The 57,671-nt window shown below is 67.8% G+C and carries 48 protein-coding genes (2 of these 48 cut by a window edge); 26 read left to right on the top strand and 22 right to left on the bottom strand.

Going from position 1 to position 57,671, the window contains the following annotated elements; translation table 11 throughout:
* The 6 genes in view from hda to panB are tightly spaced (at most 44 nt apart) and all read left to right on the top strand, a layout consistent with a single transcriptional unit that may run on beyond the window.
* A protein-coding gene (gene hda / locus HWX22_RS12645) for a DnaA regulatory inactivator Hda (protein ID WP_006760485.1) crosses the window boundary here: on the top strand, positions 1-142 show its 3' portion. The gene continues 593 nt to the left of window position 1, outside the view; 142 of the gene's 735 nt are visible here — the last part of the coding sequence; its start codon lies off the left edge, out of view; the stop codon is at positions 140-142.
* A gap of 11 nt (positions 143-153) precedes the next feature.
* Positions 154-831 (top strand): HAD family hydrolase, encoded by a 678-nt coding sequence (locus HWX22_RS12640; protein ID WP_059535426.1) that lies wholly within the window; start codon positions 154-156, stop codon positions 829-831.
* A 5-nt stretch (positions 832-836) separates the two neighbouring features.
* Positions 837-2,372, top strand: coding sequence for a polynucleotide adenylyltransferase PcnB (gene pcnB, locus HWX22_RS12635; protein ID WP_175915736.1), 1,536 nt, complete (start codon positions 837-839; stop codon positions 2,370-2,372).
* Between the two features lie 35 nt (positions 2,373-2,407).
* Positions 2,408-2,950, top strand: coding sequence for a 2-amino-4-hydroxy-6-hydroxymethyldihydropteridine diphosphokinase (gene folK / locus HWX22_RS12630; protein ID WP_059535422.1), 543 nt, complete (start codon positions 2,408-2,410; stop codon positions 2,948-2,950).
* Positions 2,947-3,633, top strand: a complete 687-nt coding sequence (locus tag HWX22_RS12625; RefSeq protein ID WP_059465459.1) for a deoxynucleoside kinase — start codon at positions 2,947-2,949, stop codon at positions 3,631-3,633. The genes folK and HWX22_RS12625 overlap by 4 nt, the downstream gene beginning before the upstream one ends.
* A 44-nt stretch (positions 3,634-3,677) precedes the next feature.
* Positions 3,678-4,493, top strand: coding sequence for a 3-methyl-2-oxobutanoate hydroxymethyltransferase (gene panB, locus HWX22_RS12620; protein WP_175915735.1), 816 nt, complete (start codon positions 3,678-3,680; stop codon positions 4,491-4,493).
* A 135-nt stretch (positions 4,494-4,628) separates the two neighbouring features.
* Here panB and HWX22_RS12615 read toward each other — a convergent pair whose 3' ends face one another.
* From HWX22_RS12615 to grpE, 5 genes are all read right to left on the bottom strand, one after another.
* On the bottom strand, positions 4,629-6,548 hold the full coding sequence (locus tag HWX22_RS12615; protein WP_175915734.1) for a bifunctional anthranilate synthase component I family protein/class IV aminotransferase: 1,920 nt from the start codon (positions 6,546-6,548) through the stop codon (positions 4,629-4,631).
* A 4-nt stretch (positions 6,549-6,552) separates the two neighbouring features.
* Positions 6,553-7,689, bottom strand: a complete 1,137-nt coding sequence (gene dnaJ, locus HWX22_RS12610; protein ID WP_059820479.1) for a molecular chaperone DnaJ — start codon at positions 7,687-7,689, stop codon at positions 6,553-6,555.
* Between the two features lie 253 nt (positions 7,690-7,942).
* Positions 7,943-9,895: a molecular chaperone DnaK gene (gene dnaK, locus HWX22_RS12605; protein ID WP_059535415.1), complete on the bottom strand. Its 1,953-nt coding sequence runs from the start codon at positions 9,893-9,895 to the stop codon at positions 7,943-7,945.
* A 147-nt stretch (positions 9,896-10,042) separates the two neighbouring features.
* Complete coding sequence (locus tag HWX22_RS12600) at positions 10,043-10,483, bottom strand: thioredoxin family protein (RefSeq protein ID WP_175909137.1); 441 nt, start codon at positions 10,481-10,483, stop codon at positions 10,043-10,045.
* A gap of 10 nt (positions 10,484-10,493) precedes the next feature.
* Positions 10,494-11,039, bottom strand: coding sequence for a nucleotide exchange factor GrpE (gene grpE, locus HWX22_RS12595; protein WP_059465453.1), 546 nt, complete (start codon positions 11,037-11,039; stop codon positions 10,494-10,496).
* Between the two features lie 351 nt (positions 11,040-11,390).
* Between grpE and HWX22_RS12590 the strand changes: the two genes are divergently transcribed.
* Positions 11,391-11,552, top strand: coding sequence for a hypothetical protein (locus tag HWX22_RS12590; protein WP_006476841.1), 162 nt, complete (start codon positions 11,391-11,393; stop codon positions 11,550-11,552).
* Here the strand turns inward: HWX22_RS12590 and HWX22_RS12585 are convergent.
* From HWX22_RS12585 to hrcA, 3 genes are all read right to left on the bottom strand, one after another.
* Positions 11,524-11,931: an RNA-binding S4 domain-containing protein gene (locus HWX22_RS12585; RefSeq protein ID WP_175909136.1), complete on the bottom strand. Its 408-nt coding sequence runs from the start codon at positions 11,929-11,931 to the stop codon at positions 11,524-11,526. The two genes, HWX22_RS12590 and HWX22_RS12585, sit on opposite strands and share 29 nt — an antisense overlap.
* 5 nt (positions 11,932-11,936) lie before the next feature.
* Positions 11,937-13,001, bottom strand: a complete 1,065-nt coding sequence (hemH, locus tag HWX22_RS12580) for a ferrochelatase (RefSeq protein WP_059535410.1) — start codon at positions 12,999-13,001, stop codon at positions 11,937-11,939.
* 138 nt (positions 13,002-13,139) lie between these two features.
* The gene (hrcA, locus tag HWX22_RS12575) at positions 13,140-14,162 is read right to left on the bottom strand and encodes a heat-inducible transcriptional repressor HrcA (RefSeq protein WP_011544637.1); all 1,023 of its coding nucleotides are present in this window, start codon (positions 14,160-14,162) and stop codon (positions 13,140-13,142) included.
* Between the two features lie 130 nt (positions 14,163-14,292).
* Here hrcA and HWX22_RS12570 point away from each other — a divergent pair, with 130 nt between their 5' ends.
* Positions 14,293-15,195, top strand: coding sequence for an NAD kinase (locus HWX22_RS12570; RefSeq protein ID WP_175915733.1), 903 nt, complete (start codon positions 14,293-14,295; stop codon positions 15,193-15,195).
* A gap of 19 nt (positions 15,196-15,214) precedes the next feature.
* Positions 15,215-16,864 carry a DNA repair protein RecN gene (gene recN, locus HWX22_RS12565; protein WP_059820476.1) on the top strand — a complete coding sequence of 550 codons (1,650 nt, stop codon included), beginning with the start codon at positions 15,215-15,217 and terminating at the stop codon, positions 16,862-16,864.
* Positions 16,865-16,979: 115 nt separating this feature from the next.
* On the opposite strand, the gene glnE is transcribed toward recN, so the two are convergent.
* Complete coding sequence (gene glnE / locus HWX22_RS12560) at positions 16,980-19,781, bottom strand: bifunctional [glutamate--ammonia ligase]-adenylyl-L-tyrosine phosphorylase/[glutamate--ammonia-ligase] adenylyltransferase (RefSeq protein WP_175915732.1); 2,802 nt, start codon at positions 19,779-19,781, stop codon at positions 16,980-16,982.
* 228 nt (positions 19,782-20,009) lie between these two features.
* On the opposite strand from glnE, the gene HWX22_RS12555 reads away from it, so the two are divergent.
* The 3 genes from HWX22_RS12555 (at position 20,010) to tldD (ending at position 26,648) form a co-directional block, all read left to right on the top strand.
* Positions 20,010-24,209, top strand: a complete 4,200-nt coding sequence (locus HWX22_RS12555; RefSeq protein ID WP_175909132.1) for a YhdP family protein — start codon at positions 20,010-20,012, stop codon at positions 24,207-24,209.
* Between the two features lie 51 nt (positions 24,210-24,260).
* Positions 24,261-25,088 (top strand): carbon-nitrogen hydrolase family protein, encoded by an 828-nt coding sequence (locus tag HWX22_RS12550; RefSeq protein WP_175915731.1) that lies wholly within the window; start codon positions 24,261-24,263, stop codon positions 25,086-25,088.
* Between the two features lie 93 nt (positions 25,089-25,181).
* Positions 25,182-26,648, top strand: a complete 1,467-nt coding sequence (gene tldD, locus HWX22_RS12545) for a metalloprotease TldD (protein WP_059451318.1) — start codon at positions 25,182-25,184, stop codon at positions 26,646-26,648.
* A 110-nt stretch (positions 26,649-26,758) separates the two neighbouring features.
* Here tldD and HWX22_RS12540 read toward each other — a convergent pair whose 3' ends face one another.
* Positions 26,759-27,004 (bottom strand): hypothetical protein, encoded by a 246-nt coding sequence (locus HWX22_RS12540; protein ID WP_175915730.1) that lies wholly within the window; start codon positions 27,002-27,004, stop codon positions 26,759-26,761.
* A 42-nt stretch (positions 27,005-27,046) separates the two neighbouring features.
* Between HWX22_RS12540 and aroG the strand changes: the two genes are divergently transcribed.
* A complete protein-coding gene (gene aroG / locus HWX22_RS12535; RefSeq protein ID WP_059465445.1) occupies positions 27,047-28,120 on the top strand; it encodes a 3-deoxy-7-phosphoheptulonate synthase AroG in 1,074 nt (357 codons plus the stop codon).
* A 113-nt stretch (positions 28,121-28,233) separates the two neighbouring features.
* Here aroG and hmpA read toward each other — a convergent pair whose 3' ends face one another.
* On the bottom strand, positions 28,234-29,442 hold the full coding sequence (gene hmpA / locus HWX22_RS12530) for an NO-inducible flavohemoprotein (RefSeq protein ID WP_175915729.1): 1,209 nt from the start codon (positions 29,440-29,442) through the stop codon (positions 28,234-28,236).
* Between the two features lie 97 nt (positions 29,443-29,539).
* Positions 29,540-30,091, bottom strand: a complete 552-nt coding sequence (locus HWX22_RS12525) for a cob(I)yrinic acid a,c-diamide adenosyltransferase (RefSeq protein WP_175915728.1) — start codon at positions 30,089-30,091, stop codon at positions 29,540-29,542.
* Between the two features lie 140 nt (positions 30,092-30,231).
* On the opposite strand from HWX22_RS12525, the gene HWX22_RS12520 reads away from it, so the two are divergent.
* The 6 genes from HWX22_RS12520 (at position 30,232) to proC (ending at position 37,317) form a co-directional block, all read left to right on the top strand.
* Entirely contained in the window at positions 30,232-31,641 is a 1,410-nt protein-coding gene (locus tag HWX22_RS12520) for an FAD-linked oxidase C-terminal domain-containing protein (RefSeq protein ID WP_175915727.1), read from the top strand.
* 38 nt (positions 31,642-31,679) lie between these two features.
* Positions 31,680-33,173, top strand: a complete 1,494-nt coding sequence (locus HWX22_RS12515) for an FAD-linked oxidase C-terminal domain-containing protein (RefSeq protein ID WP_124624924.1) — start codon at positions 31,680-31,682, stop codon at positions 33,171-33,173.
* A gap of 142 nt (positions 33,174-33,315) precedes the next feature.
* On the top strand, positions 33,316-34,404 hold the full coding sequence (gene glcE / locus HWX22_RS12510; RefSeq protein ID WP_175915726.1) for a glycolate oxidase subunit GlcE: 1,089 nt from the start codon (positions 33,316-33,318) through the stop codon (positions 34,402-34,404).
* Positions 34,405-34,411: 7 nt separating this feature from the next.
* Positions 34,412-35,638 carry a glycolate oxidase subunit GlcF gene (gene glcF / locus HWX22_RS12505; RefSeq protein ID WP_175915725.1) on the top strand — a complete coding sequence of 409 codons (1,227 nt, stop codon included), beginning with the start codon at positions 34,412-34,414 and terminating at the stop codon, positions 35,636-35,638.
* Positions 35,639-35,755: 117 nt separating this feature from the next.
* Positions 35,756-36,454 (top strand): YggS family pyridoxal phosphate-dependent enzyme, encoded by a 699-nt coding sequence (locus HWX22_RS12500; protein WP_059535387.1) that lies wholly within the window; start codon positions 35,756-35,758, stop codon positions 36,452-36,454.
* A 50-nt stretch (positions 36,455-36,504) separates the two neighbouring features.
* On the top strand, positions 36,505-37,317 hold the full coding sequence (gene proC / locus HWX22_RS12495) for a pyrroline-5-carboxylate reductase (protein ID WP_175909123.1): 813 nt from the start codon (positions 36,505-36,507) through the stop codon (positions 37,315-37,317).
* A gap of 93 nt (positions 37,318-37,410) precedes the next feature.
* On the opposite strand, the gene ubiA is transcribed toward proC, so the two are convergent.
* From ubiA to recG, 6 genes are all read right to left on the bottom strand, one after another.
* Positions 37,411-38,283 carry a 4-hydroxybenzoate octaprenyltransferase gene (gene ubiA / locus HWX22_RS12490; RefSeq protein WP_059535384.1) on the bottom strand — a complete coding sequence of 291 codons (873 nt, stop codon included), beginning with the start codon at positions 38,281-38,283 and terminating at the stop codon, positions 37,411-37,413.
* Between the two features lie 281 nt (positions 38,284-38,564).
* On the bottom strand, positions 38,565-39,053 hold the full coding sequence (dpsA, locus tag HWX22_RS12485) for a non-specific DNA-binding protein DpsA (protein WP_059465436.1): 489 nt from the start codon (positions 39,051-39,053) through the stop codon (positions 38,565-38,567).
* 119 nt (positions 39,054-39,172) lie between these two features.
* Positions 39,173-39,328: a hypothetical protein gene (locus tag HWX22_RS12480; protein WP_175909117.1), complete on the bottom strand. Its 156-nt coding sequence runs from the start codon at positions 39,326-39,328 to the stop codon at positions 39,173-39,175.
* Positions 39,329-39,427: 99 nt separating this feature from the next.
* Entirely contained in the window at positions 39,428-41,614 is a 2,187-nt protein-coding gene (gene katG, locus HWX22_RS12475; protein ID WP_059820469.1) for a catalase/peroxidase HPI, read from the bottom strand.
* Positions 41,615-42,155: 541 nt separating this feature from the next.
* Complete coding sequence (locus HWX22_RS12470; protein WP_059820468.1) at positions 42,156-43,115, bottom strand: hydrogen peroxide-inducible genes activator; 960 nt, start codon at positions 43,113-43,115, stop codon at positions 42,156-42,158.
* 137 nt (positions 43,116-43,252) lie between these two features.
* Positions 43,253-45,595 carry an ATP-dependent DNA helicase RecG gene (recG, locus tag HWX22_RS12465; protein WP_175915724.1) on the bottom strand — a complete coding sequence of 781 codons (2,343 nt, stop codon included), beginning with the start codon at positions 45,593-45,595 and terminating at the stop codon, positions 43,253-43,255.
* A gap of 167 nt (positions 45,596-45,762) precedes the next feature.
* Here recG and queA point away from each other — a divergent pair, with 167 nt between their 5' ends.
* The 6 genes from queA to HWX22_RS12435 all read left to right on the top strand — a co-directional run bounded on the left by queA (position 45,763) and on the right by HWX22_RS12435 (position 53,600).
* Positions 45,763-46,830 (top strand): tRNA preQ1(34) S-adenosylmethionine ribosyltransferase-isomerase QueA, encoded by a 1,068-nt coding sequence (gene queA, locus HWX22_RS12460; RefSeq protein ID WP_175915723.1) that lies wholly within the window; start codon positions 45,763-45,765, stop codon positions 46,828-46,830.
* Between the two features lie 219 nt (positions 46,831-47,049).
* Entirely contained in the window at positions 47,050-48,237 is a 1,188-nt protein-coding gene (gene tgt / locus HWX22_RS12455; protein WP_059608278.1) for a tRNA guanosine(34) transglycosylase Tgt, read from the top strand.
* Positions 48,238-48,481: 244 nt separating this feature from the next.
* Positions 48,482-48,805, top strand: coding sequence for a preprotein translocase subunit YajC (gene yajC, locus HWX22_RS12450; RefSeq protein WP_006476868.1), 324 nt, complete (start codon positions 48,482-48,484; stop codon positions 48,803-48,805).
* Between the two features lie 106 nt (positions 48,806-48,911).
* On the top strand, positions 48,912-50,933 hold the full coding sequence (gene secD, locus HWX22_RS12445; RefSeq protein ID WP_059535377.1) for a protein translocase subunit SecD: 2,022 nt from the start codon (positions 48,912-48,914) through the stop codon (positions 50,931-50,933).
* Positions 50,934-50,951: 18 nt separating this feature from the next.
* Entirely contained in the window at positions 50,952-51,902 is a 951-nt protein-coding gene (gene secF, locus HWX22_RS12440) for a protein translocase subunit SecF (RefSeq protein WP_059465429.1), read from the top strand.
* A gap of 159 nt (positions 51,903-52,061) precedes the next feature.
* Complete coding sequence (locus HWX22_RS12435; RefSeq protein ID WP_175915722.1) at positions 52,062-53,600, top strand: S41 family peptidase; 1,539 nt, start codon at positions 52,062-52,064, stop codon at positions 53,598-53,600.
* Between the two features lie 21 nt (positions 53,601-53,621).
* On the opposite strand, the gene HWX22_RS12430 is transcribed toward HWX22_RS12435, so the two are convergent.
* The 4 genes from HWX22_RS12430 to HWX22_RS12415 all read right to left on the bottom strand — a co-directional run bounded on the left by HWX22_RS12430 (position 53,622) and on the right by HWX22_RS12415 (position 56,852).
* On the bottom strand, positions 53,622-54,899 hold the full coding sequence (locus tag HWX22_RS12430; protein ID WP_175915721.1) for an MFS transporter: 1,278 nt from the start codon (positions 54,897-54,899) through the stop codon (positions 53,622-53,624).
* A 175-nt stretch (positions 54,900-55,074) separates the two neighbouring features.
* The gene (locus HWX22_RS12425; protein WP_059820464.1) at positions 55,075-55,656 is read right to left on the bottom strand and encodes a YceI family protein; all 582 of its coding nucleotides are present in this window, start codon (positions 55,654-55,656) and stop codon (positions 55,075-55,077) included.
* A 66-nt stretch (positions 55,657-55,722) separates the two neighbouring features.
* Positions 55,723-56,283 carry a YceI family protein gene (locus HWX22_RS12420; RefSeq protein WP_059820514.1) on the bottom strand — a complete coding sequence of 187 codons (561 nt, stop codon included), beginning with the start codon at positions 56,281-56,283 and terminating at the stop codon, positions 55,723-55,725.
* Positions 56,284-56,291: 8 nt separating this feature from the next.
* Complete coding sequence (locus tag HWX22_RS12415; protein WP_059820463.1) at positions 56,292-56,852, bottom strand: cytochrome b; 561 nt, start codon at positions 56,850-56,852, stop codon at positions 56,292-56,294.
* A gap of 259 nt (positions 56,853-57,111) precedes the next feature.
* Here HWX22_RS12415 and HWX22_RS12410 point away from each other — a divergent pair, with 259 nt between their 5' ends.
* Positions 57,112-57,671, top strand: partial view of a paraquat-inducible protein A gene (locus HWX22_RS12410; RefSeq protein WP_059820462.1) — the 5' portion only. Its footprint extends 106 nt past the window's final position; the window shows 560 of its 666 coding nt (coding positions 1-560); the start codon lies at positions 57,112-57,114; its stop codon lies beyond the right edge, outside the window.

Genomic DNA, 57,671 nt, shown 5'->3' with positions numbered 1-57,671 from the left:
CCTGATGGCGCTGCTCGACGCGCTCGACCGCTTCTCGCTCGAGCAGAAGCGCGCCGTCACGCTGCCGCTGCTGCGCCGGATGCTGGCCCGCCCCGGCGACGACATCGCACCACCGGGCACAGGTCCGAACCGCTTCGAGTAAAATGCGCATCCATGACTAATCTGGCACTCTTTGACCTCGATCACACGCTGATCCCGACCGATAGCGACCACGAATGGGGCCGCTTCATGGTGAAGCTCGGCATCGTCGACGCGGAAAGCTTCTCGCGTCAGAACGATCAGTTCTTCGCCGACTACAAGGCCGGCAAGCTCGACATCCATGCGTACCTGTGCGCGATGCTCACGCCGCTCGCGAAGTACTCGCGCGCGCAGCTCGCCGAATGGCACGAGCAGTACATGCACGAGGTGATCCGCCCCGCGATGACGCCCGCCGCGCTCGAACTCGTCCGCAAGCACATCGATGCCGGCGACCTGTGCTGCGTCGTGACCGCGACCAACGAGTTCATCACGCGTCCGATCGCGACCGCGTTCGGCGTCGACACGCTGATCGCGTGCGAGGTCGAAACGACCGACGGGCACCCCGACTCGCCGTACACGGGCCGGCCGACCGGCACGCCGAGCTATCGCGAAGGCAAGATCGTGCGCACCGAAGCGTGGCTCGCGTCGCTCGGCAAGCACTGGGACGACTTCGAACACAGCTACTTCTACAGCGACTCGCACAACGACATCCCGTTGCTCGAGAAAGTCACCGACCCGATCGCGACCAACCCCGACGACACGCTGCGTGCGCATGCAAGCGACCGCGGCTGGCGCATCCTCGATCTCTTCTGAACGTCGTGATCAAAAAATTCATTCGCAAGCTGCTCGGCCAGGACGGCGCCGAACAAACGTCGCCCGTCGAGGCGCCCGCCGCCGACACGGCCCCTGCCCAGCGCCCCGCGAACGGTAGCCGCGGCGGCGGCGCCAGGAAGCCGCGCAGCAATCACGAACCGACCGTCGTGCCGGCCAGCGTGCATCAGATCGATCCGTCGCTGATCTCGCGCAATGCCGTACGCGTGACCGACACGCTGCAGCAGGCGGGCTTTCGCGCGTTCATCGTCGGCGGCGCGGTGCGCGACCTGCTGCTCGGCATCGCACCGAAGGACTTCGACGTCGCGACCGACGCGACGCCGACCGAGGTGCAGCGCCTGTTCCGCCGCGCGCGCCTGATCGGCCGCCGCTTCCAGATCGTCCACGTGCAGTTCGGCCAGGAACTGATCGAGGTGTCGACGTTCCGCGCCCTGGTCGACGCCCCGCCCGAAGCCGCCGCGGCCGAGCCGCCGAAGCGCCTGAAGCGCGACGAACTCGATCGCCGCACGCATGCGGTGGACGCCAGCGGCCGCGTGCTGCGCGACAACGTGTGGGGCGAACAGCACGAAGACGCCGCGCGCCGCGACTTCACGATCAACGCGATGTATTACGACCCGTCGACGCAGACGGTGCTCGACTACCACGACGGGATGGCCGACATGCGCGCCCGTCTGCTGCGGATGATCGGCGACCCGGCCACGCGCTATCGCGAGGATCCGGTGCGGATGCTGCGCGTCGTGCGTTTCGCGGCGAAGCTCGGTTTCGAGATCGAGCCGCACACGCGCGAGCCGATCAACGCGCTCGCCGACCTGATCAACAACGTGCCGGCCGCGCGTCTGTTCGACGAAATGCTGAAGCTGCTGCTGTCGGGCCACGCGCTCGCATGCCTGAAGCAGCTGCGCAAGGAAGGCCTGCACCATGGGCTGCTGCCGCTCCTCGACGTCGTGCTCGAACAACCGCAGGGCGAGAAGTTCATCACGCTCGCGCTGAACAACACCGACGCGCGCGTGCGCGCCGGCAAGACGGTGTCGCCGGGCTTCCTGTTCGCGACGCTGCTGTGGCACGACATGCGCCAGCGCTTCGAGCAATACTCGGCGGAAGGCGAATTCCCGGTGCCGGCGCTCCATCGCGCGATGGACGACGTGATCGACATGCAGACCGAGAAACTCGCGATCCACAAGCGCTACTCGGCCGACATGCGCGAGATCTGGGGCCTGCAGCTGCGCCTCGAAAAACGCTCGGGCCGCAGCGCGATGCGGCTGCTGGAACACCAAAGGTTTAGAGCGGGGTATGATTTCCTCCTGTTACGCTGCGAATCCGGCGAGCTCGATACGGAAGTCGGACAGTGGTGGACGGATTTCATCGAAGGCGACGCGGCCGCGCGCGAGGCACTCCTCACGCAGGGCGGCTCGAAGGAAAAATCGCCCCGCAAGCGGCGCCGCCGCGGCGGTGCGCGAAACCGCAAGCCGGGCGAAGGCGCCGCCGAGCAGGCGCCGGACACCGCGGGCGGTTCCGACGACTGACGCGCTCGCCGGCGAACGACGTAGGAAGTGATGCCATGACGGTTGCATATATCGGACTGGGGGCGAATCTCGGCGATGCGCGCCAGACCCTGAAGGACGCGGTGGTGTGCCTCGCGCAGCAGCGCACCATCTCGATCCTCGGCAAATCGAGCCTGTATCGCACGGCGCCCTTCGAAGCAGGCGGCGACGATTACTACAATTGCGTCGTCAAGCTCGACACGACGCTGTCGGCCCGTGAATTGCTCGCGCTCTGCCAGAAGATCGAACATCACTTCGGGCGCGAGCGCCCGTATCGCAACGCGCCGCGCACGCTCGACCTCGACATCCTGCTGTTCGGCACGGATTCGATCGACGAACCCGACCTGATCGTCCCGCATCCGCGCCTCACCGATCGCGCATTCGCGCTCGTGCCGCTCGTCGAGATCGAGCCCGCGCTCGACATCCCCGCGCGCGGCCGCGCCGATGCGTACCTCGCCTCCGTCGCGGATCAGCGCGTCGAGAAGGTGCAGACCTGTCAGTGCCTGATGCAGAAGGCCCTTGCCGCCGGCGCTGACGCCGACAAGAACCGCTGCCGATGAACATCACTCCGCTGACCGTCACCGCGCCCGACCTGCGCGCCCCGCATCGCTATCTGGTGATCGAAGGGCCGATCGGCGTCGGCAAGACGACGCTCGCGCGCCTGTTCGCCGAGCGCTGGTCGATGCAGACGCTGCTCGAGCGCCCGCAGGACAACCCGTTCCTCGAACGCTTCTATCGCGACACCGCGCGCTACGCGCTGCCCGCGCAGCTGTCGTTCGCGCTGCAGCGCGCGCAGCAGGCGCGCGAACTGATCGGCGCGCTCGATACGGGCCGGCCCGTCGTCGCCGATTTCATGCCGCAGAAGAATGACATCTTCGCGCGGCTGAACCTGCCGGAAGACGAATGGCAGTTGTACCGGTCGATCGCGACGCACCTCGACGTTCCGCAGGCCCCCGCGCCCGATCTCGTCGTCTACCTGCAGGCGAGCCCCGAAGTGCTGTTCTCGCGCATCCAGAAGCGCGGGCTGCCGATGGAGTTGCAGATCAGCGACGCGTACCTGCGCTCGCTCGTCGATGCGTACAACGAATTCTTCTATCACTACGACCGCACGCCGGTGCTCACGGTCGCAGCCGAACACCTGAACCCGCAAGATTCCCCCGAAGACCTCGCGCTGCTGATCGAGCGCATCGACACGATGCGCGGCCGCAAGGAATTCTTCGTCAAGGGCGAAACGACGCGCTGACGCGTCCTCGCCCGTCGTTCCCCCTCCATCGAACCGGATTTCCCATGACCTATCTCCAGGAATCGAGCCGGCCTGCCGTCACTGTGCCCAAGCTGCAGGCAATGCGCGAAGCCGGCGAGAAGATCGCGATGCTCACCTGCTACGACGCGAGCTTTTCCGCGCTGCTCGATCGCGCCGGCACCGACGTGCTGCTGATCGGCGACTCGCTCGGCAACGTGCTGCAGGGCCACACCACCACGCTCCCCGTGTCGATCGACGACATCGCGTACCACACAGTATGCGTCGCGCGTGCGCAGCCGCGCGCGCTCGTCGTTGCCGATCTACCGTTCGGCACGTACGGCACGCCGGCCGAGGCGTTCGCAAACGCGGTCACGCTGATGCGCGCCGGCGCGCAGATGGTCAAGCTCGAAGGCGGCGAATGGCTCGCCGACACGATCCGCTTCCTCGTCGAACGCTCGGTGCCGGTATGCGCGCACCTCGGCCTCACGCCGCAGTCGGTTCACGCGTTCGGCGGCTTCAAGGTGCAGGGCCGCACGGAAGCCGGCGCCGCGCAGCTGCTGCGCGATGCGCGCGCGGTCGAGGACGCGGGCGCGCAGCTCGTGGTGCTCGAAGCGGTGCCGACGCTCGTCGCGTCCGAAGTCACGCACATGCTGAAGATCCCGACGATCGGCATCGGCGCGGGCCTCGAGTGCTCGGGCCAGGTGCTGGTGCTGCACGACATGCTCGGCATTTTCCCCGGCAAGCGCCCGCGTTTCGTGAAGGATTTCATGCAGGGCCAGCCGAACATCCAGGCGGCCGTCGAGGCGTACGTGAGCGCGGTGAAGGACGGCTCGTTCCCGGGCCCGGAACACTCGTTCTGACGCGCGGCCGGCGCCCGTTCGATACGAAAAAAGCGCGGCACCCTTTGCGGGGCGCCGCGCTTTTTCTTTGGATGCCGTGTTGCCGAAGGTCAGCGGTGCCGGTTCTTCCGGCACGCGGCCCCGTCGTTCATCGCGTCATTTCAATACCGCATCGAGCGCGCCGCGCAGTGCATTGGTCAGCAGCAGCGCCTCGGCGCGCGCCAGATCGTCGAGCGTGACGACACGCTCCTCGGCGCCGAATGTGCGGTCGTCGAGCAGCACGCCGCGCATCACGCCCGGCAGCACGCCGCTCGACAGCGGCGGGGTCACCCACCGGCCGCCGAGCTTCACGAACAGGTTCGAACGCCCGCCTTCCGTCACCTCGCCGCGCTCGTTGACGAACAGCATGTCGAAGCCGCCAAGCGCCTCCGCCGCCTGCCATGCGCGGTCGTATTCGGCGCGGCGCGTCGTCTTGTGCAGCAGCAGCGTGTCGTCCGTGCGGGTCGGTGCGAAGCCGTGCGCGGACGCGAGCATCACGCCGACCGGCCCGGCGGGCAGCGGTTTCAGCGTCGCGGTCGTGATGTCGACCGTGCCATCCTTCGCGAGCGCGAGCTTCATCCGGTACGGACCGTCGCCGTCGAGCGCCGCGCAGCGCGCGTCGATCTCGCGGCGCAACGCATCGGTGTCGAGGCGGAAGCCGAACGCATCCGCGCTGCGCCGCAGCCGCGCGAGATGGCGCTCGAGATGCCGGATGCCGTCCGCACGCGTCGCGGCGGTGGTTTCGAACAACTGGAAGCCGGGATCGGCGTCTGTCAGGAATCGCGCTTTCAATTCGCACTCCGCATATTCGTCGGCGGCGATGCTGTCGAGCACGATGCCCGCGCCGACACCCATCGTGCCGCGCCGCCGGCCGCCGGCGGCCGTTGCCGCGTCATGCGTGTCGATCGTTGCGGCGGCATCGACATCGACCGTCTCGAGCGTCAGCGTCCGGATCGCGACCGACAGGCAGAAATCGCCGCAGCCGGCCGCATCGTCGGGCGACGCATCGCCTGCCGATGCGCGTTCCGTCGGTGCGTCGAGCCAGCCGATCGCGCCCGTATAGAGCCCGCGCGGCGTCGACTCGATCGCGTCGATCAGTTCCATCGTCTTGTGCTTCGGCGCACCGGTGATCGATCCGCACGGAAACAGCGCGCGCAGCATCTGCGCGAACGTGGTGCCGTCGCGCCAGCCGGCCTCGACCGTCGACGTCATCTGCCATATCGACGCGTACGGCTCGACCGAGAACAGCGCCAGCACCCTGACCGTGCCCGTGCGCGCGATCCGCGACACGTCGTTGCGCAGCAGGTCGACGATCATCACGTTTTCCGCGCGGTTCTTCGGATCGTTCGCGAGGAACGCGGCGGCCGCCGCGTCGTCGCGCGGATCGGCCGAGCGCGGCGCCGTGCCTTTCATCGGCCGCGCGCGCAGCACGTCGCCGTGCTTCTCGACGAACAGCTCCGGCGAGCACGACACGACCCACGCACCGTCGGGCAGCGCGATCAGCGCGCCATAACGCACGGGCTGACGCGCGCGCAGCCGCCGGTACAGCGCGAGCGGCGTGCCGAACATGTCGAAATTCAGCCGGTACGTGTAGTTGATCTGGTACGAATCGCCCGCGCGCAGCGCGTCGTGCACCGCGGCGATCGCCGCGTCGAACGCGTCGCGCGACACGCTTTTCGCGACATGCGCGACGCCCGCGATCGACGGCGGGCCGCCGCCGTCCTGCTGCGCGAGCCACGCGTCGACTTCGTCGCGCGACAGGCGCTCGCAGCGCGCATACAGCAAAAAGCGCAGCGGGGCATGGCCCGGCTGCGCTCTTTCAAGATTGCGTCCGAATTCGTAATCGCCGACGACGACCGCATGCAGCCCGTCGCGCAGATCCTGCGCCACCGCCGCATCGAGCTCGTCGAGCCGTGCCGGATCCGTGCACACGCGTTCGCGCACGAAACCGGAATACAAACGACTCGACCGCGCGGACGCGGTCGAGTCGCAATCGTCCAAGAGCGCGAACGACGCGCTCTCGTTGCCCTCAGTCATGCCGTTACTCGAAGAAGCTCTTCACCCGGTCGAACCAGCTCTTGCTCTGCGGGCTGTGACGCGCACCGCCCTCGGCCAGCGACTTCTCGAACTGCTTGAGCAGGTCGCGCTGCTGGTCGGTCAGCTTCACGGGCGTCTCGACCTGCACGTGTACGTACAGATCGCCCGCGATGCTCGAACGCAGACCCTTGATCCCCTTGCCGCGCAGGCGGAACGTCTTGCCCGACTGCGTGCCTTCCGGCACCGGGAACGTCGCACGGCCGGCCAGCGTCGGCACCTCGATCTCGCCGCCGAGTGCGGCGGTCGTAAACGGAATCGGCATCTGGCAGTGGAGATCGTCGCCGTCGCGCTCGAACACCGAGTGCGGCTTGATGTGGATCTCGACGTACAGGTCGCCCGGCGGCCCGCCGTTGATGCCCGGCTCGCCGTTGCCGGCCGAGCGGATCCGCATCCCGTCGTCGATGCCGGCCGGGATCTTCACTTCGAGCGTCTTGGTTTCCTTCACCTTGCCCGACCCGTGGCAATGCGCGCACGGCTCGGGAATGTAGGTGCCGGTGCCGTGACACTTCGGGCAGGTCTGCTGGATGCTGAAGAAGCCCTGCGACATGCGCACCGTGCCCTGGCCGTGGCAAGTCGGGCAGGTTTCCGGCTTCGTGCCGGGCTTCGCGCCCGACCCGTGACAGACTTCGCACGACACCCAGCTCGGCACGCGGATCTGCGTGTCGTAGCCGTGCGCGGCCTGCTCGAGCGTGATTTCCATGCTGTAGCGCAGGTCGGCACCGCGATACACCTGCGGACCGCCGCGGCCGCCACGCGCGGCACCGCCCGCGGCCTGACCGAAGATGTCGCCGAAGATGTCGCCGAACGCATCCGCGAAGCCGCCGAAACCCTGTCCGCCCGCACCACCCATGTTCGGATCGACGCCCGCATGGCCGTACTGGTCGTACGCCGCGCGCTTCTGGTCGTCCGACAGCATTTCATAGGCTTCCTTCACTTCCTTGAAATGCTCTTCCGCATCCTTGCTGTCCGGATTGCGGTCAGGGTGATACTTCATCGCAAGCTTGCGATACGCCTTCTTGATTTCGTCGTCGCTCGCATTCTTCGCGACGCCCAGAACCTCGTAGTAATCCCGTTTCGCCATATCGATTCGCTGTGCCGTCGCGCGTCACGCACGCGGCGGCTCCTTTCGCCCGCAGTAAAGTCTCTCGACTCGTCTGGCGCTGCGCCGTCCGCGGACGGCTCGCGCAGCACCCGCCAAAAAACAAATGTGCCCGGAGGGCCGCGAAGCCCGCCAGGCGTGGAGTCGATCCGGCCATCCGGAAGGAAAGACAGACCGCTGTTCAGCCGCGCCGCGCGCGTGTCGCGCGCGGCGTGCGGTGCCATGGCAACCCGGCTTAGTCCTTCTTCACTTCCTTGAACTCGGCGTCGACGACGTCGTCCGCAGCCTGCTGCGCACCGCCCGCATGGGCCGCGCCTTCCGCTGCACCCGCCGCGCCGGCCGCACCGGCCTGCTGCGCCTGCATGTCGGCGTACATCTTTTCGCCGAGCTTCTGCGAAGCCTGACCGAGTTCCTCGACCTTCGCGTCGATCGCCGCCTTGTCGGCCGACGTATCCTTCAGCACGTCCTCGAGCGACTTCAGCGCCGCTTCGATCTTTTCCTTCTCGCCCGCGTCCAGCTTGTCGCCGTACTCGGTGAGTGCCTTCTTCGTGCTGTGGACCAGCGCGTCGCCCTGGTTGCGCGAATCGGCCAGCTCGCGCAGCTTGTGGTCTTCCGCTGCGTTCGCTTCCGCGTCCTTGATCATCTGGTCGATTTCAGCGTCGGACAGGCCCGAGTTCGCCTTGATCGTGATCTTGTTTTCCTTGCCGGTCGCCTTGTCCTTCGCGCCGACGTGCAGGATGCCGTTCGCGTCGATGTCGAAGGTCACTTCGATCTGCGGCACGCCGCGCGGCGACGGCGGGATGCCTTCGAGGTTGAACTCGCCGAGCAGCTTGTTGCCTGCCGCCATCTCGCGTTCGCCCTGGAACACCTTGATCGTCACGGCCGACTGGTTGTCGTCCGCCGTCGAATACACCTGTGCGTGCTTCGTCGGGATCGTCGTGTTCTTGTTGATCATCTTCGTCATCACGCCGCCGAGCGTCTCGATGCCGAGCGACAGCGGGGTCACGTCGAGCAGCAGCACGTCCTTGCGGTCGCCCGACAGGACCTGGCCCTGAATCGCCGCGCCGACTGCGACGGCTTCGTCCGGGTTCACGTCACGGCGCGGATCCTTGCCGAAGAACTCCTTCACCTTCTCCTGCACCTTCGGCATGCGGGTCTGGCCGCCGACCAGGATCACGTCGTCGATGTCCGACACCTTGACACCGGCGTCCTTGATCGCGATGCGGCACGGTTCGATCGTGCGCTCGACCAGATCCTCGACCAGCGCTTCCAGCTTCGCGCGGGTGATCTTCAGGTTCAAGTGCTTCGGACCCGATGCGTCGGCCGTGATGTACGGCAGGTTGATTTCGGTCTGCTGGCTCGACGACAGCTCGATCTTCGCCTTTTCAGCGGCTTCCTTCAGGCGCTGCAGCGCGAGCACGTCCTTCGACAGGTCGACGCCCTGCTCCTTCTTGAACTCGCCGATGATGTAATCGATGATGCGCTGGTCGAAGTCCTCGCCGCCGAGGAACGTGTCGCCGTTGGTCGACAGCACTTCGAACTGCATTTCGCCGTCGACGTCCGCGATCTCGATGATCGACACGTCGAACGTGCCGCCGCCGAGGTCATACACGGCGATCTTGCGGTCGCCCTTCTCGGCCTTGTCGAGGCCGAACGCGAGCGCGGCCGCGGTCGGCTCGTTGATGATCCGCTTGACTTCGAGGCCCGCGATGCGGCCGGCATCCTTGGTTGCCTGACGCTGGCTGTCGTTGAAGTACGCCGGCACCGTGATCACGGCTTCCGTGACCGGCTCGCCGAGGTAGTCTTCGGCCGTCTTCTTCATCTTGCGCAGCACTTCCGCCGAAACCTGCGGCGGCGCCAGCTTCTCGCCGTGCGCTTCGACCCATGCGTCGCCGTTGTCGGCCTTGATGATCGCGTACGGCATCAGGCCGATGTCCTTCTGGACTTCCTTCTCTTCGAAACGGCGGCCGATCAGGCGCTTCACCGCGAACAGCGTGTTCTTCGGGTTGGTCACGGACTGACGCTTGGCCGGTGCGCCGACGAGCACTTCGTTATCGTCCATGTAGGCGATGATCGACGGCGTCGTGCGCGTGCCTTCCGAGTTCTCGATGACCTTGACCTGGTTGCCTTCCATGATGGCGACGCACGAGTTCGTGGTGCCGAGGTCAATACCGATGATCTTTCCCATTTTTCCTAATCTCCAGAAATGCCTGTTTGCTGCGCGAAACCCCGCGTTTTTTGGCAGTTTCGCGCGCCAGAATTCAACTCTGTTCCCGAAATGCGTCCGGCCGATCCGTTTTCAAGACCCGCCAGGCGATGCGGATATTAAATTTTTTCAATCGACGCCGGTAGCCGGATCGTGCGGACCATCGTCGCGGTCCGACGGCGTGCCGGCCGCCGCGGCGATCTTCGCGCGCGCCGCCGACACCGCCGCCTGGAACTGCGCGAGGCCATGCCAGCCGGTCGCGCGGCCGAGCCGCTTGCCGCGGTGGAAAAAGACCCACGTCGGCACGCCGTGCAGGCCGAAGCGGCGCCCCAGCTCATGATGTTCGTACACGTTGCAATGGAACCACTTCAGGTCCAGCGCGCGGATCGCGTCCGGCTGGGCGAGCATCGCCTTCTTCGCGATCTCGCAGTTGAAGCAGTCGAGGCCCCAGAAGAACATCACCGCGAGCGCGTCGCCGGCGCCGGCGATCCCGGCGTCGAACGTGTCGGCCGCCAGCGCCTGCATGTCGAACGCTTCGAACGCGGCCGGATCGACGCCGGCGGGAACCATCGCGGCAGCCTTACTTCGGCTGGGCGACCGTGACGAGCGCCGGGCGCAGCACGCGGTCCGCGATCGTGTAGCCCTTTTGGAGGACGGTCACGACGGTATTCGGCTCCTGATCGGCCGGCACCATCGAAATCGCCTGGTGCTGGTGCGGATCGAACTTCTCGCCGACCGGGTTGATCGCGACGACGCGGCCCTTCTCGAGCGCGCTCGTCAACTGGCGCAGCGTCAGCTCGACGCCTTCGCGCACCTTCGTGATGTCGCCCGACGTGTCGCTGACGGCGGCCTCGAGGCTGTCCAGCACGGGCAGCAGGTGCTCCGCGAAGCCTTCGATCGCAAACTTGTGTGCCTTCGAGACATCTTCCTGCGCACGGCGGCGGACGTTCTCGGTCTCGGCCTTCGCCCGGAGGAAGCTCTCCTGCAGCTCGGCGACCTTGGCTTGAGCCTCCGCGAGCGCCGCGTCGGCTGCTTCGGCGGCGGGAGCAGCGCCTTGCGCCGCCTGCTTCTCGCTGCCGATGTCTTCGGCCGATTGGGTAGCCGGGTTCTCTTGCGTGTTTTCCATGTCGCTGAAAGTCGATTAGAGGTTGAAGCCAAATCGGCAACCGCCGGACCGTATGCCGGCGGCACCGCACATTGTTGGTGCAAATAAGGGCGAAAACTGCGATTTCAAGAGGGTTATTCGCCGGCATTCGCCAATACCGCGAAACAACCGCGCTGCGCGTCGCCCGATTGCGCGCATTTGTCGCCAGATTGGACGAAACGGCCTGTAACAACGCTTACCAGGCAAGTACTAGCCCGGCACAGGGGGCTGCACTACACTCCACTCAAGCGTCGAGAAAGCGCGTTTACCCTAGCTTACCGCCGCCTGACATCCACCTGGCGCTGCATTCACCGTCCCATCGAGGCGAGTACCGTGAAACTGACCTTTGCCATATCGGTGGTCGCGCTGGTACTGATTGCCGGCACCACCACCATCTGCCTGTCCGGAGCCGTGACCGACCGCACGACCGAATACGGAAGCGCGCGGGCGACGTTCGACCAGATGTTCAGCTCCCACCAGAAAATCTGTCGATGATGCGCCGGTCGCGCTTGGTCGGCCGGCCGTGCAGTTCCGCCGCCGGCTCGCGATACGTGCGGCGCCGCTCCAGTTCGGCGAGCCGCGCGACGCGCCCCGCTTCCGTTTCCTCATAAAGCGTCTGCGCGATGCTCGCGGGCCCGCGCACGTCGCAAATGCCCAGCACGGCAATGTGCCAGACGATACCGTCGATCGCAATCTCGACCTCGTCGCCGACGCGCACGTCCTTCGCCGGCTTGACCGCCGCACCGCCGATCTTCACGTGGCCCTTGTCGACCGCGTCGGACGCGAGCGAGCGCGTCTTGAAGAAGCGCGCTGCCCATAGCCATTTGTCGATGCGCAGCTTCGCGCCGGGTTCCGTAGAAATCTTGTAGTTCATCGCGCTCAACTCACCGTTTCGGGCTGTGCGGCCTTCACCGGCCAGCCCTGCAGATTCTCGGCGACAATCTCGCCCACCGCGCCGATCCACGCGGGCGCGCCGTTCAGGCACGGAATCCGGTGGAAGGCCTGGCCGCCGCCTGCGATGAATTCGTCGCGCACCTCCATCCCGATCTCCTCGATCGTCTCCAGACAATCGGCCGTAAAACCGGGACAGAACACGTCGGCCCGCCGCACGCCGGCCTCACCGAGTTCGCGCAGCGTCGGCGCCGTATACGGCTGCAGCCACTCCGCCTTGCCGAAGCGCGACTGGAACGTCACGCGGCACTCGAGCGTCGACAACCCGAGCGCGGCCATCAGCAGCGCGCCCGTCTGCTGGCACTGTTCATGATAGGGGTCGCCCAGGTCGAGCGTGCGTTTCGGCACCCCGTGAAAGCTCAGCACGAGCTTGTCGCCGGCCGCGAAGTCGGGCCGGCCGTGCTGCGCCCAGTACTGGCGCACCTGCTCGGCGAGCGCATGGATGTAGGCGGGATGGTCGGCATATTGCCGCACCGTGCGCACTTCCGGCTGGTTGCGCATCCGCGCGAGCGCGGCGAATGCGGCATCGAATGCGGTCGCGGTGGTGGACGCCGAGTATTGCGGATACATGGGCATCAGCAGCACGCGCTCGACGCCTGCGCGCTTGAACTGCGCGAGTGCCTGCGCAATGCCCGGGCTGCCGTAGCGCATCGCGTAGTCGACCGTCACCTGGTAGTCGTTCGATGCGAGCAGGTGGCGCACGCCTTCGGTCTGGCGCTCGGTGTACACGCGCAGCGGCGAGCCCTCGGGCATCCAGACGGCCGCGTATTTCTTCGCGGACGCGCGGCCGCGCAGCGGCAGGATCAGCGTGCGCAGCAGCACCTGCCAGACGACCTGCGGGATTTCGACGACGCGGGGATCCGACAGGAATTCGGCCAGATAGCGCCGCACCGCGCGCGGCGTCGGGGCGTCGGGCGTGCCGAGATTGATCAGCAGCACGCCGATGCGATGGGCGGCCGCAACGCTCGAAGGCGGTTCAAGATCGAAACGCATGGGCAGGAACGTGCTCGGGGCACGCAGTCGGACGGCCCTCAATTATAGCGGGCCGCCTCGCTCGGGTCGGCTGGCCGTTCGGCCGACTGGCGGCGCACGCGGCGTCGCGGCACGATGGCGGAACGGTGTCGGTTCGGGTTATTGCTGACTCAGCGTGAGCGACAGCAGCCGAGCGGTGATGTCGACGATCGGGATCACGCGGTTGTACGCCATGCGGGTCGGGCCGATCACGCCGAGCGTGCCGACGATCTGGCCGTTCACCTCGTAGGGCGCGGTCACGACGCTCATTTCCTCGATCGGCACCAGCGTCGATTCGCCGCCGATGAAGATCTGCACGCCCTGGGCGTGGCTCGACACGTCGAGCAATTGCAGGAGGCCCGTTTTTTGGTCGAACACGTCGAACAGCTTGCGCAGCCGCGCCATGTCGGACGACAGATCCGCCACTTCGAGCAGGTTGCGCTCGCCGGAAATGAGCACGGTGTCCTCGGTGTCGGGCACCTCGGTGCTGGCCGTCACGGCCGCGTGCATCAGCGTGGTCATGTCGCCGCGCAGCTGGTCGATCTCGTCGCGCAGGCGGCGGCGCACCTCGTCGAACGACAGCCCGGCGAAATGCGCGTTGATGTAGTTGGACGCCTCGGTGAGCTGCGACGGCGAATAGTCGCGCGGCGTCGCGAGCATCCGGTTCTGCACGTCGCCCTCAGGTGTGACGATGATCAGCAGGATGCGCTTGTCCGACAGCCGCATGAACTCGATCTGCTTGAACACGTGGCTGCGGCGCGGCGTCAGCACGACACCCGCGAACTGCGACAGGTTGGACAGCACGCTCGCAGCGGCGGCCACCACCCGCTGCTGCGGTTCGCCGGCCTGCAGCGTGTTCTGCACCTGGCGCGCGACGGCCTCGGCATCGATCGGCGCCTCGACCGTCAGCATCGTGTCGACGAACAGGCGATAGCCGCGCGGCGTCGGCACGCGGCCGGCCGACGTGTGTGGGCTCGACACGAGGCCGAGCTCCTCCAGGTCGGACATCACGTTGCGGATCGTTGCCGGGCTCAGCTCGAGCCCCGAGTAACGGGACAACGTGCGCGAGCCGACCGGCTGACCGTCGGCGATATACCGTTCGATCAGGGTTTTCAGGAGGGTTCGTGCGCGAGGATCTAGCATGGTGGAAAATTTTAGCGCAACCGCGCGAGCACGGCGAGTGGCCGCGGCCACTGTCGCGCGGGCTGACCGATCCGGCCCCGTCTTCACACAGCCGGTTCTTTTCGTCAACGAGCTATGGTGTAATGCCGGCATGAAAACCGGTAATCAGTTCAATACTGTCGCGCTCGTGGGCCGGAGCAACACGCCCGGCATCGCCGAGCCGCTCGCCACGCTGGCTGGCTGCATCGCGAAGCTCGGCTTCGAGGTCGTGTTCGAAGCCGAAACCGCGCGCGAGATCGGCATCTCCGGCTATCCGGCGCTCACTCCGGCTGAAATCGGCGCGCGCGCGGACGTGGCGGTCGTGCTCGGCGGCGACGGCACGATGCTCGGCATCGGCCGCCAGCTCGCGCCGTACAAGACACCGCTGATCGGGATCAACCACGGGCGGCTCGGCTTCATCACGGACATCGCGGCGGCCGACATGCAGGCGCGCGTCCCGGTGATCCTGTCGGGCAAGTTCGAGCGCGAGGAGCGCTCGCTGCTCGAGGCCCGGATCGTGCGCGACGGCGAACCGATCTACCACGCACTCGCGTTCAACGATGTCGTCGTGAACCGCAGCGGCTTTTCCGGGATGGTCGAATTGCGTGCGTCGGTCGACGGCCGGTATATGTACAACCAGCGTTCGGACGGCCTGATCGTCGCCACGCCGACCGGCTCGACCGCGTACGCGCTGTCGTCGGCCGGGCCGATCCTGCACCCGCAACTCCAGGGCATCGTGCTCGTGCCGATCGCGCCGCATGCGCTGTCGAACCGGCCGATCGTGCTGCCCGACGATTCGAAGATCGCGATCCAGATCGTCGGCGGCCGCGACGTCAACGTGAACTTCGACATGCAGTCGTTTACCGCGCTGGAGCTGAACGACTCGATCGAGGTGCGCCGCTCGAAGCACACGGTGCCGTTCCTGCATCCGGTCGGCTACAGCTATTACGCGACGCTGCGCAAGAAGCTGCACTGGAACGAACACGCATCGAACGAAGACGACAAGGCGTCCTGACGCACCTGAGCCCGACACCATGCTTCGCCACCTCTCGATTCGCGACTTCGTCATCGTCGCCGCGCTCGATCTCGAATTCGATAGCGGCTTCACCGTCTTTTCCGGCGAAACCGGCGCCGGCAAATCGATCCTGATCGACGCCCTCGCCCTCGCGCTCGGCGAACGCGCCGACGCGAGCGTCGTGCGCGCCGGCTGCGGCCGCGCCGACATCACAGCCGAATTCACGCCGCACGACCGCGTCGCGCGCTGGCTCGACGAACACGCGTTCGACGCCGAGGACACCGTGATGCTGCGCCGCGTGATCGACGCGAACGGCCGCTCGCGCGCATTCATCAACGGCACCAGCGCGACGCTCGCGCAGCTGCGCGAGCTCGGCGAGATGCTGGTCGACATCCACGGCCAGCACGCGCACCAGTTGCTGATGCGTCCCGATGCGCAGCGCGAGCTGTTCGACACGCACGCGGGGCTCGTCGCCGATGCCGCGAACGTCGCACGCGCGTGGCGCGTCTGGCGCGACGCGACGCAGGCGATCGACGCCGCGAAGGCGCACGAGCGCGAACTGCAGCTCGAACGCGAGAAGCTCGCATGGCAGCTCGCCGAGCTCGACAAGCTCGCACCGCAACCGGGCGAATGGGACGAAGTCGGCAGCGAGCACAAGCGCCTGTCGCATTCGGCGAACCTGATCGCCGGCGTGCAGGGTGCGCTCAACGCGCTGTCCGAGGCCGACGACGCGATGCTCCCGCAGCTCGGCGCGATCGTGTCGAAACTGCGCAGCCTGGCCGACTACGACACGGGGCTCGGCGACGCGCTCGCATCGCTCGAACCGGCCGAGATCCAGCTGCAGGAAGCCGTCTATTCGCTGTCGCACTACGCGCAGCGCCTTGATCTCGACCCGGCCCGGCTCGCGCAAGTCGAGACGCGCCTCGACGCGCTGCACTCGACCGCCCGCAAGTTCCGGCTGCCGCCCGACACGCTGCACGAGGAACACGCGGCACGCCGCGCGCAGCTCGCCGCGCTCGACGCGGCCGCCGATCTCGGCGCGCTCGAAGCCGCGCAGGCCAAGGCATGGGAAGCCTATCTCACCGACGCGAAACACCTGTCGAAGGCGCGCGCGCAGGCCGCGAAGGCGCTCGGCACGGCCGTCACGGCGGGCATGCAGGAACTGTCGATGGCAGGAGGCAGCTTCGAAGTCGCGCTCGTGCCGCTCGCCGATGGCGGCCCGCACGGGCTCGAGCAGGTCGAATTCCGGGTCGCGGGGCACCCCGGCGTGCCGCTGCGGCCGCTCGCGAAAGTCGCGTCGGGCGGCGAACTCGCACGGATCAGCCTCGCGCTCGCGGTGATCGCGAGCGCCGCCAGCCCGACGCCGACGCTGATTTTCGACGAAGTCGACACGGGCATCGGCGGCGGCGTCGCCGAGGTGGTCGGCCGCCTGCTGCATCAGCTCGGGCGTGACCGCCAGGTACTGTGCGTGACGCACCTGCCGCAGGTCGCCGCACGCGGCGACCATCACTTCCAGGTCGCGAAGGGTGCCGACGACCGCGGCAGCACCGTCTCGTCGGTCGTCCCGCTCGACAAGGCGAGCCGGGTCGAGGAAGTCGCCCGGATGCTCGGCGGGCTCGAGATCACCGCGACGACGCGCAAACACGCGAAGGAAATGCTGGCGGCCTGACGCGGGCACCCGTCCCCCGAAAGCGAAAAGACCGGCGCATGCGCCGGTCTTTTTTCATCGGCAGCAGCGGCCACCCGATCGCGCCCGCCCTGCTCCGATGATTCGAACGCCCGACTCAAACCCCCGTTTCGACCGCGCCGAACACCCGCTCCCACAACGCCGTCACGGCCGCCCGCTCGTCGGCCACCAGCGCCGGATCGACCCGCGCCTTTTCCATCCCGTCGAGCCGCAGCTTGTGCTGCAGCTTCCGGTACTTGCGGTACGCGGCGCCGACGCGCTCGGCTTCGTCCTCGCCCATCAGTCCGAACCGGGCGACCTCGCGCAGCAGTGCGATGTTGCCGGTGTTGCGGATCAGCTCGGCATCGCTCGACGCATGCAGCAGCACCCAGTACTGGACGATGAATTCGATGTCGACCATCCCGCCGCGATCGTGCTTCAGGTCGAACAGGTCCGTCTGGTTCGGGTGGCCGGCGAACACCTTGCCGCGCATGTCGACGATCTCCTTCGCGAGCACCGCCCCGTCGCGCGGCGTCGTCAGCACCTGCTGGCGGATCGCCTCGAAGTCCGCGCCAATCTGCGTGTCGCCCGCGCTGTAGCGGGCACGCGTCAGCGCCTGGTGCTCCCACACCCAAGCGGTGTTCGCGGCGTCGCCCTCGCGCAGCTGGTAGCGGCGGAACGCGTCGAGATCGGTCACGAGCAGTCCGGCCTCGCCGTTCGGCCGCAGCCGCAGGTCGATGTCGAACAGCGCGCCCGCGCCGGTCGCGGTCGTGAGCCACGTGATCAGCCGTCGCGTGAAGGTCGTGTAGACGTCCGCCGAGCGCTCGTCGGGGTCGTCGTACAGGAAGATCAGGTCGAGATCCGACGCGTAGCCGAGCTCCTTGCCGCCGAGCTTGCCGTACGCGATCACCGCGAACTTCGGCACGTCGCGGTGGCGCTTCGCGAGCTGCGACCAGACCACCTCGATCGTCACGTCGAGCACCGCGTCGGCGAGCTCCGACAGACGATCGCTCACGTGCTCGACCGACAGCTGGCCCGCCAGATCGATCAGCAGGATGCGGAACACCTCCGCGTGCTGCGCATGCCGCAACAGGTCCATCTGCTGCTCGGGGCCGTCGGCGGCCGCCAGGCGCGCACGCAATGCGTCCTTGAACGCCGGCCAGTCGAACGGGCTCGCGATCGCTTCGTCGTCGAGCAGTTCGTCGAGCAGTTGTGGATGGCGGATCAGGTAGCCGCCGCCCCAGCGCGTCGCGCCGAGCACCGACAGCACGCGATCGAGCGCGGCCGGATACTCGGTCAGCAGCGCGAGATAGACGCCGCGCCGGCTGACCGTCTCGAGCAGGTCGAACAACCGCACGATGGTGTCGTCGCGGCGCGCGGCGTCGATCCGCGGCGCGGCCTCGAGCGCGCGTTGCGCGACGCTGTCGAAGCGTTGCCGGCTCTTTTCCGGCAGGCCCGCGTAGCGCGACGACTGCCATATCGCGCGCAGCCGCGCGAGCACGGTCACCGGATCGCTGAAGCCGAGGCCGTCGAGGCGCGCGCGCAGCGTGTCGTCTTCGCCGTCGTCGGCGAGCGCCCCGCTCCAGATCCACGACGCGGTGGTGTCCTCGCCCGCCGCGCAGGGGCCGCCGTTCGCCTTATCGGCAAAGATCTGGTCGAACTGCGCCTCGACGAAGGTGCGGTAGCCGTCGAGCACCGTCATCAACGCCGCGTAGTCGGCGAAGCCGAGCGACGTGGCCAGCGCCGCGCGCTCGTTCGGATCGACCGGCATCGCATGCGTCTGCGCGTCGTCGCGGTACTGCAGCCGATGCTCGAGCGTGCGCAGGAAATTGTAGGCGTCGGTCAGGCGCTCGCGCACGTCCTCGCCAATCAGCCCGCGCGCCTGCGCATGGCGCAGCACCGCGAGTGTCGGCCGCACGCGGAATTCCGCATCCTGGCCGCCGCGGATCAGCTGGAACACCTGCGCGCTGAATTCGATCTCGCGGATCCCGCCGCGCCCGAGCTTGATGTCGTCGGCCTTGTCGGGCCGCATCGACGCGCGGCGCGCGGCTTCCTGGCGAATCTGCTGGTGCAGCGAACGGATCGCACCGATCACGCCGAAGTCGAGATAGCGGCGGTACACGAACGGCTTGACGATCGATTCGAGCTGCGACTCGAGCCGCCGCGCCGCGTCGCTGTCGCCTTCCGACACGAGCCGCCCTTTGATCCACGCGTAGCGCTCCCATTCGCGCCCCTGCACGTAGAAATATTCCTCGAGCATCCCGAGGCTGCACACGAGCGGCCCCGAATCGCCGTTCGGACGCAGCCGCATGTCGACGCGAAACACGTAGCCGTCGGCCGTGACCTCGGACAGCACGCCGATCAGGCGCCGGCCGAGCCGCGTGAAGTATTCCTGGGTGGACAGCGGCGAGCGCGTGCCGCCGGCCGTCTCGCCGTCGTCCTCGTAGACGAAGATCAGGTCGATGTCGGACGACACGTTCAGCTCGCGGCCGCCGAGCTTGCCCATCCCGACCACGCCCAGCACGACGCGCTGGCCGTCGGCGCCGCGCGGCTCGCCGTACATCGCCTCGAGTTCTGCCGACAGCAGCGCGAGCGAGCGCTGCACGGCCACCTCGGCGAGATCGGTCATCGCGGACGTCACCTCGGCGACATTCGCGACGCCCCGCAGGTCGCGCTCCGCGACCGCGCCGAACACCTCGACACGCAACTGCCGCAGCGCGCGCTTCAGTTGCTCGTCGCCCGGCGCGGCCGCGCCGGCCGGCGATGCGAGCAGTTCGGTCAGGCGCGCGTCGAGCTGCGCGCGGGCGAGCGGCGCGGCGGCCCACGCGGCGATCTGGTCGGACAGCGCGGGACGCGCGGCCACCGCGCGGGCGATATATCGGGAGTAGGACGGGCTGATCAGGGCGGAAGCGTCGGTCATCGAAAAGCGGGCCTGGCGGTAAGGCCCGCCGCCGCGGGAGAGCGCTTGCGCGCCCCGCCGCCGACAGGCCCCGTGGACTCGGCGCGGTGTCGCGACGCGGATGCGCCGCCGCGAAAACCGCGCGCCGGAAAGCCCGTGCCGCGCCGCCGCAACGGCCGCCGGCACGAACCCCTGTGATACATTTCAACGTCAGTCTGCAAAACTACCATATCGCCGCCCTTCCGCCGCATGTCCGACCGTCAGGAATCCGCCTTAGCTGAGCCCGAAGCGGGACCTCCGAAGCACGATCATCCAGTCCTGCGTCGCGTGTTCAGGGTGACGCTGGCGGTCGGGATCGGCACGTACTTCGTCGCGGCCGGCGCGTTCCTCGGGCTGCGCTACGTGGTGCTGCCGCGTATCGACGAATTTCGCCCGCGCATCGAGCGCGCGGTGTCCGACAAGCTCCACGCGCAGCTTTCGATCGGCAAACTGTCCCCCCACTGGTCCGGCATGCAGCCGGGCGTCGAAGTCGCCAACCTCACCATTCGCGGCCGTGACGGCCAGATCGCGTTGTCGGTCCCGCACGCGACGGCCGCGTTGTCGTGGATGTCGCTGCTGCGGCTGTCGCCCGCGCTGTCGAGCCTGATCGTCGACCATCCGGACCTCGTCGTCGCGCGCGCGGCCGACGGCTCGCTGAGCATCGCGGGCGTCGGCGTCGCGACCACCCATGGCGGCAACGACACGTTCAGCACGTGGCTGCTGAAGCAGGAAGCGATCGTGCTGCGCAACGGCACGCTGCGCTGGCGTGACGCGCAGCATGACGCACCGGAGCTCGCGCTGTCCGGCATCCGCCTCGCGGTGCTCAACCACGGTCGCGAGCACAAGGCCGCGCTACAGGCGCCTGCGAACGGCACCCTGCTGCTCGGTCCGCTCGATTTCCGCGCGCGTTTCCGGCACAAGCCGCTCGCGCCGATCGGCAAGCCGACGAACTGGACCGGCGACGCGTATCTGTCGACCGGCCCCGTCGACCTGCAGACGCTCGGCCGCTATCTCGACATCCCGCTCACGATCCACGCGGGCCGGATCGACAACGCGATCTGGGCGACCTTCGAGAACGGCCACCTGCGCTCCGCCGGCGGCGACCTGCAGGGCGCCGACGTCGTGCTGCGCGTGCGGCCGACCCAGCCGCGCCTCGACGTGCCGACGGTCGGCTTCGGCTGGGACATGGCGCTCGACACCGGCCGCGACTACACGCTGCACCTGACGCGCTTCAACGCGGAGCTCGGCCAGCCGCCGCTGCCGGACGGCACGCCGCTTGCCCGCTCGCTCGCGCTGTCGACGCTGACCGCCCGCTACCGCGTGCCGGCCGCCGACCAGGGGCAGTTGCTGAGCGTCGTCGGCGACCGCGTCGATCTCGGCATCCTCAGCGAGTTCATCCGCGGGCTGCCGCTGCCGGCGCGGCTGCGCAACGAACTGATCAAGCTCGACCCGCGCGGGATGGTGTCGAATTATCACATCGAGGTCGAACGCGCGAAGCCGGCGCGGGCCGAGCTCGCCGACGAAGAGCGTCGCACCGGCGCCGCGCCGATCGTCCGCTACCGCTTCCTCGGCGACCTGCAGGGCATCAGCTTCGCCGCGCAGGAGCCGCCTCCCGGCCTCTCGCCGCGCGGCCATCCGCGCGCCGGCTGGCCGGGCGTCGAGAACCTGTGGGGCCGCGTCGACGCGAACGAGACGGGCGGCGCCGCGCACTTCGATACCGTCAACGCGGCGGTCACGGTGCCGGGCGAATTCGACGAGCCGCGCCTCACCTTCGACCGGCTGCGCGGCAACGCGAAATGGGTGATCACGCCGGCGCCGGGCGAGAAGCACGCGCGCGTCGACGTGACGTTGCCCGACCTGTTCGTCGCGAACCCGGATGCGGAAATCGCGGTGTCTGGCTCGTACACGAACCCCGGCCACGGCCGCGGCTCGCTCGACCTGCGCGCGGATTTCGCGCGCGCGTCGGTAGCACGCATTCCGCGCTACCTGCCGACCGGGATGTCCGAGCACCTGCGCGACTATCTCGGCCATGCGCTGCAGGACGGCCAGGTGACCAAGGGCGCGTCGATCGTCGCCCGCGGCCCGCTCGAGAAATTCCCGTTCGAACACGAGCCGGACGCCGGCGTGTTCCATATCGTCGCGCCGTTCACCGGCGGGCGCTTCGAGCCGACGCCGTACCCGCCGCGCAAGCTCGCGAACGGCACGCCGAGCGTCTGGCCCGCACTCGACGGGATCGACGGCGTGTTCGAGCTCGCGCAGAACAAGCTGCGTTTCGACATCGCGCGCGCGCACTACAAACGCGTCGCGCTGACGAAGGTTGCCGGCCGGATCGACGATCTCGGCAACCCGTCGAAGTCGCCGCTCATCATCGACGGCCATGCACAAGGCCCGCTCGCGGACCTGATCGACTACGCGGACAACAGCTCGCTCGGCGCGATGAGCGGGCACATCGGCCGGCGAATCGATGCGCAGGGGCCGGCGGCGCTCGCGCTCAAAATCACGATTCCGCAACACGTTCCGCATCCGCATACCCACGTCGAAGGCGCACTCGCGTTCGGCGGCAACACGCTGTCGGCCGACGGCGTACCGCCGCTGTCCGCGCTGCGCGGCAGCGTGCATTTTTCCGAGACTGGCGCGTCGCTGCAGGGCCTGTCGGGGCGCTTCCTCGGTGGCCCGGTCCGCGCGAACGGCAACTTCCAGTCGCACGGCCCGTACGCGGTGGACGTCGACGGCAAGCTCGCGCTCGACGCCGCGCGCGGCCTGAACCTGCGCGGCACGGCCGCGGCGCTGCTCGAGCACGTGGTCGGCGACGCACCGTACCAGCTCGCCGTGCGCGGCGCGCCGGGCCGTCTGCCGGAGGTCACCGCGCGTTCCGACCTGACGGGCGTCGCGCTCAACTTCCCGGCGCCGTTCGCGAAACCGGCCGGCACGCCGATGCCGTTCCGCTTCACGCTGCAGCCGGCCGCCCAGGCGGGCGGCAAGCGCCTCGAGCATGCCGACCTGACGCTCGGCCCCGTGGCCGCGACCTACCTGCTCGACGCGACGCCCGGCCAGCCGCTGCGCGCGGTGCGCGGCGCGATGGGTATCCACCGGATGCCCGACCTGCCGCAGGACGGCGTGAGCGCCGCCGTCGACGTCGACGAACTCGATGCCGACGCCTGGCTCGCGCTGGCCCGCACGCTGCAGCACGACGCGCCGCGCGCGCCGGAACCGCAAGCCGCGCCCCGCATCGACGCCGCGAGCTTCACGCCGAAGCGCTTCGCGCTCCACTTCGGCACGCTGAAGCTGCTCAAGCGCAACTGGGAAAACGTGATCATCGGCGCGTCGCACATCGACGAGCTGTGGCAGGCGAACATCGCGTCGAACCAGGTCTCCGGCTACCTGTCGTGGGCGCCGGGCGGCGGCCACAACGGCGCGGGCGTGCTGAATGCGCGGCTTGCGAAGCTCGTGATTCCGCAGAGCGCCCAGCACGACCTCGTCGGCCGCGCGATGAACCTGCCGACGCCGACCGACCGGCCGATGCCGTCGGTCGACCTGATCGTCGACCAGGTCGTTGCACGCGATCACGACATCGGCCGGCTCGTCGTCAATGCGCGCAACATCGAGGAAGACGGTGCGCCGGTGTGGCAGCTCGACAAGCTCGAGCTGGCGAACCCGGCCGCGAAGCTGACGGCGACCGGCAACTGGCGCACGTCGCGTCGCGCGCTGGCCCGCGGTGTCGACGAGAACGATGCACCGCGCCGCAGCGTGTTCGACTTCAAGCTCGACGTTGGCAACGCGGGCGCGCTGCTCGACCTCGTCGGCCTGCCGCGCACGCTGGCGAACGGCCACGGCACGGTGACCGGCAAGGTCGGTTGGCGCGGCGGCCCGACCGCGGTCGATCTGCCGTCGCTCGGCGGCCAGATCGCGCTCGACCTGGAGCACGGCCAGATCCTGAAGGTCGATCCGGGCGCCGCGAAACTGCTCGGCGTGCTGAGCCTGCAGAGTCTCGCGCGCTTCCTGACGCTGAATTTCCGCGACGTGATCGGCAAGGGACTGCCGTTCGACAAGATCACGGGCACCAGCCGGATCTCGAACGGGATCGCACGCACCGACGACTTCTCGATGACGACGGCGCCGGCCAACGTGACCGTGCGCGGCGCGGTCGACCTCGGCACCGAGACGCAGGACCTGCACGCGCACGTCGCGCCGAAGATCGGCGCCGGCACGGCGGCGATCGCAGCCGCGATCATCAATCCGCTGCTCGGCGTCGGCGTGCTGGCGGCGAACTACGCGCTGTCGGAGACGCTGTCGCACGCGTTCGCGCTCGACTACGCGATCACCGGCTCGTGGGCGCATCCGCACATCGAGCGGGTGCGGGGCGATCAGGGTAAGATGAATCACGGTCCGGCCGATGCGGCGAGCCACTGACGCGCGCAAGGTGCCGGGCCGCACCCCATTTATGATGCAACCGATCCAGCGATGACCGATCACACCCGTTCCGCCACGCCCTTTCGGGTCGCCGCGCTGCAGATGGTGAGCACGCCGGACGTCGCACGCAATCTCGCCGAAGCCGGCCGCCTGATCGCGGAGGCGGCCGGCGACGGCGCGCAGCTCGTGCTGCTGCCCGAGTATTTCTGCTTCATGGGCCATCGCGACACCGACAAGCTCGCGCTCGCCGAACCCTACCGCGACGGTCCGATTCAGCGCTTCCTTTCGGAGGCGGCGCACCGTCATGGCGTCTGGGTGATCGGCGGCACGCTGCCGCTGAAGGCGCCCGAACCCGATCGCGTGCTGAACACGACGCTCGTGTTCGACCCGACCGGCCACGAAGCGGCCCGCTACGACAAGATCCACCTGTTCAACTTCGAGAAAGGCGACGAATCGTTCGACGAGGCGCGCACGATCCGCGCGGGCGACACGGTCGTCGCGTTCGACGCGCCGTTCGGGCGGGTCGGCCTGTCGGTCTGTTACGATCTGCGCTTTCCGGAGCTGTATCGCAGGATGGGCGACTGCGCGCTGATCGTCGTGCCGTCGGCGTTTACTTATACGACGGGCCGCGCGCACTGGGAAATGCTGCTGCGCGCGCGGGCCGTCGAGAATCAGTGTTACGTGCTCGCGGCCGCGCAAGGCGGCAAGCACGAGAACGGCCGGCGCACCTGGGGCCACAGCATGCTGATCGACCCGTGGGGCGAAATCGTCGCGGTCCGCGACGAAGGCGCGAGCGTCGTGACCGGCGCGCTCGATCCGCAGCGCATCGCCGACGTGCGCCAGAGCCTGCCCGCGTGGCGGCATCGCGTGCTGGCCTGAACATCCGATCCGCCCTGGCGCTTGAAACGCCGCCCGGCCAACCCATCTGCCCAGCACGCACCCGACAACTTTTTGAGAACCCTCGATACCCGCATGAACATCATCGAACCCGGCATCCGCAATCTTGCGCTGGCGAAGGACATCCTCCTCACGCCGTACGGCCTCGACGAGAGCCTGCTCACGCGCACGATCGCCGACATCTTCACGCATCGCGTCGACTACGCGGACCTGTACTTCCAGGCGACCCGCAGCGAAGCGTGGAGCCTCGAGGAAGGCATCGTGAAGTCGGGCAGCTTCAGCATCGACCAGGGCGTCGGCGTGCGCGCGGTCGCGGGCGACCGCACCGCGTTCGCCTACTCGGACGACCTGTCGCCGGAAGCCATCGCCCAGGCGGCCGCGGCCACCAAGGCGATCGCGGCGGCCGGCGGCGGCCGCCAGAAGATCAAGGCGGCGACGTCGCTGAAGGGCATCTCGGGCCGCGACCTGTACCTGCCGTCCGATCCGCTCGCGTCGCTCGACGCGACGGCCAAGGTCAAGCTGCTCGAGCGCATCGAGCAGATGGCGCGCGGTCGCGACCCGCGCGTCACGCAGGTGATGGCGGGGCTCGCCGGCGAATACGACGTCGTGCTGGTCGCGCGCAGCGACGGCGCGCTCGCCGCCGACATCCGCCCGCTCGTGCGCGTGTCGGTCACGGTGATCGCCGAACAGAACGGCCGCCGCGAAATCGGCTCCGGCGGCGGCGGCGGCCGCTTCGACTACGGCTACTTCACCGACGAAGTGCTGTCGCGCTACGTCGACGACGCCGTGCACGCGGCGCTCGTGAACCTCGACGCGCGCCCCGCCCCGGCCGGCGCGATGACGGTCGTGCTCGGGCCGGGCTGGCCGGGCGTGCTGCTGCACGAGGCGATCGGTCACGGCCTCGAGGGCGACTTCAACCGCAAGGGTTCGTCGGCGTTCGCCGGCCGGATCGGCGAGCAGGTCGCCGCGAAGGGCGTGACGGTGGTCGACGACGGCACGCTGCCGAATCGCCGCGGCTCGCTGAACATCGACGACGAAGGCAACCCGACGCAGTGCACGACGCTGATCGAGGACGGCATCCTGAAGGGCTACATCCAGGACACGCTGAACGCGCGCCTGATGAAGATGCCCGTCACCGGCAACGCGCGGCGCGAGTCGTATGCGGCGCTGCCGATGCCGCGCATGACCAACACGTACATGCTGAACGGCGACAAGGATCCGCAGGAAATCATCGCGTCGGTCAAGAACGGCCTGTACGCGGTGAACTTCGGCGGCGGCCAGGTCGACATCACGAACGGCAAGTTCGTGTTTTCGGCGTCCGAGGCGTACATGATCGAGAACGGCAAGATCACCTACCCGGTGAAGGGCGCGACGCTGATCGGCAGCGGCCCGGAATCGCTGAAGTACGTGAGCATGATCGGCAACGACATGTCGCTCGACTCGGGTGTCGGCGTGTGCGGCAAGGAAGGCCAGAGCGTGCCGGTCGGCGTCGGCCAGCCGACCCTGCGGATCGACAAGATGACGGTCGGCGGTACGGCATAACCGCATCGCGGCGCAGACAATCCGCGCATTTCGACGAAAGCGCGCGGATTGTCCGCATTTTCGAGCGTCCCCGGTTGCCAGCGGCCCGGCGACCGGGTATAAATTCCGAATCAACTTTTTTGACGAACCGAATCTCCGTCATGTCCGCCAAGTTTTATTTTTACTTTTTTTGGCATCTCAGACCGCTGGCGGATCGAGAGGGTTGATGGCGCGTAAAGCGCAACCGAAATTCCCGAAAAAACCGCCGGCGAACCCGGCGGTTTTTTTTCGCCCTTCGCCAACCGGTCGCTGCCGCAGCGCATCCCGCGGCCCCGACCGAAATCACTGAATCGCTTGAATTGATGAATCTGCCGCACGCGCACTGACCGAACGGCGCCCGCAAAAATAGGAGAAACAGCATGCCCCCGCACAACACCGACGACGTCCGCATTCGCGAACTCAAGGAACTGACGCCGCCCGCCCACCTGATCCGCGAATTCGCGTGCTCCGAGGCCGCGTCCGAGCTGATCTACAACTCGCGCCAGTCGATGCACCGCATCCTGCACGGGATGGACGACCGGCTGATCGTCGTGATCGGGCCGTGTTCGATCCACGATACGAAGGCGGCGATCGAGTACGCGGGGCGGCTCGTGAAGGAGCGCGAGCGCTTCAAGGGCGAGCTGGAAATCGTGATGCGGGTGTACTTCGAGAAGCCGCGCACGACGGTCGGCTGGAAGGGGCTCATCAACGATCCGCACCTCGACAACAGCTTCAAGATCAACGAAGGGCTGCGCACCGCGCGCGAACTGCTGCTGCAGATCAACGAGATGGGGCTGCCGGCCGCGACCGAATACCTCGACATGATCAGCCCGCAGTACATCGCCGACCTGATCTCGTGGGGCGCGATCGGCGCGCGCACGACCGAGTCGCAGGTGCACCGCGAGCTCGCGTCGGGGCTGTCGTGCCCGGTCGGTTTCAAGAACGGCACCGACGGCAACGTGAAGATCGCGGTCGACGCGATCAAGGCCGCATCGCAGCCGCACCATTTCCTGTCGGTGACCAAGGGCGGCCACTCGGCGATCGTGTCGACGGCCGGCAACGAGGACTGCCACGTGATCCTGCGCGGCGGCAAGACGCCGAACTACGACGCGGACAGCGTGAACGCCGCGTGCGCGGACATCGGCAAGGCCGGCCTCGCCGCACGCCTGATGATCGACGCGAGCCACGCGAACAGCTCGAAGAAGCACGAGAACCAGATCCCCGTGTGCGCGGACATCGGCCGCCAGGTGGCGGCCGGCGACGAGCGCATCGTCGGCGTGATGATCGAGTCGCACCTCGTCGAGGGGCGCCAGGACCTGAAGGAAGGCTGCCCGCTGACCTACGGCCAGAGCATCACCGACGCGTGCATCGCGTGGGACGACAGCGTGAAGGTGCTCGAAGGTCTCGCGGAATCGGTGAAGGCACGGCGCGTCGCGCGCGGCAGCGGTAACTGATCGCCGGCAGGCTCGAGGCGGCGCGTGCCGCCCGCGGCCTGCCGCCTGCGCAGCAAGAAAAAGCCCGGCTCGCGCCGGGCTTTTTTCGTTGACGGGCAGCCGCCGTCAGGATTTCACTCGAGCGCGCCCGAGCCGAAGATCTCGGTATTGATGCGCGCCGGCGCGACGCCGAGCGCGACCAGCGCGTCGCGCTGCGCCTTCATGAACGCGATCGGACCGCAGACGTAGTAGTCGGCATCCGGCACCAGCGCGTATTGCTTCACGCGTTCCGGCGTCAGGCGCCCTTCGAGGTCGTGATCGACGCCGCCCCGGTCGTTCGGGCCGACCAGCTCGTACAGCACCGTGCGCTTCACGTTCGCGTGTTCGCGCACCGTATCGTTCAGCCAATCGCGGAACGCATGCACCGCGCCCGAACGGCATGCGTGGACGAACCGCACCTCGCGCGTACTGCCTTCGCCGACCAGTGTCGATGCCATCGACACCATCGGCGTCAGGCCGACGCCGCCGGAGATCAGCACGACCGGCGTATCGACGCCGCGTTTCAGCGAGAATTCGCCCATCGGCGCGGTCACTTCGACGATCGCGCCCTCCTCCACGCCGTCATGCATCAGCGTCGACACCTTGCCGGCCGGGATTGCTTCCGGCTGGCCGGCCTCGCGCTTCACCGAGATGCGCAGCCACTTGCCGTGCGGCGCGTCGGACAGGCTGTACTGGCGCGGCTGGTCGACGCCGAGGTCGCCGACGAAACGCTTCACCGTGACGTACTGGCCCGGCGCGAAAGTCGGCGCCTCGCCGCCGTCGGCAGGCGTCAGGTAGAACGACGTGATCTCGTCGCTTTCACGCACCTTGCGGGCGACCTTGAACGGACGGAAGCCGCTCCACGCGGCGCCCGCGTACAAATCAGCCTCGGCGCCGATCAGGATCTGCGCGAGCTGGCCGTACGCGACACGCCATGCCTCGAGCGTCGGAGCATCGACCGCGTCGCCGAGCACTTCGACGATCGACGCAAGCAGGTTCTCGCCGACGATCGGGTAATGCTCGGGACGGATGTTCAGGCTCGCGTGCTTGTGCGCGATATGCGACACCGCCCCGCCAAGCGCGCCGAGGTTGTCGATGTTCGCCGCATATGCATAGACCGCCTTCGCGAGCGTTTCCGGCTGGCTGCCGGTCTTCTGGTGCGTCTGGTTGAACAGGTTCTTCAGTTCCGGATGGCGCGCGAACATGCGCTGGTAGAAGTGCTTCGTGATCGTCGCGCCGTGCACGGCGAGGACAGGGGCAGTGGCCTTCACACGAGCCATCTGGTCAGCAGTGATGTGGGTCATGTTCGTATTCTCCGTTAAACATTCTCATACGATACATCTTTAAAAATCGACGGCCCCCCGGGCAAATTGTCGCAGTGCGCAAGAACGCGGCCGCGCGTCAGCGGACGCGCCCGCGCTCCCACAGCACGTCCGAACCGCCACCCGCGCGGTTCAGCACGCGCGCCAGCACGAACAGCAGGTCCGACAGCCGGTTCACGTAACGTCGCGGCGCATCATTGAGCGCGTCGTTCCGCCCGAGCGCGACGATCGAGCGCTCCGCGCGGCGGCACACCGTCCGGCATACGTGCGCGAGCGACGCCGCGCGCGAGCCGGCCGGCAGGGTGAATTCCTTCAGCGGCGGCAGCGTCGCGTTGTAGTCGGCGAGCCACCGGTCGAGGCGCGCGAGGTGCGTGTCGTCGAGCACCGCATGGCCGGGAATGCACAGCTCGCCGCCGAGATCGAACAGGTCGTGCTGGATCGTGACGAGCGCGGTGCGCACGTCGTCCGGCAGCGGCTCGGCGAGCAGCACGCCGAGGTTCGAGTTCAGTTCGTCGACGTCGCCGATCGCGGCGATCCGCGCGTCGTCCTTGCCGATGCGCCGTCCGTCGCCGAGGCCCGTGGTGCCGTCGTCGCCCGTGCGCGTCGCGATCTTGCTCAAGCGGTTACCCATGCGAATGTCCTCTCGTGCGCGGCCGCGATGCGGCCCGGTTGCCCAGGAACGCGATTATCGCAGCCTGCGGCGGCGGGCGCAGCGGGCGTTACAGCGTAGAATGGGCCGAAAGTTTGACAAGCAGTCGTCAGGAGACATTCGTGAATCACCCTGCCCCGCCGGCCACCGCGCGCCGCCCGCTGCCCTCCGCCATGCTCGATGCGCTGCGCGCCGCCTTCGGCGAGCGCGTGTCGACCGCCGACGCCGTCCGCGCCCATCACGGCCGCGACGAATCGCCGTTCGATCCGCAACTGCCCGACGCCGTCGTATTCGCCCACAACGCCGATGAAGTTCGCGAAGTCGTGTCGCTGTGCGCGCTCTACGGCGTGCCGCTGATCCCGTACGGCGCCGGCTCGTCGCTCGAAGGCCACCTGCTCGCCGTGCGCGGCGGCGTCTCGCTCGACCTGTCGGAAATGAACCGCGTGCTGTCGATCAACGCGGAAGACCTGACTGTCACAGTCGAGCCGGGCATCACGCGCAAGGCGCTCAACGAAGCGCTGCGCGACACCGGCCTGTTCTTCCCGATCGATCCGGGCGCCGACGCCAGCATCGGCGGCATGACCGCGACCCGCGCATCGGGCACCAACGCCGTGCGCTACGGAACCATGCGCGAGAACGTGCTCGGCCTCACCGCCGTGCTCGCCGACGGCCGTGTCGTGAAGACGGGCTCGCGCGCGCGCAAGTCGTCGGCCGGCTATGACCTCACGCGGCTGTTCGTCGGCTCCGAAGGCACGCTCGGCGTGATCACCGAGATCACGCTGCGCCTGCATCCGCTGCCCGAAGCCGTGTCGGCCGCGATCTGCACGTTCCCGTCGATGGGCGACGCGGTGCGCACCGTGATCGAGACGATCCAGATCGGCGTGCCGATCGCGCGCGTCGAGTTCGTCGACTCGCTCGCCGTGCGCTCGATCAACCGCCACTCGAACCTGACGCTCGCCGAAGCGCCGACGCTGTTCTTCGAATTCCACGGCACCGAAGCCAGCGTGAAGGAACAGGCCGAGCTCGTGCAGACGCTCGCGGGACAGAACAACGGCCAGGGCTTCGAATGGGCGACCCGCCCCGAGGATCGCACGCGGCTCTGGGCCGCGCGCCACAACGCGTACTTCGCGATGCTGCAGCTGAAACCCGGCTGCCGCGCGGTGACGACCGACGTGTGCGTGCCGATCTCGCAACTCGCCGCGTGCGTCGAGGAAACCGAAGTCGACCTGCGCGCGTCGTCGCTGCCCTGCCCGATCGTCGGCCACGTCGGCGACGGCAATTTCCACGTCGCGATCCTGATCGATCCCGACAAGCCCGAGGAAATCGACGAAGCCGAACGCATCAACGACCGGATCGTCGAACGCGCGCTGCGCCTCGGCGGCACCTGCACCGGCGAGCATGGCGTCGGCCTGCACAAGATGCGCTTCCTGCCGAAAGAGCACGGCGACAACGCGATCGACGCGATGCGCGCGATCAAGCTCGCGCTCGATCCGCGCAATCTGATGAATCCCGGCAAGATCTTCACGTGCTGACATGGCGGCGCGCCGCCGCGCCGCCCGCAGGAGACCCGATGAACGCTTCCGTCGAACTGTCGAGCGCGACCCGCGCGCAGCGCCAGCGCGAAGTCGTGCAGGCGCTGATGGCCGTGCTGCCGACGCATTGCCTGCTGTTCCGCGACGAAGACACCGCGCCGTACGAATGCGACGGCCTGTCGGCGTACCGCCGGCTACCGCTCGCGGTCGCGCTGCCCGAAACCGAATCGCAGGTGCAGCGGATCGTGCAGATCTGCCGCCGCATGGAGGTGCCGATCGTGCCGCGCGGCGCGGGCACGAGCCTGTCCGGCGGCGCGCTGCCGATCGTGAACGGCGTCGTGCTGTCGCTCGCACGCTTCACACGCATCGTCGAGGTCGATCCGTACGCGCGCACGGCCACCGTGCAGCCCGGCGTGCGCAACCTCGCGATTTCGGAAGCCGCCGCGCCGTACGGGCTGTACTACGCGCCCGATCCTTCGTCGCAGATCGCCTGCACGATCGGCGGCAACGTGGCGGAGAATTCCGGCGGCGTCCACTGCCTGAAATACGGGCTGACGGTGCACAACGTGATGCGCGTGCGCGCGGTCACGATCGACGGCGAGATCGTCGAATTCGGCTCGCTCGGCCTCGACACGCCGGGCCTCGACCTGCTCGCGGTGATGATCGGCAGCGAAGGGATGTTCGCGATCGTCACCGAGATCACGGTGAAGCTGATCCCGAAACCGCAGACCGCGCAGCTCGTGATGGCGAGCTTCGACGATGTCGTGAAGGGCGGCGAGGCGGTCGCCGCGATCATCGCGTCGGGCATCATCCCGGCCGGGCTGGAGATGATGGACAAGCCGGCCACCCAGGCCGTCGAGGCGTTCACGCATGCGGGCTACGACCTCGACGCGAAGGCGATCCTGCTGTGCGAATCGGACGGCACGCCCGAGGAAGTCGCGGAGGAAATCGTCCGCATGACGGCCGTGCTGCGCGAACATGGCGCAACGCGAATCCAGGTATCGCGCAACGAAAGCGAGCGGCTGCGCTTCTGGTCCGGCCGCAAGAACGCGTTTCCGGCCGCCGGGCGCATTTCCGCCGACTATTACTGCATGGACGGCACCGTGCCGCGCCGCGCGATCGGCCCCTTGCTCGCGCGCATCGAGCAACTCGAGACGCGCTACGGGCTGCGCTGCATCAACGTGTTCCATGCCGGCGACGGCAACATGCATCCGCTGATCCTCTACAACGCGAACGATCCGGACGAGCTGCACCGTGCCGAACAGTTCGGCGCGGAAATCCTCGAATGCTGCGTGGAATTCGGCGGCAGCGTGACCGGCGAGCACGGCGTCGGCATCGAAAAGCTCAATTCGATGTGCGTACAGTTCTCGCCGCAGGAGCGCGATGCGTTCTTCGCGGTCAAGCGCGCGTTCGATCCGGCCGGGCTGCTCAATCCCGACAAGGGCATCCCGACCCGCGCGCGTTGCGCCGAGTACGGCCGCCAGCACGTGCGCGGGGGGCTGCTGCCGCACCCCGACCTGCCGCGCTTCTGAGCGCCGCGCAGTCGCGGGGCCCGTGCCGGCCGCGCGCGTGGCGGCGGCATGCCTTCGTCATACGGGGCTTAGGGATAGTCGCGATGTGGATTCGCGCCACCCCGGTACAATCGACCGGACAACAACGAGGCAGCAACAGAACATGGAAGAGGACGACATCGTCGCCGGATGGGCCGAGCGCATCCGTGCCGCCAGTGCCGACGGCCGGCCGCTGCGGATTCGCGGCGGCGGCACCAAGGACTGGTACGGCCAGGCGCTGGACGGCGAAATACTCGACACGCGCTCGTTTCAGGGCATCGTGTCGTACGACCCGGCCGAGCTCGTCGTCACGGTCCGCGCGGGCACGCCGCTCGCGCAGCTTGAAACCGTCCTCGCCGAGCACGGCCAGATGCTGGCGTTCGAGCCGCCGCATTTCGGCCGCGCGGCCACCGTCGGCGGCTGCATCGCGGCGGGCCTCGCCGGCCCGCGCCGCGCGACCTGCGGCGCGCCGCGCGATTTCGTGCTCGGCGTCACGCTGATGAACGGGCGCGGCGAAGTGCTGCGCTTCGGCGGGCAAGTCGTGAAGAACGTCGCCGGCTACGACGTGTCGCGGCTGATGGCCGGCGCGCTCGGCACGCTCGGGCTGATGCTCGACCTGTCGATCAAGGTGCTGCCGGTGCCGGTCGCCGAAGTCACGCTGAAGTTCGAGATGACCGCGACCGACGCGGTGCGCAAGCTCAACGAATGGGGCGGCCATCCGCTGCCGGTCAGCGCGAGCGCCTGGCGCAACGGCACGCTGGTGCTGCGGCTGTCGGGCGCCGAGGCCGCCGTGAAATCGGCGAAGACGCTGCTCGGCGGAGAAGTCGTCGACGCGGTCGAGGCCGAGCGCTTCTGGGCCGGCCTGCGCGAGCATACCGATCCGTTCTTCAACGGCATTCCGCCCGGCTATGCGCTGTGGCGCCTCGCGCTGCCGTCGATCACCGAACCGATGCACCTGCCCGGCACCCAGCTGATGGAATGGGGCGGTGCGCAGCGCTGGTGGATCACCGACGCCGACGCGCAGACGGTGCGCATGAGCGCGAAGCAGGCCGGCGGCCATGCGACGCTGTTCCGCGCGGGCGAATCCTACGACCGCAGCGCGGGCGTGTTCACGCCGCTGCCCGCGCCGCTGATGAAGATTCACCGCGGGCTGAAGACGGCGTTCGATCCCGCGCGCATCTTCAACCGCGGCCGGCTCTACCCCGATCTCTGAGGGCTCGATGCAAACGAACCTCGCCGATTTCATCCGCAATACGCCCGACGGCGACGAGGCCGACGCGATCCTGCGCAAGTGCGTGCATTGCGGCTTCTGCACCGCGACGTGCCCGACCTACCAACTGCTCGGCGACGAACTCGACGGCCCGCGCGGCCGCATCTACCTGATCAAGCAGATGGTCGAAGGCGCGCCCGTCACGCGCAGCACGCAGCAGCACCTCGACCGCTGCCTCACCTGCCGCAGCTGCGAGACGACCTGCCCGTCGGGTGTCCAGTACGGCCGGCTCGTCGAGATCGGCCGCAAGCACGTCGAGGCGCAAGTGCAGCGCCCCGTGCAGCAGCGGCTCGTGCGCCGCATGCTCGCGAGCCTCGTGCCGAACGAGGCGCTGTTCTCGCCGATCATGCGGCTCGGCCAGCACGTGCGGCCGCTCTTGCCGAAACGGCTGCGCGACAAGGTGCCGCCGCGCACGCGGCTGCTCGAATGGCCGCAGCGCACGCATCCGCGCAAGATGCTGATGCTCGCCGGCTGCGTGCAGCCGTCGATGCTGCCGAACATCAACATCGCGACCGCGCGCGTGCTCGATGCGCTCGGCGTCGAGACGATCGTCGCACCCGACGCGGGGTGCTGCGGCGCGATCCGCCTGCACCTGAACTATCACGACGAAGCGCTCGACGACGCGCGCCGCAACATCGACGCGTGGTGGCCGTACGTCGAGCAAGGCGCCGAGGCAATCGTGATGAACGCATCGGGCTGCGGCGCGACGGTGCTCGAATACGCGCACCTGCTGCGCGACGATCCGGCGTATGCGGAGAAGGCGCAGCGCATCGTCGCGCTGACGCGCGACATCTCCGACGTCCTGCTCGCGTTCGAGGCCGAGCTCTCGACGCTCGCGCGGCGCCGCGCGATCCATACCGTCGCGTATCACCCGCCGTGCACGCTGCAGCACGGCCAGCAGTCGCGCGGCAAGGTCGAGCGCCTGCTCGAGACGCTCGGCATCGACGTGCGGCTGCCGGCCGACAGTCATCTGTGCTGCGGGTCGGCCGGCACCTATTCGCTGACGCAGCCGTCGCTGTCGTACCGGCTGCGCAAGCAGAAGCTGCTGAAGCTGCAGGCACTTGAGCCGCAGATGATCGTGTCCGGCAACGTCGGCTGCATCGCGCACCTGCAAAGCGGCACGCAGATTCCGGTCACGCACTGGATTCAGCTCGTCGAGCATCTGCTGTACGGCTAGCGCGGCACCTGCGGCGGCGTCCGTATAATGAGCGAATCGAAGCGGCGCGTGCCGTGCCGCATTCGTCACCGTACTCGCCGCCGTAATCGCTTCCCCGTGCCTGCTTCCGTGCCCGTCATGTCCGACTTCGCCGCCCGTCTCGATTCCGTTCACCGCCGCATCGCCGACGCCGCCCGCGCGGCCGGCCGCGATCCCGCCACCGTCTCGCTGCTCGCCGTGTCGAAGACGTTTCCCGCCGACGACGTGCGCGCCGCGCATGCGGCCGGACAACGCGCGTTCGGCGAGAACTACGTGCAGGAATCGATCGACAAGATCGACGCGCTCGCCGATCTGCGCGCGGACCTCGAATGGCATTTCATCGGGCCGCTGCAATCGAACAAGACGCGCCCGGTCGCCGAACGGTTCGACTGGGTCCATTCGGTCGACCGGCTGAAGATCGCGCAGCGCCTCGCCGAACAGCGCCCCGCGCACCTGCCGCCGCTCAACGTGTGCGTGCAGGTGAACATCAGCGGCGAGGCGTCGAAGAGCGGCGTCGCGCCGGCCGACGTGGCCGACGTCGCGCGCGCGGTCGCCGCGCTGCCGGCGCTGCGGCTGCGCGGCCTGATGGCGATTCCCGAACCGGCCGGCGATACCGACGCGCAACGCGTGCCACATCGCGCGCTGCGCGCGCTGTTCGATGCATTGCGCGCCGAGGGCCTGCCGCTCGACACGTTGTCGATGGGCATGTCCGCCGATCTCGAAGCCGCGGTGCTCGAAGGCGCGACGATCGTGCGCGTCGGCACCGCGATCTTCGGCGCGCGCGACTATTCGCACTGAGCGCTGCCCTTTTCCGCCTTTCCGTTCACTCATCTGCTCAATCGGACATCATGAAAATCGCATTCATCGGCGGCGGCAACATGGCCGCGGCCCTCATCGGCGGCCTGATCAAGCGCGGCGTCGCCGCTGACGGCCTGTATGCCATCGACGTCAACGAGGACGCCCGCGCGCGCACGGCGCAGCAGTTCGGCATCCGCACCGGCGCGGCCATCGACGCGACGCTCGCGGACTACGACGCGATCGTGCTCGCGGTGAAACCGCAGGTGCTGAAGGACGTTGCGCAGGCGCTCGCGCCGCATTTGAAATCGCAGCTCGTGATCAGCATTGCGGCGGGCATCCGCGGCACCGACCTCGCCCGCTGGCTCGGCGACTACGCGCGCGTCGTGCGCACGATGCCGAACACGCCCGCGCTGGTCGGCATGGGCGTGACGGGTCTCGCCGCGCTGCCGGGCGTCGACGCGGCCGGTCGCGAGCTCGCGTCGAACGTGCTCGGCGCGGTCGGCGAGATCGTGTGGTTCGACGACGAAGCGCAGCTCGATGCGGTCACGGCGATCTCGGGCAGCGGCCCGGCCTACGTGTTCTATTTCATCGAAGCGCTGCAGGAAGCCGCGCGCCGCCTCGGCATGAACGACGAACAGGGCCGCGCGCTTGCGGTCGCAACGTTCGCGGGCGCCGCGCAACTCGCCGCGCAATCGGGCGAGCCGGCAAGCGTGCTGCGCGAGCGCGTGACGTCGAAGGGCGGCACGACGGCCGCCGCGCTCGCGTCGTTCGACGCGCAGGGCGTGAAGGAAGCGATCGTGCGCGGCGCGCTCGCAGCCGAGGCACGCGCGAAGGAAATGGGCGACGAGCTCGGCCGCGCATAAGCGCCGCGACCGCCGCCGGGTTTCCGGCACCGGCAACAAAAAAGCGGCCTCGGCCGCTTTTTTGCTGGCATCGCGCATCGGCGCGCGGTCGCGTCAGTTCCCGGCCGCACCCGCCAGCAGGTAATGCGCTGCGATTCCCGCGAACAGCACGCCGCCAAGCCAGTTGTTGTGCCGGAACGCCGCGAAGCACGGCATCCGCTCGCGCCCCTTGATCAGCGTGTAGTGATACAGCGCGCAGCCGACCGCCGCCGCCCAGCCGGCCCAGTACGCGAGACCGAAGCCGAGCGTCACGCCGATCCATACGTAGATGCCGAGCGTCACCGCATAGCACGCCATCACGGCCGCGACGTCGAAGCGGCCGAACGTCAGCGCGGACGTGCGAATGCCGATCTTGATGTCGTCGTCGCGGTCGACCATCGCGTATTCGGTGTCGTACGCGACCGACCAGAAGATGTTCGCGATCAGCATCACCCATGCGAGCATCGGCACCGTGTCCTGGACGGCCGCGAACGCCATCGGGATGCCGAAGCCGAACGCGATGCCGAGATATGCCTGCGGAATCGCGAAGAATCGCTTCATGAACGGATACGAACCGGCGACGAACAAGGCGACGACCGACAACTCCTTCGTCAGCGTGTTGAGCGGCAGGATCAGCAGGAACGCGATGAACGACAGCACCACCGCGATCGCGACAGCTTCCCATGCGCGGATCTTGCCCGACGTCAGCGGCCGGTCGGCCGTGCGCTTCACGTGACGGTCGAAATCGCGATCGGCATAGTCGTTCATCGCGCAGCCGGCCGAGCGCATCAGCAGCGTGCCGAGCGCGAAGATCACGAGCAGCGGCCAGCGCGGATGGCCGTCCGATGCGATCCACAGTGCGTTGAGCGTCGGCCAGAGCAGCAGCAGGCTGCCGATCGGCTTGTCCATCCGGACGAGCCGCAGATACAGGGGAAAGCGGGCAAGCATGGCGAAGCACCGGGAAGATAATCCCGGCATTTTAGAGCCGAGGCACGGTTCGCGTCATGTCGGGATGGCCCGCGCCCGCGTGCCGCGGTACGCGCGTCGGCCACGCCGGCCCGCTGCAAGCGGCCGAAGCAGTCCCGCCCGCAAATCAAGGGACAGATGCGCGGCAAACATGCACCGGCGGCCAAGGCAGGATTCGATCCGATGCAGGCGACCCGGCCCCGATTTGAGGTCGGACTGCCCGCCGATGCCGGCCGCGCGGCGGGCGACCGGTCGCGTCGAACTTACGCGAGCAGCGACCGCAGCATCCACGCGGTCTTTTCATGCGTCTGCAGGCGCTGTGTCAGCAGGTCGGCGGTCGGCTCGTCGCTCGCCGCGTCGGCGATCGGGAAGATTTCGCGCGCCGTGCGCACGACCGTCTCGTGCCCTTCCACGAGCTGACGGATCATCTCTTCGGCCGCCGGCACGCCGTTCGCTTCCGGCACCGACGACAGCTTCGCGAAATCCGCGAAGGTACCCGGCGCGACGACGCCGAGCGTGCGAATGCGCTCGGCGACCGAGTCGACCGCGAGCCACAGTTCGTTGTACTGCTCTTCGAACATCAGGTGTAGCGTGTTGAACATCGGACCCGTGACGTTCCAGTGGAAATTGTGGGTCTTCAGGTAAAGCGAGAACGTATCGGCAAGCAGGCGCGACAGGCCGTCCGCGATTTTCCTGCGATCCTTGTCGCTGATGCCGATGTTGATCTGCGTGGCGTTGCCTTTCCTGGCCATCTTCGGAACTCCTCATTCGAAATGTTGAAGCGGAGAAAATGCGTCGAGCAATTCGCATACCGCGTCGCACGGCATCCGTTCACGCCTCGCCGGTCCGGTGCGGCGAGCGATTCGCGCGCTCAGCCGCCGGCGCCCGACACGAGCGGCGCGAGCGCGTGCAGCGCCTGCGCGACCAGCTCGGCCGCACCGCCGACGACGATCGCGAAACCGACGATACGCCGCGCCCACTCGGCCGGCGTGAACGCGGTGCGCATGTTCAGCATCATTTGCGTCATGATCGTCACTCCTTCGACACGATCCTTGAAGAAAAAACGGCCGGTCGTGCGACCGGCCGTTTCACGTTACAGCGAAACTGCGTTACCGCATCGCGACATTCACGCGAGGTCGAAGCGGTCGAGGTTCATCACCTTGTTCCAGGCCGCGACGAAATCCCGCACGAACTTCTCGTTCGCGTCCGCGCTGCCGTACACCTCGGCCAGCGCACGCAACTGCGAGTGCGAACCGAAGATCAGGTCGACGCGCGTACCCGTCCACTTGACCTGGCCCGACGCACGATCGCGCCCTTCGAACACGTCGTTCGCGGCCGACACCGGCTTCCACTCCGTGCCCATGTCGAGCAGGTTCACGAAGAAGTCGTTGGTCAGCGAGCCCGGACGATCGGTGAACACGCCGTGCGTTGAGTCACCGACGTTCGCGCCGAGCACACGCAGGCCGCCGACGAGCACCGTCAGCTCCGGCCCGCTCAGCGTCAGCAGCTGGGCCTTGTCGACCAGCAGTGCCTCGGCCGGCGTCTTGTACGCGCTCTTCAGGTAGTTGCGGAAACCGTCCGCAACCGGCTCGAGCACGGCCATCGCTTCGATATCGGTCTGCTCCTGCGACGCGTCCATCCGGCCCGGTGCAAACGGCACCGTCACCGCGACACCCGCGTTCTTCGCGGCCTGTTCGACGCCGGCCGCACCGGCCAGCACGATCAGGTCGGCGAGCGACACCTTCTTGCCGCCCGTCTGCGCGTCGTTGAACGCCTTCTGCACACCTTCCAGCGTCTCGAGCACCGTCGCAAGCGCGGCCGGCTGGTTCACTTCCCAGTCCTTCTGCGGCGCCAGGCGGATGCGCGCACCGTTCGCGCCGCCGCGCTTGTCCGAACCGCGGAACGTCGAGGCCGACGCCCATGCGGTCGACACGAGCTGCGCGACCGACAGGCCCGATGCAAGCACCTTCGCCTTCAGCGCCGCGACGTCGGCGTCATCGATCAGCTTGTGATCGACAGCCGGGATCGGGTCCTGCCACAGCAGTTGTTCGGCCGGCACTTCCGGGCCGAGATAGCGGGCGCGCGGGCCCATGTCGCGGTGCGTGAGCTTGAACCAGGCGCGCGCGAACGCGTCGGCGAACTCGGCCGGGTTCTCGTAGAAGCGGCGCGAGATCTTCTCGTAGGCCGGGTCGAAACGCAGCGACAGGTCGGTCGTCAGCATCGTCGGGCGATGCTTCTTCGCCGGATCGAACGCATCCGGAATCACCGCGTCGGCGCCCTTCGCGACCCACTGATGCGCGCCGGCCGGGCTCTTCGTCAGTTCCCATTCATAGCTGAACAGGTGCTTGAAGAAGTCGTTGCTCCACTTGGTCGGGGTCGACGTCCACGTGACTTCGAGGCCGCTCGTGATCGCGTCGCGGCCCTTGCCCGATGCGTACGTGCTCTTCCAGCCGAGACCCTGCTGCTCGATGCCGGCCGCTTCCGGTTCCGGACCGACGTTCGATGCGGGGCCCGCGCCGTGCGTCTTGCCGAACGTGTGGCCGCCGGCGATCAGCGCGACCGTCTCTTCGTCGTTCATCGCCATCCGCGCGAACGTCTCGCGGATGTCGCGTGCCGCCGCGACCGGGTCGGGGTTGCCGTCCGGGCCTTCCGGGTTCACGTAGATGAGACCCATCTGCACGGCCGCGAGCGGATTCTCGAGGTCACGGTCGCCCGAGTAACGGCTGTTCGGGCCGCCGCTCAGTTCCAGCCAGATCTTTTCCGAACCCCAGTAGACGTCGTCCGGTTCCCACGTGTCGACGCGGCCGCCGGCGAAGCCGAAAGTCTTGAAGCCCATCGACTCGAGCGCGACGTTGCCGGTCAGGATCATCAGGTCGGCCCACGAGATGTTGCGGCCGTATTTCTGCTTGATCGGCCACAGCAGCCGGCGCGCCTTGTCGAGGTTGCCGTTGTCCGGCCAGCTGTTCAGCGGAGCGAAGCGCTGTTGCCCGCCGCCCGCGCCGCCACGGCCGTCGGCGGTCCGGTACGTGCCGGCGCTGTGCCAGGCCATCCGGATGAACAGGCCGCCGTAGTGGCCGAAGTCGGCCGGCCACCAGTCCTGCGACGTCGTCATCAGCGCCTGCAGGTCGCGCTTCACCGCCGCGAGGTCGAGCTTCTTGAACGCTTCCGCGTAGTCGAAATCCTTGTCCATCGGATCGGACAGCGCCGAGTGCCGATGCAGGATGTTGAGATTGAGCTGGTTCGGCCACCAGTCCTTGTTCGACGTGCCGCCGGCCGCCGTATGGTTGAACGGACATTTCGATTCGGTCGACATGCTTTTTTCTCCTTTACTTGCTCGTAAGCCCCCACTTGCCTGGCGCGGTTCGTGGAGCATTGCGGGGGGATGAAACGGAACAGGTTGGTCCTGTCGTGCTACGGGGTGGCAGGCGGCGTGGCCTTCGATGCGGGCTGCGGGACTTCGGACATGCAATGCTCCCTCATGGCTGAACGGCAGTGAGTCGGGGAACACGGAACCGGCATGCCGCGGCACTCATCCGCCATACACACGGTCCGCCAGATACGCGAACGCAATCGGGCGCAGGCTCCGGGCCGCGGCCCTCGCGCGATTTACGACCTCGTCGCGCGACGGGATGTTCCGCTGCGCGTGCTGCAATACCGACCGCATCATGACATCCTCCTTTGACACCTGCACTCAACGTGCAAATCGGACCGCCGATCCGGTGCAATCCATGGAAAGGATTCTAGGCATTTCTATCGTTTATTTGAATTTGATAAATTTCATCTATTCGATAGGCAAAAATAAACGGGGTCGCGAGACCCCGTTGACTGCCTGCCTCAGATGCACCGCACCCTGCTCAATTCATCGTCGCGGGCATGTCGAGCTTCGCGACGCCCGGCAGATCGCACGCGGCGATCGCCTCGCTGATCGCGTCGATCGCCGGCATCCGCGTGAAGCTCTTGCGCCACACCAGCACGACGCGGCGATCCGGCACCGGCTCGTTGAACGGCACGTACGACAGCAACTCGGCGTCGGGACCGTTCGCGCGCGGGCCGATCTCGGCGACCGACATCCGCGGCAGCACCGTGATGCCGACACCGCTCGCGACCATATGGCGAATCGTTTCGAGCGACGAGCCTTCGAAGGTCTTCTGGATACCGTCGGCCGTCTGCGAGAAGCGCATCAGTTCCGGGCACACGCCGAGCACGTGGTCGCGGAAGCAGTGACCGTTGCCGAGCAGCAGCATGGTTTCCTGCTTCAGATCCTCGGCATCGATCTCGTTGCGCTTCTCCCACGGATGGCCGGCCGGCAGCGCGACGACGAACGGCTCGTCGTACAGCGGCCGCACCATCAGGCCGGTTTCGGGGAACGGCAGCGCCATGATCGCGGCGTCGATTTCGCCCTGCTTCAGCAGTTCGAGCAGCTTCAGCGTGTAATTCTCCTGCAGCATCAGCGGCATCTGCGGCACGCGCTGGATCATCTGCTTGACGAGCGTCGGCAGCAGGTACGGCCCGATCGTGTAGATCACGCCGAGCCGGAACGGGCCGACGAGCGGGTCCTTGCCCTGCTTCGCGATCTCCTTGATCGCGAAGGTCTGCTCGAGCACGCGCTGCGCCTGCGTGACGATCTGGTCGCCGATCGGGGTCACGCTCACTTCGCTCGCGCCGCGCTCGAAAATCTGCACGTTGAGCTCGTCTTCCAGCTTCTTGATCGCCACCGATAGCGTCGGCTGGCTCACGAAGCATGCTTCGGCCGCGCGACCGAAATGCCGCTCGCGCGCGACCGCGACGATGTACTTCAATTCAGTCAGGGTCATTGTGGGTCAATCAGGGATATACAGGCGATAGGTTTAATTTATACACCCGTTGGCACCGATTCGCCAAGTTTCTCTGCATCGCGATGCGCCGAATCGCCGCCGAATGGCGGTTTTAAATCCGTCCCCGAATGCGCGAATCAGGCCTTCAGGTACTGCTCCCGCGCGCCGAGCCAGCGCGCGAGATGCTGCGTGACCACGTCGGGATACGCGGCGATCAGTCGCGCTGCCGCATCGCGGGCCGGGTCGATCAGCCAGCCGTCGGTCTCGAGGTTCGCGAAGCGCAGCATCGCGGCGCCGGACTGGCGCGCGCCGAGGAATTCGCCGGGGCCGCGGATTTCGAGGTCGCGCCGCGCGATCTCGAAGCCGTCGGTCGTCTCACGCATCGTCTTCAGCCGCTCGCGGCCGGTCAGCGACAGCGGGCCCGTATAAAGCAGCACGCAGACCGACGCCGCGGTGCCGCGCCCGACGCGGCCGCGCAACTGATGCAGCTGCGCGAGGCCGAAGCGCTCCGCGTGCTCGATCACCATCAGCGACGCGTTCGGCACGTCGACGCCGACCTCGATCACGGTCGTCGCGACGAGCAACTGCACCTCGTTGCGCGTGAAGGCTTCCATCACGGCCGCCTTGTCGGCCGGCGACAGCCGCCCGTGCACGAGCCCGACCTTCAGCTCGGGCAACGCCTCGGCCAGCGTCTCGTAAGTCTCGACGGCCGTCTGCAGCTGCAGCGTCTCGCTCTCCTCGATCAGCGGACACACCCAGTACACCTGGCGGCCGGTCAGCGCGGCCTCACGCACGCGGGCAATCACCTCTTCGCGCCGCGCATCGCCGACGAGGCGCGTCAACACCGGCGTGCGGCCCGGCGGCAGCTCGTCGATCGTCGACACCTCGAGATCCGCGTAATACGTCATCGCGAGCGTGCGCGGAATCGGCGTGGCCGACATCATCAGCTGGTGCGGCTGGAAATCGCGCGCGCCGTTGGCCGCGTTCGCAGCCTTCGCGCGCAGCGCGAGACGCTGCTCGACGCCGAAACGGTGCTGCTCGTCGACGATCACGAGGCCGAGCCGCGCGAATTCGACCGTGTCCTGGATGATCGCGTGCGTGCCGATCACGAGCTGCGCGGTGCCGAGCGCCGCGGCTTCGATCGCCGCGCGCTTCTCCTTCGCCTTCAGGCTGCCCGCGAGCCATGCGACCGAGACGCCGAGCGGTTCGAGCCACGCGCGCAGCTTGCGTGCGTGCTGCTCCGCGAGGATTTCGGTCGGCGCCATCAGCGCGGCCTGGTAGCCGGCGTCGATCGCCTGCGTGGCCGCCAGCGCCGCGACGACCGTCTTGCCGCTGCCGACGTCGCCCTGCAGCAGCCGCTGCATCGGATGCGCGAGCGTGAGGTCGTGCGCGATCTCGTCGACGACGCGCGACTGCGCGCCCGTCAGCGTGAACGGCAGCGCCGCGTAGAGGCGCGTCGTCAGCGCGTCGGCATCGGCCGCGGTGCGGCGCGGCATCGCGGGCGCCGCGCGCGTGCGGCGCTCCTCGTGCGCACGCTTGAGCGACAGCTGCTGCGCGAGCAGCTCCTCGAACTTGATACGCGTCCACGCCGGATGCGAGCCGTCCATCAGCGCGGCTTCATCGGAATCGACAGCCGGGTGGTGCAGGATCCGCACGGCCTGCGCGAGCGTCGGCACGCCGAGCGGCTTCAGGTAGTCGCGTTCGATCTCCGGCGGCAGCAGCTCGGGCAGCGGCGTGCGCTCGACCGCGTTCTCGATCGCCTTGCGCAGATACGCCTGCGACACGCCGGCCGTGCTCGGATAGACGGGCGTGAGCACCTGCGGCAGCGGCGCATCGGCTTCGACGACGCGCACGGCCGGATGCACCATCTCCATTCCGAAGAAGCCGCCGCGCACGTCGCCGCGCACGCGCAGCCGCTGGCCGACGGCCATCTGCTTGACCTGCGAGCCGTAGAAATTGAGAAAGCGCAGCACGAGCTGCTCGCCGTCGTCGTCCTGGATCTTGACGACGAGCTGGCGCCGCGGCCGGTATGCGACTTCGTTGTCGAACACCACGCCCTCGGTCTGCGCGATGCCGCCCGGCAGCAGTTCGCCGATCGGCGTGAGCGTGGTTTCGTCCTCGTAGCGCATCGGCAGATGCAGCACGAGATCGATCGAGCGCGTGAGGCCGAGCTTCGCGAGCTTGTCGGCGGTCTTCACGGCGGCGGTCTTCACGGGTTTGTCGGCGGCCGGCTTCTTCTTGCGCTTCGCGCCGGACGTGCCGGCCGCCCCCACCTCGTCGCCGTCCGCGCCCGGATCGACGTCGGGCGCGGCGGCGGCCGGCTGCGCGAGCCGCCCGTCGGCGCCGCGCTTCGGGCCCGCGCGGCGCGGCGCGCCGCCGCGCGGCTCCGCGCTTTGCGCGGGTAACGCGGCATCGTCCGCGTCAAACGGATCGGCGGAATCGGCAACGGCGGCGGAGGAACGGCGTGGTGACACTGGCATCGGATCGTCTGGGTGCTTCGCAAGGCAAGTACAATAGCGGCTTTCACGTCGTCCGAACGAACGACGCCGGCCAGGCCGCGCATCCCGCCATCATAGCGGCTCGCGCGCCCCATTCATGCGTTTCCGCCCTGTCGGCGGCGCCCGCCGCCCGTTTCGAACCAGCCCGCATGTTCACGCTTTCCGATTTCGATTTCAATCTGCCCCCCGAGCTGATTGCGCAGACCGCACTGCCCGACCGCACCGCGAGCCGCCTGCTCGAGGTCGATGGCACCGTCGAGCCCGCGCGCCTCGTCGACCGCCGCTTCGCCGAGCTGCCGTCGTGTATCGCGCCCGGCGACCTGCTCGTGTTCAACGATACCAAGGTGCTGAAGGCGCGTTTCTTCGGCCAGAAGGCCAGCGGCGGCAAGATCGAGGTGCTGATCGAGCGCGTGACGGGGACGCACACCGCGCTCGCGCAGATCCGCGCGAGCAAGTCGCCGGGCGCCGGCACGACGCTGCGTCTCGCCGACGCGTTCGACGTGACGGTCGGCGAGCGCGTCGAGCCGTTCTTCACGCTGCATTTCCCGGAGCCGTGCCTCGCGCTGATCGAGCAGCACGGCCGCCTGCCGCTGCCGCCGTACATCGAGCACGACGCCGACGCGAACGACGAGACGCGCTACCAGACCGTCTATGCGAGCAACCCGGGCGCGGTCGCGGCGCCCACGGCCGGGCTCCATTTCGACCAGCCGCTGCTCGAGAAGCTCGACGCGATGGGCGTCGAGCGCGCGACGCTGACGCTGCACGTGGGCGCCGGCACGTTCCAGCCGGTGCGCGTCGAGAACATCGCCGAGCACCGGATGCACAGCGAGTGGTACGACCTGCCGCAATCGCTCGTCGACAAGATCGCCGCGACCCGCGCGCGCGGCGGCAACGTGATCGCGGTCGGCACGACGTCGATGCGCGCGCTCGAAGCCGCGGCGCGCAGCGCCGACGAAGCGGGCCGCCCGCTCGCGGCGACGCAGGCCGAGACCGACATCTTCATCACGCCGGGCTACCGTTTCCGCGTCGTCGACCGGCTCGTGACGAACTTCCACCTGCCGAAGTCGACGCTGCTGATGCTGGTGTCGGCGTTCGCGGGCGTCGAGACGATCCGCGCCGCGTACCGGCACGCGATCGACGAACGCTACCGCTTCTTCAGCTACGGCGATGCGATGCTGCTCACGCGGCGCGACACGCCGGAGACGCCGCGCGCGTGAGCGCGGCAGGTGCGAAGACGCACCGGCCCGCGACCGCGCAGCCGCCGTTGCACCCGTTGTCCCGCTGCGCGCGCTCCGATGGCGCGCGCCCCGCTTTTCCCAGCCGCCGGCTTGCCGGCGGCGTTTCCAACATGCGCCGGACTTGCGATCCGGAGTCAGCGCTTCAGCGCATACTCCGGTCCCATGCAAGGCTTCTCCGGTGGCAAGGAGAATGACGCGATGACCGAAGGTTCATCCCACGATACGCACGCTCCCGTGCAGGACCGCCCGGCCAACGGGCTCGAATTCGAACTGCTGACGACCGACGGCCATGCGCGCCGCGGCCGCGTGAAGCTCAACCACGGCGTGGTCGAGACGCCGATCTTCATGCCGGTCGGCACGTACGGCACCGTGAAGGCGATCCAGCCGCGCGAGCTGCACGAGATCAAGGCGCAGATCATCCTCGGCAACACGTTCCACCTGTGGCTGCGCCCCGGCCTCGAGACGATCGACGCGCACGGCGGCCTGCACGGCTTCATGGGCTGGAACAAGCCGATCCTGACCGACTCGGGCGGCTTCCAGGTGTTCTCGCTCGGCGACCTGCGCAAGATCACCGAGGACGGCGTGACGTTCGCATCGCCGATCAACGGCGACAAGCTGTTCCTGTCGCCGGAAGTGTCGATGCAGATCCAGAAGGTGCTGAACTCCGACATCGTGATGCAGTTCGACGAATGCACGCCGTACGCAACCAACGGCGTGCCGACCACGCACAAGGAAGCGGCCGACTCGATGCGCATGTCCCTGCGCTGGGCGAAACGCTCGCTCGACGAGTTCGACCGGCTCGGCAACCCGAACGCGCTGTTCGGGATCGTCCAGGGCGGGATGTTCGAGGACCTGCGCGACGAGTCGCTCGCGGGCCTGTCGGAGCTCGGCTTCCACGGCCTCGCGATCGGCGGGCTGTCGGTCGGCGAGCCGAAGGAAGACATGATGCGCGTGCTGCGGCACGTCGGCCCGAAGCTGCCGGCCAACAAGCCGCACTACCTGATGGGCGTCGGCACGCCGGAGGATCTGGTCGAGGGCGTCGCGAACGGCGTCGACATGTTCGACTGCGTGATGCCGACCCGCAACGCACGCAACGGCTGGCTCTTCACGCGCTTCGGCGACGTGAAGATCCGCAACGCGACGCACAAGAATTCGCTGAAGCCGCTCGACGCGAGCTGCACGTGCTACACGTGCCAGAACTTTTCTCGCGGCTACCTGCACCACCTGCACCGCGTCGGCGAAATCCTCGGCGCGCAGCTCAACACGATCCACAACCTGCACTACTACCTGCAGCTGATGAGCGAGATCCGCGACGCGATCGAGACCCATACGTTCGACGCGTTCCGCCAGCGCTTCGCGGAGGATCGCGCGAGAGGGGTCGACTGACCGGGCGGCGGCCCGCAAGCTGCCCGCACCGCGCCACGTCACATAAGACATGTACTAAATATCGCGTCCCGACCGCCGGTCGCGGCCGCCGAATATTACAATTACCTTTCCAAACGAGCAGCAACGGTGCCGTTTCATGCTTTAACAGCTTGATCCGAAAGCGCATTTGCTGCGCCGTTTGCACATGGGGCCGGTGGTAGAATAACCGGCTTAATTTTCGATCTTCCCCTACGGAGAGACCAACGTGCCGTTCATTTCCAATGCCTTCGCGCAAGGTGCCGGTGGCGCCGAATCGAGCCTGATGAGCTTCCTGCCGCTCATCCTGATGTTCGCGGTGCTGTACTTCATCATGATCCGTCCGCAGATGAAGCGCCAGAAGGAACACCGCAACATGCTCGCGGCCATGGCGAAGGGCGACGAAGTCGTCACGAGCGGCGGCCTCGTCGGCAAGGTGACGAAGGTCACCGAAGGCTACATCGGCGTCGAAATCGCCGAAGGCACCGAAATCACCGTGCAGAAGGCTGCCGTCACGACCATTCTGCCGAAGGGCACGATCAAGTCGCTGTAAGGCTTTTACCGAGCGTCCGGCTCCCCGCGTCGTGCCCGCCTGAGAGAGCGGGCCGCCGCGGCGCCGGACGCGACGCTTTCACGCCAACCACCCGTTCGGCCCCCTCATGAATCGTTATCCACTCTGGAAATATGTCGTGATGGTCGTGGCGCTCGCCATCGGCCTTCTGTACACATTGCCCAACTTCTTCGGCGAAGCGCCGGCGGTGCAGGTGTCGAGCGGCAAGGCCACGGTCAAGCTCGACTCGACCACGCTGACCCAGGTCGAATCCGCGCTCGCCTCCGCGCAGATCACGCCGGACGACGTCACCTTCGAGAACACGGCGTCCAACGCGAACATCCGCGTGCGCCTGAAGGACACCGATACGCAGCTGCGCGTCAAGGACCTGCTGCAGAAGTCGCTGAACGCCGATCCGAACGATCCGCAGTACGTCGTCGCACTGAACCTGCAAAGCGCGTCGCCGCGCTGGCTGACCGCGCTGCACGCACTGCCGATGTATCTCGGCCTCGACCTGCGCGGCGGTGTCCACTTCCTGCTCCAGGTCGACATGACGGGCGCGCTCACGAAGAAGCTCGACTCCGACGCGTCCGACGCGCGCACGCTGCTGCGCGACAAGAACATCCGCGACGGCGGCGTGAGTCGCGTCGACCAGTCCGTCGTCGTCAACTTCAGCGACGCGCAGACGGCGGAAGACGCCCGCAAGGTGCTCGCCGCGTCGGTCACCGAACTGCAATGGGCGACCCAGCCCGGCGGCGGCGGCACGCAAGTCGTCGGCACGTTCACGCCGGCCGTGCAGAAGGCCGTCGAGGACGCCGCGCTCAAGCAGAACCTGACGACCCTCCACAACCGCGTGAACGAACTCGGCGTGTCCGAGCCGATCCTGCAGCAGCAAGGCAGCGACCGCATCGTCGTCGAACTGCCGGGCGTGCAGGACACCGCGAAGGCGAAGGACATCATCGGCCGCACCGCGACGCTCGAGGCGCGCCTCGCCGATCCGATCAACACGCACCCGAACCCGAACGACCCCGTGCCGCCGGGCGAGGAGCTGTTCACGCAGGGCAACCAGGCGCCCGTGCTGCTGAAGAAGGACGTGATCTTCACCGGCGACCGCATCATCGATGCGTCGGCCGGCTTCGACGAACATCAGCGTCCGTCGGTCAACATCCGCCTCGACTCGGCGGGCGGCCGCTCGGTGCGCGCGGTGTCGCGCGAGAACATCGGCAAGCCGATGGCGATGGTGCTGTTCGAGAAGGGCAAGGGCGAGGTGCTGACGGTCGCGACGATCCAGTCCGAACTCGGCGACCGCTTCCAGATCACGGGCCAGCCGACGCCGCAGGCCGCGGCCGACCTCGCGCTGCTGCTGCGCGCCGGTTCGCTCGCCGCACCGATGGACATCATCGAGGAACGCACGATCGGCCCGAGCCTCGGCGCGGACAACATCAAGATGGGCGTCCACTCGGTGATCTGGGGCTTCTGCGCGATCGCCGTGTTCATGATCGCGTACTACATGCTGTTCGGCGTGATCTCGGTGATCGGCCTGTCGGTGAACCTGCTGCTGCTCGTCGCGGTGCTGTCGCTGATGCAGGCGACGCTGACGCTGCCGGGTATCGCGGCAATCGCGCTCGCGCTCGGCATGGCGATCGACTCGAACGTGCTGATCAACGAGCGCGTGCGTGAAGAACTGCGCGCCGGCCAGCCGCCGCAGACCGCGATCCAGGCCGGCTACGCGCACGCATGGGCGACGATTCTCGACTCGAACGTCACGACGCTGATCGCCGGCCTCGCGCTGCTCGCCTTCGGCTCGGGCCCGGTTCGCGCGTTCGCGATCGTGCACTGCCTCGGCATCCTGACGTCGATGTTCTCCGCGGTGTTCTTCTCGCGCGGGATCGTCAACCTCTGGTACGGCGGCCGCAAGAAGCTGAAGTCGCTCGCGATCGGCCAGGTGTGGAAGCCGGAAGGCGCCACGGCCGGTGCCTCGTTCGCCGCGGCCGACGAATCGACCGACACCGCGCGCGCCGCGAAGCTCGCCGCACCCGCGAAGGGCAACGCACCGCGTGCCGGCAAGCCGCAGCTGCGCAACCGCGCGCAGCAAGGCGTGTCGCCGAAGAAACCGGGCTCGACCCAATAAGGCCCCGGAGACGAAGCCATGGAATTTTTCCGCATCCGTAAAGACATTCCGTTCATGCGGCACGCGCTGGTGTTCAACGTGATCTCGCTGGTCACGTTCCTCGCCGCCGTGTTCTTTCTGTTCCACCGCGGGCTGCACCTGTCCGTCGAATTCACCGGCGGCACGGTGATCGAGGTGCAGTACCAGCAGGCCGCACAGCTCGAACCCGTGCGCGACACGCTCGGCAAGCTCGGCTACGCCGACGCGCAGGTGCAGAACTTCGGCACGTCGCGCAACGTGCTGATCCGCCTGCAGCTGAAGGAAGGCCTCACGTCCGCGCAGCAGAGCGACCAGGTCATGACTGCGCTGAAGGCGCAGAGCCCCGACGTGACGCTGCAGCGCGTCGAGTTCGTCGGTCCGCAGGTCGGCCGCGAGCTCGCGACCGACGGTCTCCTCGCGCTCGCGTGCGTGGTGATCGGCATCGTGATCTACCTGTCGATCCGCTTCGAATGGAAGTACGCGGTCGCCGGCATCATCGCGAACCTGCACGACGTCGTGATCATTCTCGGCTTCTTCGCGTTCTTCCAGTGGGAGTTCTCGCTGGCGGTGCTCGCGGCGATCCTCGCGGTGCTCGGCTACTCGGTCAACGAGTCGGTCGTCATCTTCGACCGGATCCGCGAAACGTTCCGCCGCGAACGCAAGATGAGCGTGTCGGAAGTGATCAACCACGCGATCACGACCACGATGTCGCGGACGATCATCACGCACACGTCGACGGAAATGATGGTGTTGTCGATGTTCTTCTTCGGCGGCCCGACGCTGCACTACTTCGCGCTCGCGCTGACGGTCGGCATCATGTTCGGCATCTACTCGTCGGTGTTCGTCGCGGGCTCGCTCGCGATGTGGCTCGGCATCAAGCGCGAAGACCTGATCAAGGAAAAGAAGACGGCGCACGATCCGGACGATCCGAACGCGGGCGCGCAGGTTTAAGCGCCGCGTCGTTTCGGCGGATACCAGAAGGCCGGTCCTGTTGGACCGGCCTTTTTTCATGCGCGAGCCGCGTCCGCGTCATCCGGCGCGGCCGCACGGACCGTCGGCTACAATCGCTTCACCATCCCGCCCCGCCACCCGTCGAAGCCGCGGTCCCTCATGATGCCTGCCTCGCGTGTCGTTCATCGCATCGTCGCCTGGAGCACCGGTGCCGCCGCCGCGGCTGCGTTCGTTGCATGCGCATCGGCCGCCCGCGCGCAATCCGCGTCCGCCCAGCACGCTGCTGCTGCGACGGCGGCGTCACAACCGTCACCCTGCCCGCCCGACTGGGAACCGCAGCTCTGCGAACTGAAGGCTGCGGTCGAAGTGCTGAAGAAGCAGCACCTGACCGACGTCGACATCGGCGCGTTGCTCGACGCCACCGTGCACGACGGAATCAAGACGCTGCCGTATGCGCGCTTCTTCAACGCAAAGGAAGAGCAGGAACGGCGCGACGACGAGCGCCGCGCACGCGACGGCACGCCGGGCATCGGCATCGTGTTCGAGACGCGGCCCGACGGGCTGCACATCATCGACGTGATCCCGGACGCGCCCGCCGAACAGGCCGGCGTGCGGCCCGACGATCTCGTCGTCGCGATGAACGACCGGAGCGTCATCGGCATCGACAGCGGCGAGGTCGTGAAACTCGCGAAGGGCGACGCGGGCGTGCCGCTGAAGCTTACGGTCCGGCGTGGTCCGAACCCTGCGACGCTGACCTTCGCGCCGGTCCGCGCGATCGTCCGGCCACACCCGGCGACCGCAAGGCGGCTCGCCGGCGACATCCTGTACACACGGCTGTCGAGCTTCCCGGAGCCGGCGGTCGGCAACTATATCGACGCGGTGCAGGCGCCGCGCCGCGCGGGGCCGCCGGTGAAAGGCGTGATCCTCGACCTGCGCATCAACGGCGGCGGCGCGCTGAATGCGGCGATCGGCATCACCGCGCTGTTCGCCGGGCGCGACCGCACCGCGATGATGACGCTCGAGCGCGACGGCACGAAGCGCCGCCGCTTCACGACCAACTGGCCCGACTACGAACTGCCGGTCATGCACGGCCAGGATCCGCTCGCGCCGCTGCAGGCGGACGACTGGTGGCGCACCGTGCCGCTCGTCGTGCTCGTCGACGGACAGAGCGCGTCGGCCGCCGAAGCGACCGCGGCGGCACTGAAGGATCTCGGCCGCGCGCGGCTGCTCGGGATGCCGACCTACGGAAAGGGGCTCGCGCAGACCGGCGTCGACCTGATCGACGGCACGCGCGTCAATTTCACGTTCGCGCGCAACCTGCGGCCGAACGGCTGCCCGATGGACGGCTATGGCGTCGTGCCGGACTGGCTCGTGCCGCCGCGCCGCGACTCGGACGTCGACGGCGTGCTGCTCTGGTACCGCGAAGTCGATCTCGCCCGCGCGCCGTATGCGGACCGGCTGGCGCCCGATCCGTTCGCGCAGGTCCGCAAGGCACGGCAAACGCTGCGCGAAGCGCGCGTGCGCGAAAAAATCGATACGTCGAAGAGCGCGGCGCTGCCGCAGCGGGAATTCGGCACGGATGCCGACTGGCAGCTCCGGCAGGCGCTTGACGCGCTCGCCGGCCGGCCGGTGCGGACCGTCGCCGCGCCCGCGCAACTGATGCCGGCGCAGCCGGTATGCGAGCGCGGCAGCGACTGACGCGCCGCCGCACGCCCCGCGTCACCGGAAGCCGAACCGCCGGCGCAGCACGACCAGCGCCACGAGGCTCAGCACGGCCGCGAACATCAGGTAGAAGCTCGGCGCGGTCTTCATCCCGGTCGCGCGGATCAGCCACGCGATGATGAACGGCCCGAAGCCGCCGAAGATCGTCACCGCGACGTTATACGCAAGCGACATCCCGGTCGTGCGCGTCTGCACCGGAAACACTTCGGACAGCAGGCCCGGCAGCGCCGCGAAATAACCGGTCATCAGGAACGCGAGCAGCACCTGCAGCGCGATCAGCGTGCCGAAGCCCGGATGCGCGACGAGGTACGCGAACGCCGGATAGATCAGCACGAGGATGCCGACGGCCGGCGCGAGCATCACGCGCACGCGTCCGTACCGATCCGACCAGTGGCCGACGAGCGGCGCGAACGCCATCTGGATCACGCCGACGACGAGGATCGCGGCGAACGCGGCCGACGGCGCAAGGCCGAGCTGCTTCACGCCGTAGGTCGGCATGAACAGCACGAGATAGGTCGCGACGGTGCCGAGCACCACCACGCCCATCGCGGCGACGAGCCGTGCCTTGTGCGACGCGAACGTGTCGCGCAGCGGGCTCGCGGTGCTTTCGGCGGCGAGGAATTCGGGCGTCTCGTCGACCTTCGAGCGGATGTAGTACGCGACGGGCCCGAGCAGCAGCCCGAAGAAGAACGGGATGCGCCAGCCCCACGCGGCCATCTGGTCGGCCGTGAGCTGTGCGTTCAGCACGGTGCCGAAGCCGGCGGCGAGCAGCGTCGTGAGCCCCTGGCTCGCGACCTGCCAGCTTGCGAAGAAGCCGCGCCGGCCCGGCACGTGCTCGGCCAGGAACGCGGTCGCGCTGCCGAATTCGCCGCCGGCCGAGAAACCCTGCATCAGCCGCGCGGCGACGAGGATCAGCGGCGCGGCAACGCCGATCGTCTGGTAGGTCGGCAGCACCGCGATCACCAGCGTGCCGGCCATCATCAACAGGATCGACAGCGTGAGCGCGGCCTTGCGGCCCGCGCGGTCGGCATACGCGCCGAGCACGATCGCGCCGAGCGGGCGCATGAAGAACGACACGCCGAACGTGCCGAGCGTGAGCAGCAGCGACACGGTGTCGTTGCCGGCCGGGAAGAACAGCTTCGAGATCGTCACCGCGAAGAAGCCGTAGACGACGAGGTCGAACCACTCGAGCGCGTTGCCGATCGACGCGGCGACCACCGCGCGCCACACGCGCGGCGACGAGGCAATGGAGCTGGACTGCGTGACGGCGTGCATCGGCGATCTCCTTGTCGTTGTACGTTGTATCCGGCGCGCCGGTTCTCGCGCCGCGAGCTGCGCCGACGATTATAGGCGCGCAAAAAAAACCGCCGCGCCCCCTGAAAACGGGAGCGCGGCGGCTGGCTCGCGACGGGCCGGCGGCGTGACGCGGCGGCCGGCCCGGTCGGGCGCGTTACTGCTGCTTGACGGCTTCGGCCGTGATCAGCAGCTTCGTCTTCATCTTGAAGCCGTACTGCTTGCCGTAGTCGAGGCCGAAATCGTCGCGGCTGAATTCGCCGACCGCGTCGACGCCGCACACTTCGCGCTTGAGCATCGGATGCGGCATGCACTTGAACGAATCGATCTTCAGCGTGACCGGCTTCGTGACGCCGTGCAGCGTCAGGTTACCGACCACCGACACCGGCTTGTCGCCGTCGAACTTGATGGCGCCCTTGTAGTTCGCCTGCGGGAACTTGGAGACGTCGAAGAACTCCGCCGTCTGCAGGTGCTCGTCGAGCTTCGCGCTGCCCGTGTGGATCGACGCGATGTCGGTCGTCACGTCGACCGTACCGGTCTTCGCCGCACGGTCGAGCGTCACGGTGCCGCTCGACTTGTCGAACTTGCCGCGCCAGACCGACAGGCCGCCGAAGTGGTCGGCCTCGAAGCTCGGGTACGTATGGCTCGAGTCGAACTGGTACGTCGCGCTGTCGGCGAATGCCGAGAACGACAGCGAAGCGGCCAGCGCGCCCGCGGCGATGATCAGATGCTTTTTCAAACGCTTTCTCCTTGGAACAGCGCCGCGCCCTCGCGCGGCATTCGGGGTGATGCGACAGCCCGCCGCTTACTTCGTGGCGACGAGATGGAACTTGATCTGCACTTCATCGGCGACGATCGACGTGTCCTTCCACTCGCCGGTGCCGACGTTGAACGCCGAACGCTTGATCGGCAGCACGCCGTCGAAGGTCTGCGTCGCGCCGCTCTGCGTGACCGTGACGGGCACCGTGATGGTCTCGGACTTGCCCTTGATCGTCAGCTTGCCGGTCACGTTGTACTTGTTGCCGCCCGCCGGCGCGATCGCCGACGACGCGAAGGTCGCCTGCGGATACGCCTTCGCGTCGAACCAGTCCTTGCCCGCGACCTGGTCGTTGTACATCTTGTCGCCGAGGTCGAAGCTCGCGATGTCGATCGTCATTTGCGCGCTGCCCTGCGCGGCCTTGGCCGGGTCGAACTTCACCTGCGCGGAGAACTTCTTGAATGCGCCTTCGGTCGGCACGTTCATCTGCTTCGACACGGCGGACACCTTGCTCTTCGCGAGATCGACGTCGGCGTGCGCCGCGGCCGACGCGACAAGTGACACCGCGGCGAACGCGGTCAGCATGGAGCGGGAGAAAGACACTTTCATGGGATCCTTCATTTGGCGGAGGGAAGCATCCGCGACAGCAGGCCGTCGCGGTCCAACAACTGGTGCTTGAACGCCGCGAGCACGTGCATGGCGACGAGCGCAAGCAGAATGTAATTCAAAGACACGTGCAGCGTCTTGAAGGTTTCCTTCAGCGCAGGATCGGGATCGATCAGGCGCGGCAGCGGCACGATGCCGAGATAGACGACCGGGATGTTCGACGCGGAGCTATACAGGTAGCCCGTCACCGGAATCACGATCATCAGCACGTACAGCAGCATGTGCACGCCGTGCGACACCGCACGCTGCCACGCCGGCGTGCCGCCCGGCAGCGGCGGCGGCACGTGGGTCGCGCGCCACAGCACGCGCACGACGGCCAGCGCGAACACCGTCACGCCGATCCACTTGTGCCACGAGAAGTACTTGAGCTTCGTCGGCGTGAAGCCGGGGATGTCGGTCATCACCCAGCCGAGTGCGAAGCCGCAGACGATCAGCAGCGCGATCAGCCAGTGCAGCGCGATCGCGGTGTGCGCGTAGCGTGCCGGCGCGGCCGGCGGCGATTTCGATGCCATCATGGATTCCTCAGTTGAGCGAACGGCTGCGCCGGTAAATTCGTCCGACGCTTGTCAAGGCCGCCATGCTACCGCAACCTTTTGTCATGCGCGGACTCTGAGGACAGGCACGCCAGCCCGCTGTCAGGTTTGCGCCATGTTACCGCCCGGTCACCCGGCAACCGGGCGTTGACACGTCGAAAAAGCCGTTTTGGTAAGATTGGCGCGGGTTCCGGCCCCGTCGACGCGTTCCCCTGCCCGTCGCACTACCGCCTTTTCCATGCAACGACACGACCTGATTGCCTGCCACGAATGCGACGCACTGTTGCATAAACCGCGCCTGAGCGGTCGCGAAATCGCGCGCTGCCCGCGCTGCGACGCGCTGCTCTATCGCAACAGCACCACGCAGATCGAGCGCATCAGCGCGCTTGCGGTCGCGGCGCTCGTCACGTTCGTCATCGCGCAGGCGTTCCCGATCCTCGAAATGGACCTCAACGGCACCCGCGTGCAGACGACGCTGATCGGCGCGATCGACGCGCTGTGGCATCAGGGCATGGAGGCCGTCGGCGTGATGGTGTTCTGCTCGACCGTGCTGTTCCCGCTCGTCGAGATGGCCGCGCTGCTTTACGTGCTGCTGCCGATCCGGCGTGGCGTCGTGCCGCCGGGCCTCAACTTCGTGCTGCGCACGATCCAGCTCGTGCGGCCTTGGGGGATGATCGAGGTGTTCATGCTCGGGATCGTCGTGACGATCGTGAAGATGGTGAGCCTCGCGCGCGTCGTGCCCGACGCCGCGCTGTTCGCGTTCGGCGCGCTCACGCTGATGACCGCCGTCGTGCTGAT

Origin of the sequence: Burkholderia sp. BCC1638, from assembly GCF_902833195.1 — a bacterium.
GTDB classification, from domain to species: domain Bacteria; phylum Pseudomonadota; class Gammaproteobacteria; order Burkholderiales; family Burkholderiaceae; genus Burkholderia; species Burkholderia diffusa.
This window is presented reverse-complemented; position numbering and strand designations above follow the sequence as displayed.

Coding starts and splice junctions, on each gene's coding strand:
- HWX22_RS12640 (WP_059535426.1), top strand. CDS start 154: ATGACTAATCTGGCACTCTTTGACCTCGATCACACGCTGATCCCGACC.
- folK (WP_059535422.1), top strand. CDS start 2,408: ATGACGGTTGCATATATCGGACTGGGGGCGAATCTCGGCGATGCGCGC.
- HWX22_RS12625 (WP_059465459.1), top strand. CDS start 2,947: ATGAACATCACTCCGCTGACCGTCACCGCGCCCGACCTGCGCGCCCCG.
- panB (WP_175915735.1), top strand. CDS start 3,678: ATGACCTATCTCCAGGAATCGAGCCGGCCTGCCGTCACTGTGCCCAAG.
- HWX22_RS12615 (WP_175915734.1), bottom strand. CDS start 6,548: ATGACTGAGGGCAACGAGAGCGCGTCGTTCGCGCTCTTGGACGATTGC.
- dnaJ (WP_059820479.1), bottom strand. CDS start 7,689: ATGGCGAAACGGGATTACTACGAGGTTCTGGGCGTCGCGAAGAATGCG.
- dnaK (WP_059535415.1), bottom strand. CDS start 9,895: ATGGGAAAGATCATCGGTATTGACCTCGGCACCACGAACTCGTGCGTC.
- HWX22_RS12600 (WP_175909137.1), bottom strand. CDS start 10,483: ATGGTTCCCGCCGGCGTCGATCCGGCCGCGTTCGAAGCGTTCGACATG.
- grpE (WP_059465453.1), bottom strand. CDS start 11,039: ATGGAAAACACGCAAGAGAACCCGGCTACCCAATCGGCCGAAGACATC.
- HWX22_RS12585 (WP_175909136.1), bottom strand. CDS start 11,931: ATGAACTACAAGATTTCTACGGAACCCGGCGCGAAGCTGCGCATCGAC.
- hemH (WP_059535410.1), bottom strand. CDS start 13,001: ATGCGTTTCGATCTTGAACCGCCTTCGAGCGTTGCGGCCGCCCATCGC.
- hrcA (WP_011544637.1), bottom strand. CDS start 14,162: ATGCTAGATCCTCGCGCACGAACCCTCCTGAAAACCCTGATCGAACGG.
- HWX22_RS12570 (WP_175915733.1), top strand. CDS start 14,293: ATGAAAACCGGTAATCAGTTCAATACTGTCGCGCTCGTGGGCCGGAGC.
- recN (WP_059820476.1), top strand. CDS start 15,215: ATGCTTCGCCACCTCTCGATTCGCGACTTCGTCATCGTCGCCGCGCTC.
- glnE (WP_175915732.1), bottom strand. CDS start 19,781: ATGACCGACGCTTCCGCCCTGATCAGCCCGTCCTACTCCCGATATATC.
- HWX22_RS12555 (WP_175909132.1), top strand. CDS start 20,010: ATGTCCGACCGTCAGGAATCCGCCTTAGCTGAGCCCGAAGCGGGACCT.
- HWX22_RS12550 (WP_175915731.1), top strand. CDS start 24,261: ATGACCGATCACACCCGTTCCGCCACGCCCTTTCGGGTCGCCGCGCTG.
- tldD (WP_059451318.1), top strand. CDS start 25,182: ATGAACATCATCGAACCCGGCATCCGCAATCTTGCGCTGGCGAAGGAC.
- aroG (WP_059465445.1), top strand. CDS start 27,047: ATGCCCCCGCACAACACCGACGACGTCCGCATTCGCGAACTCAAGGAA.
- hmpA (WP_175915729.1), bottom strand. CDS start 29,442: ATGACCCACATCACTGCTGACCAGATGGCTCGTGTGAAGGCCACTGCC.
- HWX22_RS12525 (WP_175915728.1), bottom strand. CDS start 30,091: ATGGGTAACCGCTTGAGCAAGATCGCGACGCGCACGGGCGACGACGGC.
- HWX22_RS12515 (WP_124624924.1), top strand. CDS start 31,680: ATGAACGCTTCCGTCGAACTGTCGAGCGCGACCCGCGCGCAGCGCCAG.
- glcE (WP_175915726.1), top strand. CDS start 33,316: ATGGAAGAGGACGACATCGTCGCCGGATGGGCCGAGCGCATCCGTGCC.
- glcF (WP_175915725.1), top strand. CDS start 34,412: ATGCAAACGAACCTCGCCGATTTCATCCGCAATACGCCCGACGGCGAC.
- HWX22_RS12500 (WP_059535387.1), top strand. CDS start 35,756: ATGTCCGACTTCGCCGCCCGTCTCGATTCCGTTCACCGCCGCATCGCC.
- proC (WP_175909123.1), top strand. CDS start 36,505: ATGAAAATCGCATTCATCGGCGGCGGCAACATGGCCGCGGCCCTCATC.
- ubiA (WP_059535384.1), bottom strand. CDS start 38,283: ATGCTTGCCCGCTTTCCCCTGTATCTGCGGCTCGTCCGGATGGACAAG.
- dpsA (WP_059465436.1), bottom strand. CDS start 39,053: ATGGCCAGGAAAGGCAACGCCACGCAGATCAACATCGGCATCAGCGAC.
- HWX22_RS12480 (WP_175909117.1), bottom strand. CDS start 39,328: ATGACGCAAATGATGCTGAACATGCGCACCGCGTTCACGCCGGCCGAG.
- katG (WP_059820469.1), bottom strand. CDS start 41,614: ATGTCGACCGAATCGAAATGTCCGTTCAACCATACGGCGGCCGGCGGC.
- HWX22_RS12470 (WP_059820468.1), bottom strand. CDS start 43,115: ATGACCCTGACTGAATTGAAGTACATCGTCGCGGTCGCGCGCGAGCGG.
- recG (WP_175915724.1), bottom strand. CDS start 45,595: ATGCCAGTGTCACCACGCCGTTCCTCCGCCGCCGTTGCCGATTCCGCC.
- queA (WP_175915723.1), top strand. CDS start 45,763: ATGTTCACGCTTTCCGATTTCGATTTCAATCTGCCCCCCGAGCTGATT.
- tgt (WP_059608278.1), top strand. CDS start 47,050: ATGACCGAAGGTTCATCCCACGATACGCACGCTCCCGTGCAGGACCGC.
- secD (WP_059535377.1), top strand. CDS start 48,912: ATGAATCGTTATCCACTCTGGAAATATGTCGTGATGGTCGTGGCGCTC.
- secF (WP_059465429.1), top strand. CDS start 50,952: ATGGAATTTTTCCGCATCCGTAAAGACATTCCGTTCATGCGGCACGCG.
- HWX22_RS12435 (WP_175915722.1), top strand. CDS start 52,062: ATGATGCCTGCCTCGCGTGTCGTTCATCGCATCGTCGCCTGGAGCACC.
- HWX22_RS12430 (WP_175915721.1), bottom strand. CDS start 54,899: ATGCACGCCGTCACGCAGTCCAGCTCCATTGCCTCGTCGCCGCGCGTG.
- HWX22_RS12420 (WP_059820514.1), bottom strand. CDS start 56,283: ATGAAAGTGTCTTTCTCCCGCTCCATGCTGACCGCGTTCGCCGCGGTG.
- HWX22_RS12415 (WP_059820463.1), bottom strand. CDS start 56,852: ATGGCATCGAAATCGCCGCCGGCCGCGCCGGCACGCTACGCGCACACC.